Source organism: Kaistia hirudinis, from assembly GCF_014196455.1.
In the GTDB taxonomy this organism is placed as follows: domain Bacteria; phylum Pseudomonadota; class Alphaproteobacteria; order Rhizobiales; family Kaistiaceae; genus Kaistia; species Kaistia hirudinis.
Genome location: NZ_JACIDS010000007.1, coordinates 1 through 57,124, shown reverse-complemented (window position 1 = coordinate 57,124; position 57,124 = coordinate 1). Strand labels below are relative to the sequence as shown.

Annotated in this window: 52 protein-coding genes (1 of these 52 cut by a window edge); 21 read left to right on the top strand and 31 right to left on the bottom strand. The window is 64.2% G+C overall.

From position 1 onward, the window contains the following. The 3 genes in view from GGR25_RS23715 to GGR25_RS23705 are tightly spaced (at most 40 nt apart) and all read left to right on the top strand, a layout consistent with a single transcriptional unit that may run on beyond the window. Positions 1-1,176, top strand: partial view of a DUF1254 domain-containing protein gene (locus tag GGR25_RS23715; RefSeq protein WP_246410277.1) — the 3' portion only. Its footprint begins 456 nt before the window's first position; 1,176 of the gene's 1,632 nt are visible here — the last part of the coding sequence; its start codon lies beyond the left edge, outside the window; it ends in the stop codon at positions 1,174-1,176. Between the two features lie 4 nt (positions 1,177-1,180). Next, entirely contained in the window at positions 1,181-1,444 is a 264-nt protein-coding gene (locus GGR25_RS23710) for a hypothetical protein (protein ID WP_183401379.1), read from the top strand. Between the two features lie 40 nt (positions 1,445-1,484). After that, positions 1,485-2,219, top strand: coding sequence for a hypothetical protein (locus GGR25_RS23705; protein ID WP_183401415.1), 735 nt, complete (start codon positions 1,485-1,487; stop codon positions 2,217-2,219). Positions 2,220-2,286: 67 nt separating this feature from the next. Here GGR25_RS23705 and GGR25_RS23700 read toward each other — a convergent pair whose 3' ends face one another. Beyond that, on the bottom strand, positions 2,287-3,318 hold the full coding sequence (locus GGR25_RS23700) for an AraC family transcriptional regulator (RefSeq protein WP_183401378.1): 1,032 nt from the start codon (positions 3,316-3,318) through the stop codon (positions 2,287-2,289). Positions 3,319-4,538: 1,220 nt separating this feature from the next. On the opposite strand from GGR25_RS23700, the gene GGR25_RS23695 reads away from it, so the two are divergent. Beyond that, on the top strand, positions 4,539-5,255 hold the full coding sequence (locus tag GGR25_RS23695) for an autoinducer binding domain-containing protein (protein WP_183401377.1): 717 nt from the start codon (positions 4,539-4,541) through the stop codon (positions 5,253-5,255). 10 nt (positions 5,256-5,265) lie between these two features. Here the strand turns inward: GGR25_RS23695 and GGR25_RS23690 are convergent, their stop codons facing one another. The 5 genes from GGR25_RS23690 to traA all read right to left on the bottom strand — a co-directional run bounded on the left by GGR25_RS23690 (position 5,266) and on the right by traA (position 11,600). Beyond that, positions 5,266-5,580 (bottom strand): transcriptional repressor TraM, encoded by a 315-nt coding sequence (locus GGR25_RS23690; protein ID WP_281378688.1) that lies wholly within the window; start codon positions 5,578-5,580, stop codon positions 5,266-5,268. A gap of 419 nt (positions 5,581-5,999) precedes the next feature. Next, positions 6,000-6,599, bottom strand: coding sequence for a TraH family protein (locus tag GGR25_RS23685; RefSeq protein ID WP_183401375.1), 600 nt, complete (start codon positions 6,597-6,599; stop codon positions 6,000-6,002). A gap of 15 nt (positions 6,600-6,614) precedes the next feature. Further along, positions 6,615-7,850, bottom strand: coding sequence for a conjugal transfer protein TraB (locus tag GGR25_RS23680; protein WP_183401374.1), 1,236 nt, complete (start codon positions 7,848-7,850; stop codon positions 6,615-6,617). Continuing rightward, a complete protein-coding gene (gene traF / locus GGR25_RS23675) occupies positions 7,771-8,235 on the bottom strand; it encodes a conjugative transfer signal peptidase TraF (protein ID WP_246410269.1) in 465 nt (154 codons plus the stop codon). Before traF ends, GGR25_RS23680 begins: the two co-directional genes overlap by 80 nt. A gap of 62 nt (positions 8,236-8,297) precedes the next feature. Then, positions 8,298-11,600, bottom strand: coding sequence for a Ti-type conjugative transfer relaxase TraA (traA, locus tag GGR25_RS23670; protein ID WP_183401373.1), 3,303 nt, complete (start codon positions 11,598-11,600; stop codon positions 8,298-8,300). A gap of 252 nt (positions 11,601-11,852) precedes the next feature. On the opposite strand from traA, the gene traC reads away from it, so the two are divergent. From traC to GGR25_RS23645, 5 genes are all read left to right on the top strand, one after another. Continuing rightward, a complete protein-coding gene (traC, locus tag GGR25_RS23665) occupies positions 11,853-12,149 on the top strand; it encodes a conjugal transfer protein TraC (protein WP_183401372.1) in 297 nt (98 codons plus the stop codon). Between the two features lie 4 nt (positions 12,150-12,153). Further along, the gene (gene traD / locus GGR25_RS23660; RefSeq protein WP_183401371.1) at positions 12,154-12,369 is read left to right on the top strand and encodes a type IV conjugative transfer system coupling protein TraD; all 216 of its coding nucleotides are present in this window, start codon (positions 12,154-12,156) and stop codon (positions 12,367-12,369) included. Continuing rightward, a complete protein-coding gene (traG, locus tag GGR25_RS23655; RefSeq protein WP_183401370.1) occupies positions 12,356-14,281 on the top strand; it encodes a Ti-type conjugative transfer system protein TraG in 1,926 nt (641 codons plus the stop codon). Before traD ends, traG begins: the two co-directional genes overlap by 14 nt. A gap of 415 nt (positions 14,282-14,696) precedes the next feature. Further along, complete coding sequence (locus tag GGR25_RS23650) at positions 14,697-16,124, top strand: arylsulfatase (protein ID WP_183401369.1); 1,428 nt, start codon at positions 14,697-14,699, stop codon at positions 16,122-16,124. A 46-nt stretch (positions 16,125-16,170) separates the two neighbouring features. After that, complete coding sequence (locus GGR25_RS23645) at positions 16,171-16,620, top strand: YidH family protein (RefSeq protein ID WP_183401368.1); 450 nt, start codon at positions 16,171-16,173, stop codon at positions 16,618-16,620. Positions 16,621-16,701: 81 nt separating this feature from the next. Here the strand turns inward: GGR25_RS23645 and GGR25_RS23640 are convergent, their stop codons facing one another. Beyond that, positions 16,702-17,619, bottom strand: coding sequence for a formylglycine-generating enzyme family protein (locus tag GGR25_RS23640; RefSeq protein WP_183401413.1), 918 nt, complete (start codon positions 17,617-17,619; stop codon positions 16,702-16,704). Positions 17,620-18,009: 390 nt separating this feature from the next. Here GGR25_RS23640 and GGR25_RS23635 point away from each other — a divergent pair, with 390 nt between their 5' ends. The 3 genes from GGR25_RS23635 to GGR25_RS23625 all read left to right on the top strand — a co-directional run bounded on the left by GGR25_RS23635 (position 18,010) and on the right by GGR25_RS23625 (position 20,558). Next, complete coding sequence (locus GGR25_RS23635) at positions 18,010-19,044, top strand: SphA family protein (protein WP_183401412.1); 1,035 nt, start codon at positions 18,010-18,012, stop codon at positions 19,042-19,044. Between the two features lie 117 nt (positions 19,045-19,161). Continuing rightward, entirely contained in the window at positions 19,162-19,917 is a 756-nt protein-coding gene (locus tag GGR25_RS23630) for an alpha/beta hydrolase family protein (protein ID WP_183401367.1), read from the top strand. A gap of 383 nt (positions 19,918-20,300) precedes the next feature. After that, positions 20,301-20,558 carry a WGR domain-containing protein gene (locus GGR25_RS23625; protein ID WP_183401366.1) on the top strand — a complete coding sequence of 86 codons (258 nt, stop codon included), beginning with the start codon at positions 20,301-20,303 and terminating at the stop codon, positions 20,556-20,558. Positions 20,559-20,587: 29 nt separating this feature from the next. Here GGR25_RS23625 and GGR25_RS23620 read toward each other — a convergent pair whose 3' ends face one another. The 19 genes from GGR25_RS23620 to GGR25_RS23530 form a co-directional block, all read right to left on the bottom strand. After that, positions 20,588-21,025, bottom strand: coding sequence for a TA system VapC family ribonuclease toxin (locus GGR25_RS23620; RefSeq protein WP_183401365.1), 438 nt, complete (start codon positions 21,023-21,025; stop codon positions 20,588-20,590). Then, the gene (locus GGR25_RS23615) at positions 21,022-21,249 is read right to left on the bottom strand and encodes a ribbon-helix-helix domain-containing protein (RefSeq protein WP_183401364.1); all 228 of its coding nucleotides are present in this window, start codon (positions 21,247-21,249) and stop codon (positions 21,022-21,024) included. Before GGR25_RS23615 ends, GGR25_RS23620 begins: the two co-directional genes overlap by 4 nt. Before the next feature lie 428 nt (positions 21,250-21,677). Beyond that, positions 21,678-21,974, bottom strand: a complete 297-nt coding sequence (locus GGR25_RS23610) for a DUF736 domain-containing protein (protein WP_183401363.1) — start codon at positions 21,972-21,974, stop codon at positions 21,678-21,680. 757 nt (positions 21,975-22,731) lie between these two features. Beyond that, positions 22,732-23,673, bottom strand: a complete 942-nt coding sequence (locus GGR25_RS23605) for a hypothetical protein (protein ID WP_183401362.1) — start codon at positions 23,671-23,673, stop codon at positions 22,732-22,734. Continuing rightward, a complete protein-coding gene (locus GGR25_RS23600; RefSeq protein WP_183401361.1) occupies positions 23,673-24,599 on the bottom strand; it encodes an ArdC family protein in 927 nt (308 codons plus the stop codon). The genes GGR25_RS23605 and GGR25_RS23600 overlap by 1 nt, the downstream gene beginning before the upstream one ends. Before the next feature lie 311 nt (positions 24,600-24,910). Next, positions 24,911-25,498 carry a hypothetical protein gene (locus GGR25_RS23595; protein ID WP_183401360.1) on the bottom strand — a complete coding sequence of 196 codons (588 nt, stop codon included), beginning with the start codon at positions 25,496-25,498 and terminating at the stop codon, positions 24,911-24,913. A 412-nt stretch (positions 25,499-25,910) separates the two neighbouring features. Then, positions 25,911-26,240 carry a hypothetical protein gene (locus GGR25_RS23590; RefSeq protein WP_183401359.1) on the bottom strand — a complete coding sequence of 110 codons (330 nt, stop codon included), beginning with the start codon at positions 26,238-26,240 and terminating at the stop codon, positions 25,911-25,913. Further along, positions 26,237-27,112, bottom strand: a complete 876-nt coding sequence (locus GGR25_RS23585; protein WP_183401358.1) for a DUF7007 domain-containing protein — start codon at positions 27,110-27,112, stop codon at positions 26,237-26,239. Before GGR25_RS23585 ends, GGR25_RS23590 begins: the two co-directional genes overlap by 4 nt. Then, on the bottom strand, positions 27,109-27,582 hold the full coding sequence (locus GGR25_RS23580) for a hypothetical protein (protein WP_183401411.1): 474 nt from the start codon (positions 27,580-27,582) through the stop codon (positions 27,109-27,111). The genes GGR25_RS23585 and GGR25_RS23580 overlap by 4 nt, the downstream gene beginning before the upstream one ends. Before the next feature lie 93 nt (positions 27,583-27,675). Further along, positions 27,676-29,391 carry a ParB/RepB/Spo0J family partition protein gene (locus GGR25_RS23575; RefSeq protein ID WP_183401357.1) on the bottom strand — a complete coding sequence of 572 codons (1,716 nt, stop codon included), beginning with the start codon at positions 29,389-29,391 and terminating at the stop codon, positions 27,676-27,678. A gap of 274 nt (positions 29,392-29,665) precedes the next feature. Next, positions 29,666-34,774 (bottom strand): N-6 DNA methylase, encoded by a 5,109-nt coding sequence (locus GGR25_RS23570; RefSeq protein ID WP_183401356.1) that lies wholly within the window; start codon positions 34,772-34,774, stop codon positions 29,666-29,668. Positions 34,775-34,875: 101 nt separating this feature from the next. Then, complete coding sequence (locus GGR25_RS23565; RefSeq protein WP_183401355.1) at positions 34,876-35,274, bottom strand: DUF3085 domain-containing protein; 399 nt, start codon at positions 35,272-35,274, stop codon at positions 34,876-34,878. Between the two features lie 10 nt (positions 35,275-35,284). After that, on the bottom strand, positions 35,285-35,896 hold the full coding sequence (locus tag GGR25_RS23560; protein ID WP_183401354.1) for a DUF1419 domain-containing protein: 612 nt from the start codon (positions 35,894-35,896) through the stop codon (positions 35,285-35,287). Between the two features lie 141 nt (positions 35,897-36,037). After that, a complete protein-coding gene (locus GGR25_RS23555) occupies positions 36,038-36,997 on the bottom strand; it encodes a DUF3991 domain-containing protein (RefSeq protein ID WP_183401353.1) in 960 nt (319 codons plus the stop codon). Between the two features lie 219 nt (positions 36,998-37,216). Beyond that, complete coding sequence (locus tag GGR25_RS23550; protein WP_183401352.1) at positions 37,217-37,402, bottom strand: hypothetical protein; 186 nt, start codon at positions 37,400-37,402, stop codon at positions 37,217-37,219. A 299-nt stretch (positions 37,403-37,701) separates the two neighbouring features. Further along, the gene (locus GGR25_RS23545) at positions 37,702-37,980 is read right to left on the bottom strand and encodes a hypothetical protein (protein ID WP_183401351.1); all 279 of its coding nucleotides are present in this window, start codon (positions 37,978-37,980) and stop codon (positions 37,702-37,704) included. Positions 37,981-38,137: 157 nt separating this feature from the next. Continuing rightward, positions 38,138-39,025 (bottom strand): plasmid partitioning protein RepB C-terminal domain-containing protein, encoded by an 888-nt coding sequence (locus GGR25_RS23540; protein WP_183401350.1) that lies wholly within the window; start codon positions 39,023-39,025, stop codon positions 38,138-38,140. After that, positions 39,022-39,942, bottom strand: coding sequence for a plasmid partitioning protein RepB C-terminal domain-containing protein (locus tag GGR25_RS23535; RefSeq protein ID WP_183401349.1), 921 nt, complete (start codon positions 39,940-39,942; stop codon positions 39,022-39,024). Before GGR25_RS23535 ends, GGR25_RS23540 begins: the two co-directional genes overlap by 4 nt. After that, positions 39,942-41,501: a recombinase family protein gene (locus GGR25_RS23530; protein WP_183401348.1), complete on the bottom strand. Its 1,560-nt coding sequence runs from the start codon at positions 41,499-41,501 to the stop codon at positions 39,942-39,944. The genes GGR25_RS23535 and GGR25_RS23530 overlap by 1 nt, the downstream gene beginning before the upstream one ends. 109 nt (positions 41,502-41,610) lie before the next feature. Between GGR25_RS23530 and GGR25_RS23525 the strand changes: the two genes are divergently transcribed. From GGR25_RS23525 to GGR25_RS23490, 8 genes are all read left to right on the top strand, one after another. Continuing rightward, the gene (locus GGR25_RS23525) at positions 41,611-42,243 is read left to right on the top strand and encodes a hypothetical protein (RefSeq protein WP_183401347.1); all 633 of its coding nucleotides are present in this window, start codon (positions 41,611-41,613) and stop codon (positions 42,241-42,243) included. A gap of 161 nt (positions 42,244-42,404) precedes the next feature. Continuing rightward, a complete protein-coding gene (locus tag GGR25_RS23520; protein WP_183401346.1) occupies positions 42,405-43,148 on the top strand; it encodes a DUF6088 family protein in 744 nt (247 codons plus the stop codon). Continuing rightward, the gene (locus GGR25_RS23515; RefSeq protein ID WP_183401345.1) at positions 43,129-44,259 is read left to right on the top strand and encodes a nucleotidyl transferase AbiEii/AbiGii toxin family protein; all 1,131 of its coding nucleotides are present in this window, start codon (positions 43,129-43,131) and stop codon (positions 44,257-44,259) included. Before GGR25_RS23520 ends, GGR25_RS23515 begins: the two co-directional genes overlap by 20 nt. Beyond that, complete coding sequence (locus GGR25_RS23510; RefSeq protein WP_183401344.1) at positions 44,256-45,098, top strand: hypothetical protein; 843 nt, start codon at positions 44,256-44,258, stop codon at positions 45,096-45,098. Before GGR25_RS23515 ends, GGR25_RS23510 begins: the two co-directional genes overlap by 4 nt. A 72-nt stretch (positions 45,099-45,170) precedes the next feature. Continuing rightward, entirely contained in the window at positions 45,171-46,061 is an 891-nt protein-coding gene (locus GGR25_RS23505; protein WP_183401343.1) for a PD-(D/E)XK nuclease domain-containing protein, read from the top strand. Between the two features lie 143 nt (positions 46,062-46,204). After that, positions 46,205-46,792 carry a Ros/MucR family transcriptional regulator gene (locus GGR25_RS25120; protein WP_425486170.1) on the top strand — a complete coding sequence of 196 codons (588 nt, stop codon included), beginning with the start codon at positions 46,205-46,207 and terminating at the stop codon, positions 46,790-46,792. Between the two features lie 207 nt (positions 46,793-46,999). After that, complete coding sequence (locus tag GGR25_RS23495) at positions 47,000-48,055, top strand: hypothetical protein (protein ID WP_183401341.1); 1,056 nt, start codon at positions 47,000-47,002, stop codon at positions 48,053-48,055. An 84-nt stretch (positions 48,056-48,139) separates the two neighbouring features. Beyond that, a complete protein-coding gene (locus GGR25_RS23490; RefSeq protein ID WP_246410264.1) occupies positions 48,140-50,005 on the top strand; it encodes a hypothetical protein in 1,866 nt (621 codons plus the stop codon). 57 nt (positions 50,006-50,062) lie between these two features. Here the strand turns inward: GGR25_RS23490 and GGR25_RS23485 are convergent, their stop codons facing one another. Continuing rightward, entirely contained in the window at positions 50,063-52,558 is a 2,496-nt protein-coding gene (locus GGR25_RS23485; protein WP_183401340.1) for a S8 family peptidase, read from the bottom strand. After that, on the bottom strand, positions 52,559-53,545 hold the full coding sequence (locus GGR25_RS23480; RefSeq protein WP_183401339.1) for an AAA family ATPase: 987 nt from the start codon (positions 53,543-53,545) through the stop codon (positions 52,559-52,561). Between the two features lie 330 nt (positions 53,546-53,875). On the opposite strand from GGR25_RS23480, the gene GGR25_RS24855 reads away from it, so the two are divergent. Further along, complete coding sequence (locus GGR25_RS24855) at positions 53,876-54,583, top strand: hypothetical protein (protein WP_246410261.1); 708 nt, start codon at positions 53,876-53,878, stop codon at positions 54,581-54,583. A gap of 131 nt (positions 54,584-54,714) precedes the next feature. Here GGR25_RS24855 and GGR25_RS23470 read toward each other — a convergent pair whose 3' ends face one another. The 3 genes from GGR25_RS23470 to GGR25_RS23460 form a co-directional block, all read right to left on the bottom strand. After that, complete coding sequence (locus GGR25_RS23470) at positions 54,715-56,100, bottom strand: hypothetical protein (protein ID WP_183401338.1); 1,386 nt, start codon at positions 56,098-56,100, stop codon at positions 54,715-54,717. Continuing rightward, positions 56,097-56,822 (bottom strand): SMC-Scp complex subunit ScpB, encoded by a 726-nt coding sequence (gene scpB, locus GGR25_RS23465; RefSeq protein WP_183401337.1) that lies wholly within the window; start codon positions 56,820-56,822, stop codon positions 56,097-56,099. Before scpB ends, GGR25_RS23470 begins: the two co-directional genes overlap by 4 nt. A gap of 2 nt (positions 56,823-56,824) precedes the next feature. Next, positions 56,825-57,124: DUF1403 family protein (locus tag GGR25_RS23460; protein WP_183401336.1), on the bottom strand; the 300-nt coding region annotated here is incomplete at its 5' end.

The following is a 57,124-nucleotide window of genomic DNA, read 5'->3' as shown; positions in this document are numbered from 1 at the left end:
ATCGACATCGGCGCGCCCGGCCCGGATCGCGGGCTCGGTGGCAAGTACCTTATCGTCGGGCCAGACTACGATGGCCCGCTGCCCGAGGGCGGCTATTTCGTCGCCCGTTCGAAGACGAACTTCGCGCTCTATGCGGCGCGCGCCAATCTGGTCGGCAACGACCCGAAGCCGGCGGTCGAGAATATCAAGCGGACCATGAAGGTCTATCCGTACCAGCCGGGCAGCTTCGGCTCCAGCATCGCCCAGGCGCTGGACGGATCGGTGCGCATCGCCGGCGAGCCGAAGATCCCCGAGACGACATTCATCGAGGCCACCGGCCGCGCGTTCAATACCATCCCGCCCAGCGACTACGGCTTCTTCGAGCTGATCAACGAGAACGTCCAGAACGAGCCGGCTACCAGCTATGACGTGGAACTGGCCGGCCAACTCGCTGCCATCGGCATCGTGCACGGCAAGCCGTTCAAGCCGGACGCGCGGATGAAGAAGATCCTCTCGGAAGCCGCCGCGGTCGGGCAGGCGAGCGGCCGCGCGCTCAATTGGCGTTATGCGATGCAGCACCCCGACTGGGCCTACTACGAGGGCTCGCATTGGGGCAGCATGCTGTGGGAGGGCGGCGCCTTCTTCGAGACGCCGCCGCCGCTGTTCGAGAAGGGCGTCTTCAAGCCGCTGCCGCCGACCGGCGCCCGCACGCTCGATTCACGCACGGCCTTCTATTACGCCTACACGCTCGACTCGCCCGGCATGATCATGCGGATCCCCGGCGTCGGCTCGCAATATTTGATGGGTTTCCTCGATGCCGACGGCAAGCCGTTCGACGGCGCGAAGACTTATAAGGTGACGCTGCCGAAGGACATTCCGGCGGCGGCGTTCTGGTCCTTCACGCTCTACGACAACCAGACCCGCTCGATGCTGCAGACGCCGCAGAAATATCCGCGCGCCGGCAGCCAGAGCTATCCGTCCCCGGCGGCGGAGGCGGTCGCGGACGGGACCACCACCATCTATTTCGGCCCGACCCAGCCGGAAGGCGTGGCGCGCGGCAACTGGATCCAGACTGCCCCCGAGAAGGGCTGGTTCACCATCCTGCGCCTCTACAGCCCGCTGCCGTCGTTCTTCGACAAAAGCTGGCGCCCGAGCGAGGTGGAACTGGTTTCCGGTAACGTCGGCGGGACGAAGTAAAACCGTGCCCCGGCGGGCCGAGCGGCGGTTCGACAAGAGCGAGGAGCGCCGCCGGAAAGCCGAGGGAAAGGGGCTCAGACCGGTGGAGGAAGTGGCGTTCGCCGAGGCCCGCGTCCTGTCGCTGCCGCATGCGGCGAAGATGGCCAGCCGCACGATCCCGTCACCGGCGACGACAATTCGCGTGGGGCTCGATCCGGTCATGTCGATGCGATGTGTGAAGCAATGGTCAAACATGAGGTGCTCGCGTGAAAAGCGCAAAGGCTACTGAAAACATGCACGTCGATAAGACGGCGGGGCTATTTTCCGCCATGCGGGGGCTCCGGAAGGGGGCGTCGCTCGCAGGAGCGGCGGGTATCGCTCTCTTTCTCGCCGGCGGCGCGCAGGCACAGCAGGCGGCATCGCAGCCGCATGTGCCGTTGCAGAAGGCAATCGGCGTTCCCTATGCCGATCGGCCGGTTCCCTCGCTCGCCGTCCTCAATGCCGCGTCGGCAAAGCTGGACGGCGGCAAGCTGGTTTTGTCGGGCATCGCTCCCAATGCGATCGTCTTTGCCGACCGCCCGGTGCGTGCCGCCGGCCACGAGATGATCTCCCAGTTCCTCATGCAGTGGGACGAAGGCAAGAACAGCTTTGCCGTCGATCCGCCCAACGCCACCGTGTCGGTTCTTGGTGCCAATCCGGGCGAGGTGTCGGACGCGGTCATGGTGCTGAAGTCGCCGAAGCTCGAAGGCTCGACGCTGACCTTCGACGTCTCGGTCCTGGAGGGAACGCTCGCCGCCGGCGGGCCGGTCGCCGTGTTCATCGACGCCTGGGCGGTGCGCGGCCCTTATGGTGGCGGTGTCGCCCATTTCGGCGGCTATGGTGGAGCCTATTATCACGGCGGCGCCTATTGGCACGCGCCGGTCTATCACGGCGCCTGGTACGCCCATCCCTATTATCCCGCGGCGGGCGCCGCGGCCGTCGGCCTGGCGGCCGGCGCGGCGATCGGCGCGGCTGCGGCGTCGCGTCCGCTCTGCGGCTACTATCCCTACCCACCTTGCTACTGAGAAGCAGGCACAACATCAGGGTGGCAGAGGCTGAGCCTCTGCCACCCTAACAGAGCAGGAGGCAGCTTCACCTGTTTCCTGAATGCCTGGGTGTCGCGGCCGACCATGCCAGCCGGCGAAATTCCTGCGGCGCCACTTCCGTCGCCTTTCGGAACGTGCGGGCGAAATTCGCGGGGGCCGAATAGCCGAGCGCGGTCGAGATTTCGGTTATCGACGCCCTGGTGCCTTCCAGCAGTTCCTTGGCACGTTGAATGCGGATCGCATTCGTGAGCGCCCGGAAATCAACCCCTTCCCGATTGAGTTCGCGCTGCACCGAGCGGACGCTCATATCGAGCGCCTGCGCCGTGCTGTCGAGCGACACGGCCCCCGCGAGCACCTGGGCCCATATGTGCGCGACGACCACATTCACGAAGCTGTCGAGATCCGCAGGCGCAAATCGGCTGCGGGCGACGTCCTCGAGCGTGATCGGGTGCACGCGCGGCCGGCGTCGTGCAGGGTGATCCAGCACGTGGGCCTCGAAGAGGATCGAAACGCTGGCGGCGTCGAACGTCACGGGGCAACCAAACGTATCTTCGAACGGCGTCGATATGCGCGGGCGGGGAATGTCCAGCTCGATCATTTGCGGCGTCCAGTCAGACGACAGATAGGACCGGAACAGGCTGAGCATCGAGCCCGCATTGCCGATGGCGACATGGGAGTAGCCCGGCATTCCGCGCGCGGCGCTGACATAGCGCAGCCGCCCCTCGGGGCCGCTGGCGGAGAGCGTGATCCGGTCGCCGCTGCAATGATAGCCGAGGGAAGTCGCGGCGCGGGCGATGGCGTCCTGCAGCGTGTCCCCCGCCAGAACGTATTCCCCCCACTGCCCAAGGTCGGAAACGGACAAATATGGCGCCAGGATGAGGCCGAAGTTCGCCTCGCCCGCACTTCGCTCCACCGCGTCGCAGAAGGTCGTCATGATGGCCTGAGGAATGAAGCAGTCGAGGGTCTCGATCATCTCCATGTCGAGCATCGTCGCCTGGTTGGCGTGCCTCAGAACGTTCGCTCCGAAAGCGGCGCGCACGAAGGCCGACACGCCGGTCATGGCCGTCGCCGAGATCATGGATGGCACATTGCCCTCGGCGCTTCGCAAAAGGGGCTCAGCCGCGGGCGCCAGATGTGGGGCAGGTTGAAAATCCGCAGTCATACTGTCTAACCGTGTGGCGCCACGCACAGCCTACTTATGCAAGAATCACTCGCTAGCTTCACCGAGCCGCTCCGGCCGATGTTGATATGCATCTGGGCGTTTCTTGGGTTGCCTCTCGCGTATTGCCTGCGCCTGTCCCGACAGGTCTGCCACATGCCGGGCAGATCTTCAAACGCGCCGATCGGGGCCGGCGCCCGAACTGGACCCGCCACACCGCGATCGACCACCACAATGTAAAATATGCGTGTTTGCTCCCTTTGATGCACCGCACATGTAACAGTGGGATCACATATGCCCACCCGACGTTACGGCGGTCGCCGGCGCGTGCTGTGAAGCTCTTTCCCGCCCTCATCGCGCGAAAGGCGAGCATGCCCCGATGTCATTCCAGAAATGACGGCGACTTCGACCCACGCGGCAACCCTCCCGAAACGCGACGGGCCGTCGTGAAATGAGTGGCTAGCGAATCCAGCCGCTGCTTAGGCTCGCATGAGGCGCATGCTTGACGGAGCGCGAGTTCATTTGTTGCGTCATAAAGAACTTGAGCAGGGTGTGAAAGGGCAGGCGCGTGAGAGGTGGACCATGCTGGCCGAGGTTTCCCAACGGCAGCCATCAGATGATACGAAAAGGCGGTGATCTCAACCTCGTGTTCGACGACATTACCGGGCACATCTTCGACCTTCCGATCATAGATACCCCACATGGCGTTGGGCGGGGCCAGATCGCGGTCTCGGACATGCTGGCAAGAACTGCCTCAATAGGCAGCTCACAGGGATCTCCGGCAGCGCTTTCGATCCTCCATTCTGTCGCCCGAGAACGACTGCGCCTTCCTGGAACCGCGACAGTATTCGCGGCCAATGCCGGCGTCATCGGCCCGTTAAATCGATTATGGTCTGGATCAGTTCCCATACGGCATATCCCTAGATGGAAGACGTAAGCGCTATGAGACCGGACACGGCGGATTCAGCTGCCGCTCCGGTGTCCGAAATCGCATCCCCCTGTGCAGCCGTCTCGATCAAGCTGACCTCCGATCAGCGCAGCACAGTGGGAGGCAGGCCATTCCTCTGTTCAATTGGGCAGCGCTCGACAACACAAGACGGCGCGAAAAAGCACGCTCTGCTGATAGGAGGGACACACGGTTGAACGAACAGATCCAATCCCTGATCGACACAGTCGATGTCGCAAACGACGAGCGAACGGTCAAAATCGCTCTGAAGAATTATGCCGTCTCGTGTGGCTTCGAGCGCTTCGCATATCTCCAGATTGCTGCGTCTGACATCAAGACTTTCAACAGTTATCCGTCGGAATGGGAAGGCATCTATCTCCGCAATAGATATTCAGTGATCGATCCGGTCGTCACCCAAGCAAAGCGCCGAATGGCGATGTTCGACTGGTCAGCGGAGGGGTGGGCGAAACATGACGAGTCCCGTGAACTTAAGCGCTTCCGGTCGGAGGCGATGGATTTTGGCATTCGGTCCGGCATTACGACGGCCGTTCGTGGCAGTTTCCAGTCCACCTTGATGTTGACCTTGGCGTCCTCACGTCCGCGGACGGATTCTTCGTTTGCACGCGATGCGGAAGGCGCGGTGCGGGCTGCCTTGTGTACCTACTATCGATTGAAGGTGCTGGCACAGCGCCCAGCCCACGTGCTCGACTTCGGCCTGTCGCCGAAGGAGCTTGTTTGCCTCCGATGGGCGGCAAAGGGCAAATCGATGCAGGACATCGCCGATCTGACAAATGTGCAGCACCGTACAGTGCAACACTATCTTGACAATGTGCGCGGCAAGCTCGACGCTGCAAACTTGGTCCAGGCGGTTGCTATCGCCAAGGATCACGGGCTCCTTGGACCCGAGTGACCGCCACCGTTCAATCGGTCGGCACGTTCGGGATATAACCGAGCAGATTCAGCATGTAGGATAGGACCTCCTGCTGGGCCGCGGTGGCTTGCTGCCTGTCGAGGCAGTGAGCGCGCAATGCTTCAGCATGTTCCTGCGGAACCGAGGGGCTTGTGGCCGCGCGCTGCCATTCCTCGTGGAGCAATTGGTCCGATTCCAGAAGACATCGATGCTCCCGGATCGCGTCGATGACCAGGCGCTCCAGCATCGTCTTGTCCACGGATGCGAGATAGTCCCGAAGAACCTCTCCACATTTCGCCTCGCTGGAAAGGTCCGAATCCGACATCGCCACCAAGCAAAGTTAGTCCGCGGTGCGCCCCCGCCGACGACAATCCTTTGAACCCAAGCCGGGGGTTAGAAAACCGTGCATAGACGGCCCCTATGACCTTTAGTACCGAGGCACCTGGACATGCGTCACAGGCCCCCGGCCAATGGCCAGAGGATCCGGTGCCGCAACAGCCGGCACCAACCGCTATGCAAGGGGTTTCTAAGCCCCCGGGCGGCGCGTACCGCCCTGCGTCTCTTATAGAGATGGAGGCTGCCGCGTTCTAGCCACGACCATCGCGTGGAGGGCATTGGTCACGAGAATTGCTCGACGACCCCATGAGAAGCAGCCCATTTATGTGGACGTGGCTCTGCCTGTGGTGTCAGCGTTGATGAGGCCTCAGGTAGCGTCCATGTCGCGTTGCCGCGCCGATCTGCGCCTCAGGGCGAGCGCCCGCCGATTTTTGATAGATCGACGCGCGTCTCCGCCTTGTTGGGATCGGAATCGCCACCTCGTCCAGGCGTTGGCGGCTCGACGGGTCCCGCGTCGCCATTCGAATCACCTGCGCCGGAGCGCGGCACCGCGAGCTTCGTCTCGCCGGGGTCCGGCTCGGTGAAGACGTACGTGCCTTCGAAGTACCCGCTCTTCCACGCATCGATCGCATCGTCGAAGGCCTCCTCGCGCGCACTGCCGTACCATTTCGTGACGATGCGATAGACCTTGGCGAACATTCCGGTACCCATCCGAATGTTCGCGCAGGCATCGAGCAGATCTGGCTTGAGTTCCGCCGCGTCGGACATCCCGAGACCGGCAGGATATTGTGTGATGCCGACGCGAACGGCCGCTTTGCCAACATATTGTCGCACCAGCTCCATTGCGGCGTCGGGCGACGAAGGCCTCAGCACCAACACGACGCGGGTGCCGGATCGGACAGTGATCGCCAGAGGGTCCGAAGATCCTGCCTGCTCGACGAATTTCTCGACGATGGCAGGCTTCAGGCCGGGATCGGCGCAAGCCTGGATGAGGGCGGCGTCCACCATCGGCAGATCTCCAGTCTATGTGTTGAAGGCCATGATGAGCCGCAGGCGAAAGAGCTTCGCCCATGCGATCATGCTCGACCGCTGGATCGCCGAGATCGACGAGCCGGCCGTCCACCAGGCGTTGCTGATTCCGACGACGAGATCGGGAGCGCCCAGCATCGATTGCAGGACAGGCCAGACCAGAAGTTGCTCGTAGCAGATCAGCGGCACGATCCGCGTCGATTCCACGATGGCGGCGGGATCGGCGAGGAGACGAGCGCGGGCGCCTCCCGGCTCACCAATCCAGCTCCGCCATGGCTGCCACATGGAGACCGGGACGGGCATGCGCTCGCGATAGAAAACCCTTGCCGCCGCGGCGGAGACCTCCACCATGACGTTGTCATAGCCGTCCCGGTCGATGACGACCACACCAGCGATCACCGTCATGTCGAGCGCGCGCAGTTCATGCCGCCAGAACAGTTCGAGGGTGGGTGTCCACAGACCGAGCGCACTCTCCGGGAGAACCGCCACCCGAGCCCCTTCGGCTGCGGCACGACGGACCTTGCGTGCAAGATCGCGCTGCCGCTCCAATGTGGCGTCACGACCGAGGGTCTGCCCCAGCTCCAGGTTGACGCTCGTCCACCCCGCGGGCTCGGCGGGCGACGTCCATGATGCCGCGGACCATGACCAGAATCCGGCGACGATGATCGCGGCCAGCGGCCAGCGCCGCGTCGTCAGGACGATGAGCAGAGACACCGTGGCCGCAAGCCCCCACCAACCCCATCCAGGAAAAAGAACACCGGCAGCCGTCACGGGCTGCGCCCAGCCGGTGATCCCGAAGGGCGGAATCGCCATCAGCAAGGTTGCGCTCAGAAAGCGGATGCCCTTTCCCGGTCCGGTGTGCTTGGTCCAGAGCACGGTCTGGACCAGCACGAAGCAAGTCGACGCACCGAACCAAAGCAGGGCTCCGAGCCAGAGATCGGAGGCGAAGTAGGTCGCCACCCCGTGGGGAAGGCCGCGGGAGGCGGCAAGGAAATAGCCCGCCGAGAGTAGCGCCGCCGTCGATCGCGACGGTGCCGCCGACCACAGTGCCGGGAACAACAGCGCGACCGGCAAGGTGAGAACGTGACCGCTCCAGCCCACGGCGCCGGCACCGATGGCGGCGAGCACGAGAACCGGGGCGTGCCAACGATCAGGGATCGACGGTGAAGACGGGACGGGCAAGGCCGAGCACGCCGTCGATCGGCACTGGGCCGAAATATCGTGAGTCATAGGATCCCGCGAAGGAGGAATGGAGGAAGATCTGTCCGGCCGGCACCACTCCTCCGGCGAACGGGACGAGCGGACGCCCCGCGGCGTCGGAGGCACGGAGTACGGAACCGGCGAGACGCTCGTCGTCGATCCGAACGTCCGCACCGACCTCAATGCGCTGGCCGGACAACGCCGCGACGGACTTGATGAGCGGCCCGACGCCGCCTGGACAGAGGCCGCGCCGGAGGTAGCCACGCGCGAAGGCCAGCTCGAATTCCGGCGTCCGCGGCGGACAGACGAAGATCAGTTCGCCTCGCGCGAGCGGGCGGGCCAAAGGCACGATCCGCCACAGCCCGAGCGGCTCGCTCGGGGTCGTGTTGATCCGCAGACCGCCCCATCCGCCCATGGCGGCGGTCCCGATGAGGAGAGCGGCACCCCCGGCCAGCACGATGAATGGTCGCCGGCAGGTCACGGCTTCATCACCCGGCTCTGTTGCTGCGAGAGGCGCTGGTCCTCTGCCTGCTTCATCCGCGCCGCGGTCCGCTCGTGAGCCGCGAGTTGCTGCGCGGCACGCAGGAGCGGCCAGGCCTCTCGCAGCCTCGTACGGTTGGGGCCGCGTAATCCTTCCGCCGCCTTCGCGAACACACCACCACCGGGTTCGCGGGCGGCATTGACCAACAGGGTTCGCTCGCCGAAGCGATCAGAGACGGCCTTTCCGAACGCATCGATCTCGGCCTTGATCTCGCGGTTGCTGACCGCAAATCCGACTGCCGCCGGCAAGTCGTTGCGGTCGATGGCATCACGGACCTTATCGAGTACACCGCGCGCCTCCGGAGACAGTGCCGGGATGTCGATCGACTTCCGCTGGCGGAGCTTCCGTTCGTCCCTCTCGATCATATCGACAGCCTGCTGGCGAACCCGCAGATAGCTCTCGATGTCCCGGATCAGAGCGGACACGTTGAGCTCGGCGACGCGACGGTCATTCTTGTCCTTCGCGCCCGCGAGAAGCCCCGTCCGACCTTTGAGCGGGCCGAGCGAAGCCGGAGCCCGGCCCAAGGCATCGAGCGTCTCCTTGGCCGCCGTCGGATCGGTGAGGATCGCGCCGAAGTTCATCGCCCGGAAGGCCGTCTCGGGGTCCGCGAACACCATGCGGAAACGCGAGGACACGTTCTCCCACTGCTTCGACACGGCCGAATCAAGCTGGAGCTTTTGCTTGACCTTGTCCTCGAGCGATGTCGGAAAGACGGTGATGCCGGCGACCATTGGTGGGGTCTCCTCTCTGACGACGGGAGTGCGGGATTGCGCTGGCCGAAGGCGCTCGCCGAGCGCGCGCAGGCGCGCCGCCAACTCAACGAACCGGCCCTTCTGGCGCAACGTCCAATGGAGCCGGTCGCGGACCAGCGTGCGGGCCACGCTGACGATGTTCAGGCCACGGTTCTCAGCGAAACGCAGCGCCTGGCGGTAGAGGCTGCCGCGCTCATAGTCGAGCGTCGATTCCTTGGCATTGCGCCGCGCTAGGATCGCGACGAGCCCACCGGCCTTGGCGAAGGAACGGCGCCCGTAGTGGACCGTGAGGTCCTCGCGGTGTCGGGTCATCGCAACATAGGTGAGATGACGATCGAGCGAGAGCGAGGCCAGCACCTTCACCCGGTCGACGGTTGCCCCTTGCGACTTGTGGATCGTGGTCGCATAGCCGTGGTCGACGTGCGCGTAGAAGCGCTGCTCCACGGTCACACGCCGTCGGTTTTCGCCTTCGCCAATCTCGGCGACGATCCGACCCAGACCGGCCTCGACGAGCCGGCCGATCATGCCGTTCTTCACGCCGAGCGCCCCTTCGTTGCGCAGGAAGACGATCTGATCGCCGGCAGCGAACCGGCGCGGCCCGTCCTCGGTGCGGAAGTCGCAGCCCTCCCCAACGAGCCCGCGCTCGACGAGCTTTGCCCGCGCCAGCTCATTCAGCTGGCGCACGTCGCGGCGCAGATGAGCGAGGATCAGGCTCGTCTTGCTCGGGTCGTAGTCGCGGTTCCACTCGGTGATCAGATTGGCGATCGCGTCGACCTTCAACTGCGATCCGACAACCTTGCCTTGAGCCTGATAGGCGGCGATCGCGGCCCCGACGCGACCGCGTGCAAGGTCGAGCGACGCAACGCGCATCCACGCCTCTTGCTGGCGATAGATGGTTTCGAGCTCGGCATAGCCGACGCGATCGACAATCGCCCGGAACGCGGCGCCAGCTTCGATCGGCTGCAGCTGTTCCGGATCGCCGACCAGGACCAGCTTCGCGCCGGACGTCATCACTGCCTCGACGAACAATGCCATCTGCCGGGAGGCCACCATTCCCGCCTCGTCGAGCACGAAGACGGTCTTCTGGTCGAGGGTGTCGCGCCCTTCCTTCCAGCGCAGCTCCCATGAGGCGAGCGTGCGCGAAAGGATGCCGGCCTCCTTCTCAAGACCTTCGGCCGCCTTGCCGGCGAGCGCGCCACCAACAACCCGATAACCGGCCGCCTCCCAGACTTCGCGCGCGGCATTCATCATGGTGGTCTTGCCGGCGCCGGCACGGCCCACGACCGCCGCGATCCGCTCCGCACCAACGAGATGTTCGATCGCCGCGTTCTGTTCACCGGACAGCCGTGGGTGACGATCAAGGGTCGACGCCAGCGTCTCCATTCGAAGGCCATGCGAGGATCGACCGGCGAGCCAGATCGAGCGGTTCGCCATCTCGGCCTCGAGCCGGATGAGCTCGCGCGTTGTGTAGCGGGCGCGCAGGCACTCGCCGGTGGAGAAGTCGACGCTGTCGCGATCGATCCGCAGCACCTGCGGACTCTGGACGATGCGCGCCATGATCGACTGGAACGTCGCTGCATCGTCGATGTAGCGGTGCAGGATCTTCGCAATGTCGCGCTCATCGAAAACGCTCTTCTCCCAGCTGATCATATCGATGACGATCTCGGGCCGGCGCTGGATCCGCTTGCAATTGTCCTGTCTGGTCTCCTCGAACTGCTCAAGGCGCTCGAGCTTCGGCGACCAGCTCCGTTCCTTCGCCTTGCGGTCGATCGCCTTCGCACTGACGCCGATGTGGATCGTCGGCTCGACCTCGAACCCCTGCTTCTTGAAAGAGCGGCCATCAATGGTCAGGTCGAGGCCGGCGAGCGCCAGATGACGGTTCTGGCAGGAGAACCAGCCATCACGGAAGGCGTTGAAATCAGCAGCATCGCCCGCCCACAGCTTGTAGGTGATCTTGCCGTCGGCGTTGCGCACCGGCGCGCCGTTTACGTCGACAACGGCGATCTTCTTTGCCCCGAATCCCCCTTCGGTCAGCGGCCGCAACGTCATCATCAGATGGACATGCGGATTGCCCGGCGCATCGTGATAGACCCAATCGGCCACCATGCCATTTTCCAGGATGTGCCGATCGACGAACTCGCGCATGAGCGCGATGTTCTGCGTGGCGTTCAGCTCCAGCGGCAGGGCGATCGTCACGTCCTTTGCCAGCTGAGCGTCGGAGCGTTTCTCGAAAGCTTCGACCTTATTCCAGAAGGCCTCCGCCGCGCCCGCCACCGAGCGGTCGGCGATGAGCGCGCGGAGCCATGGCGGTGCGCCGGCCGGAAGGACGAATTCCTCATGAAGAAGGCCCTGTTTGGCGGTGTAGTCGACGATGCGGGCCTCGCGGTCGTAGTCCATCCGGGCGCAGTGCCGATACGCCGCGGACAGTACCGCGCTACGGCCGTTGCCGCGGCTGACGATGCTGACGGAGAAGTGGGGGATGGCCACGGCGAGGAAGGCTCCAGAGCAACGACAGTGCCGTCCGTCGGGAGCAGGTCAGGGACCACGGGCGCCCTGCGCAAGGGCGTCGCGGTAGCGACGTATAATTGCGCCCTTGGACCGCTCCTTCGGAACGGTCGGGATCATCGCCTGCGGCGTCGGCTCCGCCGACTGTAGAATTAACGGGGGTGCGCTTCGCGCATCCTCCCTCGATCCTTGGCGCGTCCGAAGCTGAGCTTCGCCCAGGGAGATACGATCGGAATGAAGAAGCCGTCATCGAAGATCAGGGAAGAGATCGCTCGCCTGCAGGAGCAGTTGAAGTCGGCCGAAACGCGGGAGGCCGAGAGGATTGGCCGCGTGGCGCTGAAAGCCGGGCTCGGCGAGATCGAGATCGAGGAGACCGAGCTCCAGGCGGCATTCGAAGAGCTGGCCGGGCGGTTTCGGGGCAGGAAGAAAGGCACGGCCGGCAAGATCAGCGTCGGCGGCGACACCCAGGAGGCCGGAGCTGCCGCGAAGGTCGAAACTGGCGCGGTTGCGGGCAGCGCTGGCGAGGCTTGAGCGGATGAAGCGGACGACCTCGACCGACGCCCGAAAGCAGGACACCCGTGAGAAGATCGAGCTCGGCGGCCTGATCGTGAAGGCGGGCCTGCGCTATGAGAAACGCGCGTTGCTGCTCGGCCTGCTGATCGATGCAAGTCGCCGCCTCGGCGCCGATGAGTCCGAGCGAACGCGCCTGACCAAGATCGGCGCGGAGGCCTTTGGCAATGACCGCGACTAGGATCGCTCTCACAATGGGGCCGGCCGCGCTGATGCTGGGCCTGTGTATCGCGACCATCGGGATGGAAGCAGGGTTGTCCAAGTTCGGATCGACGCCAAGCATGAGCCTGTTGCTCGGCCGGATCGGCATCGCGGCGCCCTACGCCCTGGCCGGAGCGATCGGCGTGATCTTCCTGTTCGCATCGGCCGGCGCGGCGGCGATCAAGGCGGTCGGGCGCAGCGTCTCGCTCGGCGCGCTCGCCGTGATCCTGATCGCGGTCTGGCGCGAGACCGACCGTCTGCTTTCCATCGCCGGCATGGTGCCGGCGGGTGGGCGCCTTCTCGCCTACGTCGACCCCTCGACGATCGCTGGCGCAATGGTCGCAGCGATTGCCGGCGTCTACGGACTCCGCGTCGCCATGAAGGGCAATGCGGCCTTCGCTGCGCCTGTGCCGCGCCGCATCCGCGGCAAGCGCGCAATCCACGGCGAGAGCGACTGGATGGCGATGAACGAGGCCGAGCGTCTGTTCCCGGACTCGGGGAACATCGTCATCGGCGAGCGCTATCGCGTCGATCGCGGCGGCGCCAGCGGCCGGGCCTTTCGTGCCGATGACAAGGAAACCTGGGGGGTGGGCGGCCGCGCACCCCTGCTCTGCTTCGACGGCTCGTTCGGATCGTCCCACGGCATCGTGTTCGCGGGCTCTGGCGGCTTCAAGACGACTTCGGTAACGGTGCCGACGGCGCTCAAGTGGGGCGGTGGCCTCATCGTGCTGGATCCTTCCAACGAGGTCGCACCGATGGTGACGCGGCATCGCCGCGCCGCCGGCCGCCAGGTCCATGTGCTCGATCCCCGCTCGACCGGGATCGGCTTCAACGTCCTCGACTGGATCGGCCAGCACGGCGCGACGAAGGAAGAGGATATCGCCGCCGTCGCCTCATGGATCATCACCGACAATCCGCGCCAGGGCTCGGCGCGCGACGACTTCTTTCGCAGCGCCGCGCTGCAGCTCCTGACGGCGCTCATCGCCGACGTCTGCCTGTCCGGTCATACGGAAAGGCACGACCAGCATCTGCGGCAGGTTCGTGCCAATCTCTCCGAGCCGGAGCCGAAGCTGCGCGAGCGGCTTCAGGCGATCTACGACAAGTCGTCCTCGGACTTCGTGAAGGAGAACGTCGCGCCGTTCATCGCCATGACACCGGAGACGTTCTCCGGCGTCTATGCCAATGCGGTGAAGGAGACGCATTGGCTATCCTACCTGAACTACGCGGCGCTGGTCTCGGGGGCGAGCTTCACCACGGCGGATATTGCCGAGGGCGCAACCGACGTTTTCATCAACCTCGACCTCAAGGTAATGGAGACCCATCCGGGCCTCGCCCGCGTCATCATCGGCGCACTGATGAACGCCCTCTACAATCGCAACGGGGAGGTGAAGGGACGGACGTTGTTCCTGCTCGACGAGGTGGCGCGTCTCGGTTTCCTGCGCATCCTGGAGACTGCCCGCGACGCCGGCCGCAAGTACGGCATCACCATGACGCTGCTCTTCCAGTCGATCGGCCAGATGCGCGAGGCCTATGGTGGCCGCGACGCCACCTCGAAATGGTTCGAGAGCGCATCGTGGATCTCGTTCGCGGCGATCAACGATCCGGAGACCGCCGACTACATTTCGAAGCGCTGCGGCGACACGACGGTTGAGGTCGACCAGACCAGCCGTTCGTCCCAGATGTCGGGATCGTCGCGCACACGCTCCAAGCAGCTGGCGTGCCGGCCGCTGATCCTGCCGCACGAGGTGCTGCGCATGCGCGCCGACGAGCAGATCGTGTTCACGGCCGGCAATGCGCCGTTGCGCTGCGGCCGCGCCATCTGGTTTAGGCGGGACGATATGAAGGCCGGTGTCGACGCCAATCGCTTCCACCGGACGGAGGCCGTAGAGTGAAGCTCCTTGACCGTGTCGCGGGCCGGTCGATCCTGCCGCCTCATCCCGCCAGAGGATCGTCACCGAAAGGCGGAGACTGCCTGCGGGCTCCGTGAGCGAAGCGAACAGAGCCGTCCGCCGCAGGCGGCTCGCCCAGCATCTCCTGCTGCCGCTGCTGAAGTGACGTGAGGCAGGCTGGGCAAAGCCGCGCGCCCTATCGCGCGCAGGCCATGACGAACCGGAGGACTTCCTGATCGGTGACGCCCCCTGATTTCATCGTACCGCTCCATCCGAATCCCAGCTGCCCACCTTGAAACGATCGCCTGCTTTGATCCAGATGGAGCCTGATTCCGCCGGGCGAGTTCATCTCCATGGTTTCAATCGCCGGCAACTGCAACTGCCTGTGAAGGCGGACCGCTATTGGGAGTGAATGTACATGTCCAATGAGCACGCCTCGTCGCTCGTAGCTTCCACAGCCATTGCGCAGGGAGCCGGCCCGGCCCCCGGGCGAAAGCCGAATATCGTCTTTATTCTGGCCGACAATTTCGGCTGGGGTGATTTCGGCGCCTATGGTGGCCAGGTCGCGACGCCGCGGATCGACGGCTTGGCTACCGATGGCATGCGGTTCACCAACTATAGCGTCGAGTGCCAGTGCACGCCGAGCCGCTCGGCGATTCTCTCGGGTCGATATCCCGTCCGCACCGGCAATATGCGCGTCCCGTTCCCAGGCGAAGGCCAGATGGGCCTCGCGCCATGGGAATACACCCTGCCCAAGCTTCTCTCCGACGCGGGCTACGCGACGGCGCTCTATGGCAAATGGCATGTCGGGAACACGCCGGGCCGAATGCCCTCCGACCAAGGTTTCGATGAGTGGTGGGGCATACTGAACTCGTCGGATGAAGCGGCCTATGCAGAGTCGCCGCTCTTTCGGTCACTGGGATATCCGGCACCGCACATCTGGGAGGGTCAGCGAGGATCGGCGTCCCGCCCGGTCGAGCCCTTTACGCTCGAGCTGAAGGCGCACATGGACGAACGGATCGTCGGCCACGGTACCGACTTCATCCGGCGGCAGGCGGCCGACGGGTCCAAGCCATTCTTCCTCTATCTTGGCATGACGCTCGTCCATCCGCCCGTCACGGTGCATCCGGCGTTCCTCCGCGGCTCGCCGGACCGCCAGGGAATTTACGCGGATTGCATCGCGGAGATTGATTTCCGCGTCGGACAAGTGCTCGACGCCATCCGGGAGGCGGGGATCGAAAATGACACCATTGTCGTCTTCAGCAGCGACAACACCGCCGACGCCCCGGCCGGTGGCGGCGGCGGATCGAACGGCCCGTGGCGAGGCAATTTCTTCACGCCCCCCTTCGAAGGCAGTTACCGGACCGCCGCGATGATCCGCTGGCCGGGAAGCATCCCGCGCGGCGTGGTTTCAAACGAGATGCTGACCTCGGTCGACTGGATGCCGACGCTGGCCGGCCTGGCCGGTGAGAGCGGGCGCATGCCGACAGACCGTCCAATCGACGGCATCGACGCGTCCGAGTTCATGCTCGGGCAAAGGCCGACTTCCGGCCGCGAGAGCCTGATGTATTTCGGGCCGGACGGAGAGCTCATGTCCGTCAAGTGGCGCAACCTGAAGGCCGTATTCCGCTACGCTGAAGGGATCACCCGGCCTGTCGTCACGCCATACTTCCCGATCCTGTACGATCTCAGCAGCGATCCCGGCGAACAGGTGAATCTCTTTGAAACCAATATGGGCATGGCTTGGGTGATCGCTCCCATCGAGGGCGTCGTCTCGGAGTACCGGCGGTCTCTCGAGCGCTATCCGAACATCCCGCTCGGTGCGGACTTCGAAGGCTATCAGTGAGCCGCGGAGAGCCAGCCGCAGGACAGCCGCCGCAGGGATTATCGCCATGACAGAGCTCCCGGAGCCCAATCCGCGATTCGACGCCAGCCCCTCGGTGAGTAACCACTTCGCCTGGCTTCGCTCGGTCCTGGCGCTTGAGCGCACGATGATGGCGTGGCTGCGAACCGCAGCCTCACTGATCAGCTTCGGGTTCGCGATCGTCCAGTTCTTCGCCCGATTTGGACACATGCCCGGAGTGCACGAGGCCCATATTCCACGCGCCCCGGAATATCTGGGCTTGGCTCTGATCGGGTGCGGCGTACTCGCGCTTCTCGCTTCGTTGTGGCGATATCATTGGACTCGGCGCTACCTTTCGCAGGGCCCATTCGCCCCGATAGCCGGAACCAGGACAGATGAGCTGCGATCCCCGGTCGTGTGGCTTGCCATTCTCCTGGCCGGCGTCGGGGTGTTCGCCTTTGTCTCTGTACTGCTGGACCTTGTTCCAGCAGGCCATTGAAGAAGGAACGCACGCAGCCTTGAGAGGGCCCTCGGCACCGTTGTTGCGGGCAATCCCTTTGCCAACTGAGGCCACGCCAGCTTAATCGGGCTGGCGGACCACGCAACGAAATCCGAGATGCCCCGTAGAGGTATCAATGGCTTCGGCCTGGCGAGCGGCCGGACGATAGCGGCGGCAGTAATTCGGCGCACACAGGTAAGAACCGCCCTTCACCACCTTGCGCGGGATATTGATCAACGGCTGGTTGGGATCGTAGCTCCCCTCTTCGCTGCCGCCCCGCGGGTTTTCTGGCACGCAGCAGGCTTTCGGCGCATCGGACTGATGTTTTGCGGAATACCAATCCGTCGTCCATTCCCAGACATTGCCGATCATGTCGAAGAGACCATAACGGTTCGCCGGGAAAGCCGTGACCGGCGACGTTCGCTCATATCCGTCTTCGACCAGATTCTGTCTCGGAAAGTTCCCTTGCCAGGTGTTGGCCATGTGCTTGCCGCCGGGGGTCAGTTCGTCGCCCCAGGAATATTCGGCACCGTCGAGACCGCCGCGCGCCGCGAATTCCCATTCGGTTTCGGTCGGCAGATCCTTCCCGGCCCAAGTGGCATAAGCCAGCGCGTCGGCAAATGACACGTGCACGACGGGATGATTGTCGAGGACGTTGATATTCGTCCTCGGACCGCCGGGATGGCGCCAGTCCGCGCCCTTCATGAAATTCCACCATTCTCCCCAATGGCGCAGATCGACCGCCCGCGCCGGCGGCGTGAAGACCAATGAGCCAGCATACAACATATGAGGCGGGGCGTCCGGATAGTCCTTCGGATCGGGCGCGATCTCTGCCGTTGTGACGTGGCCGGTCGCGCGGACGAATTCCTTGAACTGCCGGTTGGTTACCGGCGTCCGGTCCATCCAATACTCGTCAACGGTTACCCGATGGACCGGCGCTTCCTCTGGATAGTGCTGGTCCGACCCCATGCGGAACGTGCCGCCTGGAATCCGGACCATGTTCCGATGCACCGCTTGCTCGTGCGAAACTTCGACAGAAGGTCCGGTATGCCGAAAGTTTGCCATCAACAAATCCCTCTTTGCGGTGACTACTTCAGGTAGCACGCGCGCGACGAGCCGGAAAAGCGATAGCCGACCATCAAGATGGCAAACCGACCCAGTCACTCAAGCCAAGAGAAGCGTCGACCCGGTCCCCAGCTCGGCAATGGCGGCCGCGATCGACGACTGTCCGGCCTTGTGGAGGCCTGATGTCTGTGCCCCTGAACTACTCGCTCAGCCCCTGCGCATGCGAGCCGTGGCGTAAAATGCGTGGCGGACGATTCCGTCGCTTCGTACGATGTGCGGCGCGGGATGGGGCCGAAGCGACGGTTCAAAAGGGTTGAGCATTGGATGAAGTGCGTGGAAGGAGATTTGACGTGGCGGCTGAGTGCCGCGGCAGTTGTCTTCCTGGCCGTCTTTGCCGCTCAATCCGCTCGGGCCGATGAAGATGGCGTCTCCTTCTGGCTTCCCGGACAGTTCGGCAGCCTCGCGGCCGTTCCCACGACGCCCGGCTGGTCGCTCGGGTCGATCTATTATCACACGTCGGTCGGTGCTTCCGGTAGCGTTGCTGTAGCGAGAGAGAATCGGGTCGGCCGGTTCACGACGAACGCCGATGTCGGCCTGAACGCAAATCTCGACTCCCAGGCCAATCTGCTCTTCCTCGCGCCGACCTACACCTTCGCCACGCCGGTGCTTGGTGGGCAGCTCGCCGTCAGCATGACCGGTGTGTTCGGAGGATCCTCGACCAGCATCGACGGAACGCTGACGTCCGCCTTGGGTCCGCTCGCGGCTACCCGCACGGGAAGCATCTCGGATTCGGTCACGGGGGTGGGTGACCTTTATCCGATGGTGACGCTCAAGTGGAATGACGGCGTCCACAACTGGATGACCTACGCCACCGGGGATATTCCGGTCGGCGACTACAATCCGGCGCGGCTTTCCAATATCGGGATCGGTCACGGCGCGATCGACATCGGCGGAGGCTATACCTATCTCGACGCCACGACCGGACGCGAGTTTTCAGGCGTTGCGGGGTTTACCTACAATTTCGAGAATCCGGACACGCAGTATCAGAGCGGAATTGATTTCCATTTCGACTGGGGTGCATCGCAATTTCTCTCGAAGCAGCTTTTCGTCGGCCTCGTTGGATATGCCTATCAGCAGATCACTCCCGATAGCGGCCAACTGCCCGTTCTGGGATCTTTCGAGTCGCGCGTTCTGGGGGTCGGACCTCAGATTGGCTACATTTTTCCGGTCGGCAACATGCAGGGATATTTGAACCTGAAAGGCTACGGCGAGTTCGCTGCGGTCAACCGGCCCTCCGGCTGGAACGCGTGGCTGACGTTTTCGATTTCAGGGCCGCCTCCGTCAGCCACTCGGAATTAGGACGTCGACTCACTACCGCGGCGCTAGATGAGACCGCATTCGACTACCGACCCCATTCCGGACGCTTGATCGAAATGGTAACAGCGATGCAAGCAGACACCTCCGGTAGTAGTTCCAATGAAATTTGAAAAGTTCTTAGTACCGTCCGCTGAGGCTGATGTCCGACTGGAAATCGTTGCGGCAAAGCCCCTCGATGGAGGTCCGTTTCCAACGGTTGTGTTCAACCACGGGTCGACTGGTAGAGGGCAGAATAGATCACTTTATTCCAGAACGGTGGCTCCTGCCATTGTAGCAAACTACTTCGTTGACCGCGGATGGATGGTTCTCTTCCCTCAACGTCGGGGGAGAGGAAAATCAGGTGGATTTTATGGAGAAGGGCTCGCTCCAGATGGCTCTGGCTATTCTTGCGACGTCAGAATTGCGATCGCCGGTTTCGAGCGGGCGGTTGAGGATGTTGACGCTGTTGTCAGCCATCTGCGCGAGCGGTCCGACATCGACAAGGACCAACTTGTCATAGGAGGAGTTTCACGCGGCGGCATCTTGGCGATAGCATATGCGGGTATGCGACCGAACACATTCCTGGGCGCCATCAATTTTAACGGTGGTTGGCTCGGCAGAGCTTGCCCGAGCCATGAAACCGTAAATCCGAGCCTTTTCGAGCGCGGCGCTCGTGCTGGAATTTCGACCCTTTGGTTGCATGGGAGTTATGATCAATACTATCGAATAGAGCACTGTCGAGAAAATTTCGAAAGGTTTCTGTCGGCTGGCGGGCAGGGAAAATTCGTAGCAGCCCCCATGGGGCACGCGTTGATGTTCAAGCCCCCGCTATGGAAAGAGCACGTCGAACGATACTTGCATGATTTGACAGGTTGAGCCTTCATTGTCTGGCCAGCTTTTTTCACCTGCCAAACCGAAAGCTGACAGTCTGATTGCCACCCCACGGCGGTCACTCCGAATTTATGGGTTCACGACCTAGCAGATCACGGACGGGCGGGCGCCTCAAGCTCCGCTGGAGGCGTTCGCTCCCAGCCGTTGCCCGCGGCTGGTTCGCCCTCATGAAAGGGGTGGACCAGCACCACAAAGGAGGGTTTGGAGCCTATGGAGGAGACAAAGTTCGCCTCCTCACCTGAGGCGGCGCACCATCAGCCGTTCCCGAATGTCTCACGTCTGAGGCATCGCCGGAATGAATCGGTCGAACCTGATCGATTCACCGAACTCGTTGGACTGGGCTTTCGGAGGAAGCGAGACTATCTCCCATGCCCAAACCAGAGACAGGTTCGCTTCATCTGCGCCGCATCGATCCCGCCCGCAACATGGCGCGGTTCTATGTGCTCTCCTTTCAGCCCACCCTGTTCGGCGGGACGTCATTGATCCGCAACTGGGGCCGGATCGGCACGAACGGTCAGGCCATGGTGGAGACGTTCGACGAGAACGCGGCTGCCGGTGAAGCGTACGCACGGCTCGAGCGCCGAAAGCGGCGGCGGGGATACACGTCTCCGGGGGAGGAAACCTGAACCGCGGCGCGCCGCCTGAGAATTGCGGCTCAACCGTTCGCAATCAGATGGAGAGCCGACTTTCCGCCCTTCACAGCCACCACCGACAGCTTGCGATCGAACGTAGCCAGTTGGCCGCCATGCGCCTTGGCGAGTGCCAGCAGATAGGTGTCGGTGACTTGCGCCGCGGTCAGGATCTTCGCCGCATCGATGTCGGCGGATCCGACCAGGCTGATATCGTCGGGCCAGAACTGGTGCCCGGCATGGGCACGCAGCTTGCCCACGATGTCCGCCACGGCTGCCGGCGAGCCCGGCGAGTTCGGGTATTTTGGGCTGCCGATGATCCTGATAACGCCGTTCTCGGTGATTGGACTCGTTGCCCAGGAAGATCGCCCGGTGGATCCGAACCAGCGATGCGCATCCTCATGCGCGACATGGCCGGGGTCGATCAGCGCGATCAGCACATTGACATCGAGGAGGAAGGTCACGGCAGTTCGTCACGCAGCGCGTTGACGATGTCGAGCGTGACCAGAGGGCCATCGGGACGCGGCGAGAGCAAGGGAATGCCGTTGCGCTCGCCGCCGGCCGGGGGTCTGCGCAACGCACGGCGGGCCAGATCGGAAATGACCTCGCCGACGCTGCGGTGCTGCTGCCGGGCCATGGCCTTTGCGGCCACAAGGACATCGTCATCGATCGCGAGTGTCGTCCGCATGGCCGCCTCCATCGTGCGCATCAACCATCACGCATCATATAGTGCAGCATGGCGGAGCGCTCAAGGAGACGATATGGATGCAGCGGCATGCCAATTAGCTTCGCGATCGCAGGCGGCGCGCCATGGAGCGACGACATCACACCCATGCGACTTTCCGCCCGCTCCAACGGTATGTCGGTGATCGTTCCCGTCCGTGAGCCGATCACAAGAAAGGGGCCTTAGGCCCCCCGTCCACAACAGCTTGGCCGCGCTGACGGATGGAGCAGGATCAAATCAGCTGAAGGCCATACCCTTAGGTCAGCCATCAACCGTCTTTGTGCCTCGAAGCCGTTGATCTGGCTTCGGGGTGCTCGGAAAGACCCTTTCCGGCGTCCTTTTGCCGGGTCGCGGTGCTGCCGATGGAGCACCGCGACCGGTGGTTGGCCGCCTTAGCGGGACCAAATGAGGGCGTAGGCGCCCTCGTTCTCGACGAGGCTGGCGTAGATCGGAGCGGGGAAGCTTGGATCGTCGAGCTTGACCGAGTGGTACTCCCGGCCAGTCTCCTTGGCGGTCTTCTTCCAGCCAGCGCCGATCTCGATGGTGCCTGCGAGGGCGCGAAGGTCGGGCGACTTGTCGCTTTCCTTCTCGGACACGACCAGGCGGGCCTTGATGTTGAGGTTGAGGGTCTTGATAATCCCAGTGAACGAGCCGTCTTCGTTGCGGTTGAAAGTGCCGATCTGAGCCATTTTGTCTTCTCCATCTATTGTATCAGGTCGCGACCATCGCGGCCTTGATGGCGATCGGAGAACAACGGGCGACCGGCCCGCACCCGAAGGGCCGCAATGCAATGGAGGACGGCGCGGGGCCGACTTTCTTGCCTCGCGAGGAAGCCGCGCGCAGGCGTCAGCCGAGCACGGCGGGGAAGAAGGTCGGGAACGTGCTGTTGCGGGATCGAGGGCGGGCTGCGCAGCAGCCGGACCCGATGTGAGATACGCCAGAAAGAAAGGCCGCATTGGCCGCACCTCAGTCAGCGGTCTAGGGAGAAGCCCGGCTCATGACGCCGAGACCGATGCAGAGGAGGCATTACGAGGTTTGCAGCACGGGCCACATTCCAAGGCCCAAATGCTGCACGGTGAAGGTCGACAATGCCTATCCGTATGTCCGCCTGTACCATCTTGTCTACGCGCAGCGGAAATCGCATGGAACGGCGAGAGAACGGCAGGATCAACCTTGCACCGAACTCTCTTGCTGCAATCACGGAACCGCCGGGCATTGGAGGCTGCCGATGTCCTTCGTCAACTGGGCGCTGCGGCGTTCCATCCCCTCGGCGCACCGCTCCGTTTGGGTCGCGCGCCGCAGAAAACCGGCATTCCCAATCGCCAGCGGCCGGAGTTGATGCTGCACGTCGTCGATCAGGCCCGCTGCTCGGTGAGTGGGCCTACGGCAGCAGGACGACTGGCGCGGGAACGCTGACGCTGGCGCGGGCAGGTTGGAAGCCAGGGATCAGACCCCGCACATGCCCTCGCACTCATTTGGCCAGAGATCGAGCTGACCGCGATCGGCGGCGGTGGAGAGATCTGCCTCGTCGAGCGGGACGCATGTTCGGTGCAGGAACACCTCGCCGCGTATCCCGCGCAGACCGTTGCGCAAGGCGCGGTCGACTTCGACCGCATCCGCCCAGGCTTCCGGGTCATGGTCGCGCATATGCCGCCAACGGCGATTGTCGTGGAACGGGCAACCGATACAGGCGGATTTCGGGGGCTCGGGGTAGCCGTGCCGGCGCAGCCAGGCGAGGCAATCCCGCCGGCTGAGGCGCTTCTCGATCAGCGGGAAGCGTTTGACCTGCCAAGCCTCGAAGCCCGGCTTCGCGCGCACGATCTCGTCGGTCGAGATGCCGATCCAGGATTCCACGACCGGGAAAGAGGGCGAGCGCTTGCGGGTGAGCCCGGCGAGCTCGCGGATCTTCCGGCGGATCGGCACGATCTTGAAGTCGCTCGTGCATTGGCGGCGGATCATGCCTATCGAGACGGTCTCCGTCGTGGTGCGCCGTGTGGCGACCTCGATCAGTTCGCCCTCATCGTCCGCGTCGAAAACCGGCACCTCGGCGCCAGCCGGCGTGACGGTCTTCGCGAAGGCCGGAACCGAGGCCCAACGACGCCCTTCACCCGCCTGCACGAGCTGGTCACGGATATTGCCTGCCGAGACGACATGCACCGGAAACGGTAGCACATTGGGCGACATCAGCCAGGCGAGATGATCATAGACCGCCTTCGGCTCCCAGCCGGTATCGGCGAAGATGGCGCAGTCGGGCATGGGACCGATCTCGCCATGAGCGGCAAGCAACGCCATGGTGGTGGACTGGACGCCGGCTCCGAGCGAGAGCGCACGCAGCCGGATCGGGGAGGGCTTGTCGCCCTCCCCTGAGATGATCGGAGCCTGCAACATCAGGCGGCCTCCCGATCCTCGGCAGCCGCCGGCTGCAGTCCGTGCAGGAACGCGACAGCGCGTTGCGCATGGGCGGCGGCCGAGAAGATCGCCCGCTTGTCCTCGGCCAAAACCTTCAGCCAGGAATCCAGATAGCTCGCATGGTCCGGCCGCGGCTCCAGCTCGGGAACGATGCCGAGATCGGCGCAGAGGAAGCAGCTCCCGAGTTCCGCGATGAGCTCCTCGCGCGCGCGTTCGCTCCTGTCCCTGCCATAGCGGCTGAGATCACGGTTCACGCGATGGGACGCCGATGTCCAATGGGTGGCCTCATGGCTGAGGACGGCGACGTAGCTCTCCGCATCGCGGAACGTCTGGAACGGCGGCATCTGGATATGGTCGCTGCCGGGGGAATAGAAGGCGCGATCACCGCCATGCCGGATCATCGCGCCGGTATTGGCGAAGAAGCGGTCGGCCTCCTCGATCCGTTCGATCGGATCGCAAACCGGCTCCGCCTTCGCATAATAGCGCTCCGGCAGCCCGTCGATCTGCGCGACGTTGAAGGCGGTATAGGCCTTCAGGAAGGGGATTTCCCGCTCGACCTCGCCGCCATGACCATCGGTCTCGGCCTTGGTGAAGCGGCTGGCGAAGACCACCATGGTGCCAGTCTCGCCCTTGCGCACCGCGCCGCCGAGCTCGATCGCCTGCTTGAACGTCATCCAGACCGGCGAGACATAGCCGCGCGCCATCGCTTCGGACCACAGCAGCAGCACGTTCATGCCAGAATAGGGCAAGCCATTATGCCGTAGCGGCCGCGTCACCCGGCCGATCGCATTCGTGGAACGCCAGGGCTGCATCCAGGGCCGCACACCCTTTTCCAGATCCGCCACGATCCTCTCCGTGATCCGCGCATAGATGTCTACGCGCGGCTTTTCTTCTTTCCTGCTCATATGCTGAACCTCCGTCCCGGAGGTCGCGCCGATCGCGACCCCGTCACGGCGGTCCTGAAGCCGGGTCGATCAGGAGGGCTGCGCATCCGCAGGACCGGAACGTCAGTGGAGGACGGCGCAGCCGTTGCGCAGGCCGCCGGGCCCGGCAGGACCACGCCCGGGACGGGGTGCGAGCGCGAGCCGCTCTCTCGTTCTCCTTTTTTCCCTGCGCCGCGACATCAAAAAGGCTGACCTTGCATCGCGAGACCGGCCGAGAAGAAGGTAGAGAGAGGAAGCGAAAAGGGCGGGACTGACGCCCCGCCCGAGGCGGCTCAGCCGAGAGCCGCCATCTGGAGTTCGGCCGCCTTGCGGTCGACGCTCTGGCCGGGGTTCTCGACCTGCCGCTCGAAGGGCTTCCACGCCTCGCCAACGATCAGCTCGTAGGCGGCAACCGCGCCCTCGACGGCCATCCTGAGCGCATGGGCCTGAAGTCCCATGTCCGCCGCGAACTCGCGCTTGCGCTGGGCGCCGCTGTCGAAGCCGACCGGACCGTCGCGATCCTCGTCGCGCATGCCGTTCGCCGCCTTGGCGGTGGCATCGCGCGCCTCGGTCACAGCCCGGCTGTAGAACTGTCCGGCACCATGGGCCGAGCCGACATAGGCGCCGACGATGCGCTGCAGGTGGATCTGCATCGCCCGTTCACCGAGCCCTTCCTTCAGGCCATCGGCGGTCTCGACGATCAGGCGCTCATGCTGGTCGCGGATGCCGTCGCTGTCGAGGATCGGAAGTCCGAAGCTCTCGGCGATCAGGGTCATCTGCGTGGCATCCGGGCAGGCAAGGCGGACCATCTCAACGGTGGTGCCCTTTCTCAGGGAAACGACGCGGGCGGAGTGACGGGAGGACGGGGCGGTCTTGGCCATGATGTATTCCTTTCCGGTTTCATCTCCCGAGGTCTGTCCACCGCTTGCCGGCGTCCCCTCGGGTGCGGTCAAAAGGAACCGGCGGCCGCCGGGCGGTTCAGGGTCCGGCCCTTGCGAAGGCGAGCGGACAGGGTCGGCGGACCAGCAGGGCGTCAGCCCTCGCGCAGGACGCGGGCCCGGTCTGTCGAGATCGGCGAGGCCCGGCCGCCACGCGGCGCGGCACGCGACCTTGAAGCGCCTGGCAGACGGTTCAGACCGCAGCAAACCCGAGGTGATGCCGGTGAGCGGGGGTTGAGAGGAACACGGCAACCGGGAAAAGGATAAGATCCACGCCGCCCGACGACCTCCGTTCCCCCTCGACGGTCGCTCCCAGAACGGCCCGGGAGAGAAGGTCCTGCTCCAACCCGCGCAATCAGGCGACCCGCGGCAGGACGAGACCATGACGCACACGGAGAACGGCGATCGCCTGGTCCTGATGAGCCAGCCTCCGGGACAGGGCGTCGACCTCGGGCTGGCGCTCGGCGGTCAGTGCTGCGAGATGTGAACGGTAGCGCTCAAGGAAGGCGTTGGGATCGGGCGGCTTACCATGCCGGTAGCCCGTGCGCTTCGGCTGGCGCCGTGGGATGAGCACCGTCATGTGCCGCATGATCTGCCGGTCGATCAGGTCAAGCTGGCGCTGGGTCTCCCGGCGCGCCTCCTCCATGCGCGCGAGCTGGACGCGGACCTCGGATGGAGGGGTCATGTCGCGGTCCTCTCCTGCCAGCCGATGAAACTCGACGGTCCGCCATAGACGGCGTGGCGGTCGGGATCGATGACGAAGCCGAAGCGGCCGAGCGTGTAGTCATCCGACGGAACAAGGAAGCGCCGCTCCTCCGTTCCCGATCCACGATACCCGCCCGGTGCCGCGACGCATTCGACGAACCCCGGCTGCTGCTCCGACGTGATCGCCGAGATCACGACCCAATCCTCTGCATGCGCGGCTTCGAAAGCCCTACGGTCCTTCTCCCGCGATTCACCAGGAGTGAGGATCGTCCCGAAGATCGTCTCCCAGGCATCCGGCCATGAATCCTTCATGGTGCGTTCGGCGCAGCGCCGCTCGAAGCTGGTGAACAGATGCGGGAAGGTGATTGCCACGATCGCCCAGGCCTCATCCTCCTCGTAGAAGCCGCCCGCAACCCGCAGCACAGGATCAACCTTGCGATTGCGCTCGGCCGAAAGTTTGAAGCCGCCGTGGCCGGCGGTAGAATGACACTCGACACCCTCGGCATAGACGATCGCCCCCTGCGAGGGTCCCCATGGCGTGTGGGCGGGAGAGGAAATCTCGCGCCGTCCGAGCGCCTGCTGTTCGCGCTGGTGCTCGGCATGCTCCAGCACCCGAGCACGGAACGCCGCCTCGTCGGCGATCTCGCCGGAATGGCCGTAGAAATCATCCCGCCGCCATTCGGCCAGCGACCGGCCGATCTTCCAGCCGCTGGCGAGGTAATGCCGGCCGTCGCGACCGGGCAGCATAGCGAAGGCGTTGTCGCCGATGCGCGCAACTGGGAGGCCATCGGCGGAGATGCCGAAAGTCGGTGCCACCATCGCAGGGCTTCCGGAAGGAAGGGGGATGGTCATGCCGCTCTCCCTTCGACGATATCGGCGCCGACCTCGTCTTCCGTCACCTCATCGAGCACGGCACGCGGATAACCGTGCCGTGACAGCCATTCCTCCGCCGCGGCGCGATGTGGCGCGAGGTAGACCAGCTCGGCGTTCTCGCCGGCACGGTCGAACACGCGCACCGAACCGATCGCGGGCCGCTCAACGATGGTGAAGCTGAGCGCGGATTCCACCGAAAAGATCCGATGGACACGAATGGCGATGACACCATCGGCACCGTAATCCGCCTCGTGCAGGGTGAAGGTGGCCGAGAGCGAGAGATTCCCGATCGCGCGGCCACCGCCTTTGCTGATCAGCCGCCCACGGCTGTTGCGGCTCTGCCAGGCTGCGAGCTTCTTCCGGTGCCGCTCGGGCGGGCGCGGCGTGCCGTCGGACCAGGCGACGAGGGAACCGATGGGAGCATGGTCATGGATGATGTGCGCGGACATGAGGTCCTCCTTGTGTGCGGGCGTGAAAACATGACCGCCGCCGGGCTGACCGGCGGCGGCGAGGGCATTCGGCAAGAGGGGGAGGGGGAGCCACTATTCGGCGGCTTCGCGGAAGCCCTCGGGGATACCCGCCTCGTCGAAGCCGTCTTCATCCGCGTCGAAGTCGTGCGCCGGCTCGATGGGCTCATCGCCGTCGCGCTCGTCCTGATCGACCGGCGTGCCGTCGTCCTCGTCCGCGACGACACTGTTCTCGGTGAGCCACCCGTTCAACGCGACGGCATCCGGCGCGAACAGGGCCGAGGTGTGGACGAAGTATCCCGCCCCGAAGTGCTCGACGAGCGCGGCGCGCGTGTCCTTGACGCGCTGGCGCGGCAGGACCGGCGTGTCCTTGCAGGCAGCTTCCAGCGCCGGGCGGGACAAGCAGGACAGGAACTCCTCCGTGCCCATATTGGGCAGGAAGCCATCCGCACCGACGACGTCGCCGGCGACGAGAGCGATGAGGCCCGACTTCGTCGCATTCTCCCGGCACGAGAGAACATCGATCAGCACGCCGCGGGCCGCGATGCGCAGCATATCGCTGTCGAAGGTGAGCTTGCCCTCCTGATCGAACAGCCCCGCGGCATGACGCCCGAGGCGACGGCCCCAACGGAATTCCCCGCTGGCGCCGGAGTCGACGCGCACGTTCTGCCCGGCGAAGGCGAGCACCAACAGCGCCATCAGCGTGTCGTCCTCGATCGGCGCGCGGGACAGCGCCTCGTGCAGCGCATCGGTGCGAAGGTCACCGATCATCTCGATGCCCTTGCGCGTCACCTCCGGGCGCGGCTTCGCCAGCGTCCCGACATCCTCAGCGCCGAAGGTGTCCGTGCCCTTCGGCTTCTTCTCCACGGGCATGCGGTAATGCACGCTCTGCACCTTGCCCTCGCGGTCGAGATACATCGCGGTGCAATCGCCCTTGCCCGGCTTGCCATGAACCCGCTCGGCCTTCTTCGGCAATTCCGGCTGGCCCCAGCTATTGGCCTCGGTGATGATCCCCTTCTTCGGCAGGTGGCTCGTCATCCACTCCTGCTGGGCGCCGAGGAAGGCCTCGACCTGTGTGGTGTAGCGCGAGTCCTCATCGGCCGGCGCGAACAGGTCCTCGGTCCATTCGATGCCGTAGGCCCGGGCGAGGTCCTCGCCGAAGCTGGCATCACGTGCATACATGCGCTTCTTCGTGAGCCCATTGGCAATGCTCCACCACGCGGCCTGCGGGTCCCCCTTCTTCGGCTTGTGTGCCTTCCAGACCTCGCGCTGCTCCTCGAGCGAAGCGGCGGCGATGGTGCGCAGCTGCTGCTCGTTCGGCATATCGCCCTTGGCCATCTGGTCCAGCATCGCCGGCAGCACATTGGCGAGCAGCCGGAGCTTGCGGATCTGGCGCACCGGCAGGGCCAGCGCCACGGCGATCGCCTCCTCGGTCCAGCCGAGCGCGACCAGCCGCTCGATCGCCCGCCACTGGTCGACCGGGTTCAGCGGCTCACGGGCGATGTTCTCCACCATGGAGCGCATGGCGCCATTGTCGTTGGCGGCGTCGACCACCAGCACCTCGATCTCCTCGAGGCCCGCCTTGATCGCCTGCTTCACCCGGCGATGACCGGAATCGATGATGTAGCCGTTCCCCCCGCCGCTCTCCGGCGCGATCACCGGGGGCTGCACGATGCCGACCGCCTTGATGGTGGCCAGCAGCAGGGCATCGGCCTGCGGCGTGGATCTGGTCTGCCGCGTGCGGTCGGGATTCTCCTTCAGCGCGCGCGGATCCACCTTCATAATCTGCATCGGAATGCTCCTTGCCGGGCTATGGACGCGAGGCATCACCCCGGTCCTGTTCCGTCTTCTTCCCGAAGACATCCCCCGGCCCGCGGAGCGGACGGGCCGGTGCAACTGCGGGCGAGCATCCCTGCCCGGCCGGCCAAGCGGGGCTTCAAGCCCTGCGCAGGACGACGGGCCGGGATCGCGCAGGCCGCGGTTGAGCGATAGTAGCGTCACCGGCACGGCCGATCCGCGAGGAGGGTTTTCCCCCCCCCTCTTTCTCACCACCCTTCCGTCCCTTCTATGCGGCCTGCCGCTCTCCATCCCCCCGCAACCCTTCGACATCGGTCGCCAGCGCCGCCTCGATTTCGGCGAGCTGCCGCCGCTTATCGGTGAGCTCCCCGGCGAAGGCGAAGTTCCCGCCCTGGCGCGAGCAGTAGGAGGCCAGCCGCCGCTCGGCATCGGCAAGCCGCCGACGACAGCCTTCCCGTTCGTCCTCGAACCCGCCGAGCGCACGCTCCAGCCGTGAGACCGCGCCGAGCGGCGTGACGGTGACCGGCAATTCGATCTCGTGATCGGCGCCGCTGCACCTGAGCACGGTATCATAGCGATAACCGTCCTTGCCGAAGCGCTCGCCCGAATAGTCCAACTCGAACCCGCCAATCACGGCGATCACGGTCTCGCCTTCGTGCTGGAGTTGCACGAGAGTCAGGATTTCCTTCATCAGGGCGCGGCCGGCAGCTTTGCGTTCGGAGTGAGGGGCGCCGTTCACCGTCATCGCGAAGGCCTCGCCTCCAGTTGGGACGGCGCGGGCGATATCCTGTCCGATCTCTTCGATGCGCCGGGTCGCGTGCGCGATATCGCGCTCGGCATCGCGGATCTGGCGACGGATCGCGAACTGGTCGTCATCATGCGCAGCGCGCAGACGCTCGAGCCGCGCGATATCGGCCTCCAGCCCGGCTTTCTGCATCAGCCGCTGGTCGCCCGAGGCGATTGCCTTGGCCATGGCGAACTGGTTGGCCTGCCCCCCGCCGAGATCTTCCAGCCGGCGGATCGAGGTGTCGCCTGAGAGCGCCGCCGCGATGAAACGGGCTTTCCGCTCGTTGTTCTGCCACATCTGCGCGTCCATCGAGCCCTCGGTGGCATAGGCAAAAATATCGACCTCGTCATGCTGGTTGCCCTGCCGCACGATCCGCCCCTCGCGCTGTTCGATCTGGGAAGGCAGCCAGGGCACATCGAGATGATGCAGCGCCTTCAGCCGAAGCTGGGCATTGACGCCGGTGCCCATGGTCTCCGAGGAACCGATCAGGAATCGGACCTTGCCGGCGCGGACATCGCCGAACAGCCGCTGCTTGGCCTCGGACTTCTTGAAGTCCTGCATGAAGGCGATTTCCGATGCTGGCACGCCCATACGGACCAGCTCGTCGCGAATCCAGCGATAGGCCGAGAAGCCGCGCGTCTTCTCGACGCTGATCGCACCGAGATCGGAGAAAATCATCTGCGCGGCGCCGGGCAAATCGAAGAGCTTTCCGTCCGGCTGGCGATAGGTGTTCCGGCCAGTCTCCCGCCAGATGCGGAAAGCGTTGCCGATGAGGGCGTTGAGCTTGTTGTCCGGCTCGTTGTCATTGCCAGGGTCGACCAGCCGCAGGTCGATCGCCGCATGGCGCCCGTCGGTGATGACGGAGAGCAGAATATCGTCGCCAGGCTGTGCCGGTCCCTCACGCTGCTCGATCGCCTTGATGCGGGCGTCGAGCACCGTCTGGTAACGCTTGAACGCCGCTGTCGGCTTCGCGGTGACGATCTGGCGCTGCCCCGTCGAGATGGCCGGCACCTTTACGTATTGCCGCAGATCCTCCGGCATCACGACATCGGCGAAGGACCGGAACATCGCGATCAGCTCCGGGACGTTGACGAAGGACGCAAACCGGCTGACCGGCTTGTATTTTCCCGAAGGCTGAAGCTCGAGCTCGGTCGTGGTGTCGCCGAAGGTGCTCGCCCAGGCGTCGAACTCGTGCAGGCCCCGCTCGGTGAGCGCGGCATGGCCCATGAGGCGCTGCACCGAGAACATCTCGCCGAGCGTGTTGGTGATCGGCGTGCCCGACGCCAGCACGAGCGCCCGGCCCGGATTCTTCGTCTCGACGAAGCGGGATTTCACATAGAGGTCCCAGGCGCGCTGCGAACCGTTGGGGTCGACACCCTTCAGGGTCGACATGTTGGTGGCGAAGGAGAGCTTGCGAAACTCCTGCGCCTCGTCGACGATGATCTGGTCGACGCCGAGCTCGGCGATGGTGAGGAGATCATCCTTGCGCGTCGCGAGGGCCTCCAGCCGCTCCTTCAGACCCTCCTTCAATCGCTCGAGGCGCTTGCGCGAGACGCGGTCCTCGCTCTCGACCCGCGTCAGCAGGGTCTCGTAGAGCTCAAGCTCGTCCTGGATCATCTGCTGCTCGAAGGTGGACGGGATGCCGATGAACCGGAAGGCGGAATGGGTGATGATGATCGCGTCCCAGGTCGCGGTCGCCGCACGCGACAGGAACCGGGCGCGCTTCTCCTTGATGAAGTTCGTCTCGTCCGCCACGAGGATGCGGGCATTGGGATAGAGCGCCAGGAACTCGCGGGCCGCCTGCGCCAGGCAATGGCCGGGCACCACCAGCATCGCCTTGGCGATCAGCCCGAGCCGGCGCTGTTCCATGATGGCGGCGACGAACGTCATCGTCTTCCCGGCGCCAACGGCATGGGCGAGATAGGTCGAGCCGGCCGAGACGATGCGCCAGATGCCGCGCTTCTGATGCGCATAGAGCGTGAAGGCGCTGCTCGCGCCCGGCAGCTTCAGGTGATCGCCATTGAAGGAGCGGGGCGCGATGTTGTTGAAACGATCATTATAGACCCGCGCCAGCCGGTCGGTGCGGTCGGTATCGGACCAGACCCAGCACTGGAAGGCGGTCTTGATCTTGGCGAGCTTCTCCTTGGCGGCCTCGGTGTCGACGACATTGAGGACGCGGCGCTCGCTGTCCCCGTTCCTGATGATATCGAAGATCTGCGGCACTCGGCTGTTCAGCGCGTCAGCGAGCAGCTCGCCGGCATGGCGTCGTTCCGTGCCCCATTCCGAGGTGCCGGCGGCGAGCCAGCCGAGCTGCCGCGCCTCCACGCTCCAGGAGGCAAGCTCCGGCATGTGGTGGATGCGGATCTCCGCTCCCATGGTCTCCTTCACGAAGGCGACGACATCCAATGCCGGAATCCACGGCGCGCCGAGACGGGCCGTAATGTCGGAAGGCCGCAGATCGGCCGGCTGCACCTCGACAAGGGCGCGGACATTGCGCACGAAGGCAGGATCGAGCGCGGCGGCGGCTTCCGCTGCCTTCAGCCTGTCGCGCACCGGGCCGGAGAGATAGGCGTCCGCCGTCTGCCATGACCCGGTCTCGGGATTGCGAAAGATGGCCTCTCCCAGCTCGGCAATGACCGTAGCGGCATCGGCGTGCAGCAGCTCGGCGATATGGTCGAGATCGACATGGCCGCGCTCGTTCAGCACCACGGCGAGCGCATCCGCGGCCGAGGCGATTGCGGGCGCGGACGGCGGTGCGATTACCCGCTCGGAGAAGATCGGACCCGGCTTCGCCGTATCGGTCTCGAGGTCGTAATCCTCGATCGAGGCGACGAGCCAGCAATCGGGATCGTCGAGAAAGGGTTGCAGGTTGGGCCGGCGATGGGTTTCGCGGACCTCGCCGGTCTCCTCGTCCTCGGCGATCGACACCGTGGTGTGGTTGATCGGACCGAAGTCGCGCACGAAGCTGGACCAGGCGATGCGCAGCCGGACCTGCGCGTCTTTCCACGGCCGATCCTGCTCCTGTGCCTTCAGCACCTCGCGCACGGCGTCGCGGATCGGGATCAGCTTGCGGATGGTGCGGATGTGCTTTTCGGGGATGCCCTCTGCGCTGCGGCCCTTACGGGCCTTCACCGCGACAGGTTCGCCGTCGATCAGCTGCATGAGCCCGCGCACCGGGTCGAAGGCATAACTGCCCTCGCGGACGTGGTGCTCAGCGGGAGACGGGATCCCGGCCTCGGCGCCGTGATCGTCACTCTCGACATCGATCGACGTCGGCTCACCGTCATAGAGGGCTTCCGGAAGAAGGGAGATGGCGGCATCCAACGCCACCTTCAGCTCAACGCCCTCGCGCGGCAGGCAGGTGTAGGTATCGCCGAATCGGCCTGACGCCATGGCATGGGTGCCGAGCACAAATTCCGGGTGCCGGACGAACCAGCGGTTCACGCGGATCGCGGCTTCCTCGCCATCGGCGGCGCGGACCTCGTCGAGGTCGAGCCAGCATTGGTCGCCCTCCGGCTCCCCGGTCTTCCGCTTTCGGAAGAAGAGGATGTCGACCACCACATCAGTGCCGGCGTCGCTGCGGAAGCTGCCCTCGGGCAGGCGGATCGCCGCGATCAGGTCGGCCACCTTCGCGATATGCTCCCGCGCCATGGCATCCATCTTGTCCATGGTGCCGTGCGAGGTGACGAAGGCGGCGAGCGCGCCGGGCTTCAGCAGGTCGATCGACCGGGCGATGAAGTAGTCGTGCAGGCGCAAGGCCAGCGAGCGATAGGAGCGATCAGACCGAACGGTACGGTCGGAGAAGGGCGGATTGCCGAGGACGAGGTCGAAGCTCGCCGGCAGGTCCGTGCGGGCGAAGTCGCCCGTCATGATGCGGGCGCAGGGCTGCAACAGCCGGGCGACGCGCGCCGTCACCGGATCGAGCTCGATGCCGGTAACATGGGAGGCATCGCGCAGGCCTTCCGGCATCAACGCCGGAAACAGCCCGGTGCCGATACCCGGTTCCAGCACCCTGCCGCCGCGCCAGCCGAGACGCTGGAGCCCCGTCCAGATCGCCCGGATGATGAACTCCGGCGTGAAGTGGGCGTACTGCGTGCAGCGGGCGAGCGAGGCATAGTCCGTATCGTCGACGGCGTCCTGAAGTTCCGCCCCGATCTCCTCCCAGCCTTCGCGGAACTCCGCCTCGCCGGGCCGGCGGAACATGCCATTGGCGAGATCGGATGCGCCGAAGCCGGTGAAACGGATCAGCGTCTCCTGTTCCGCCCGAGTGGCGGGACGATTCCCAGCCTCGATCCCGGCTGCAAGGCGGATCGCCGCGATGTTGTCGCGAGCGCGTGCCTTCCAGCCACGGGCGAGGCCGCGATCACCATCGAGATGGAAATTAACGCCACATTCGGACGACGGCTTCGCGCGAGCGACTGGTCCGGTCGATGCCGACGCCTGGCTCGGCGCTGGCGTGGTCGGATCGGGATCGTCGTCACCGGGATCGCCCTCGAAATCCCCGGCGAAGGCCGTGACACCGAGGCTCAGGTCGGAGGACAGGTCGGTGTTGCCGAACAGGTTGAGCGTGAAGGGATCGTCATGCGCCATGGTGGAGAGCTCCTGTCGTGAAGGCGCGCGCCATCGTCCGCCGGAGAGGCGGGCGGGACGGGCGCAGGGATGTGAAAAAGGGAGAAGCGTGGAAGCTCGCCTCAGCGGCGGATCAGCGTGAGCGATAGCGCGGCATCGTCCATCACGATCCGCAGATGCGTGGCGTCGGCCGAGGCGGCCATCAGCCGGTCGAGTTCGGCGGCATCAAGGAACTCGATCCCGTCATCCGCCCCGAAATGCCGGCGCTTGTAATGCCAGCAATCCGGATTGGTCTTCGGGCTGCACTCCGCGGCATAGACGACGAGCGGGCGCTGCCCCTCAGCGAGCCTGCCGTTCGAGAGGAGGTAGACGCCCTCGTCGCCGACCAGCCAAAGGCCCGGCTTTTCGCCCGCGCCCGGGCGAAGGCCGTAATAGGGATTGCGGAAGCCGCCATTGGCGGCGGCGTCGATCCGCCCACGCGTGAGGACGGCGCGGACGTCGGCCAGCGGAAAGGTGAACATGTGCGCGCCCTCACGCCGCGAGCGCGTCGGGGAGGTAGCGCAGATGCACCGGCAGCTTCGCCGAGATCTCGGCCTCGGTGAGATGTTCCAGCAGCTTCAGCGTGGTGCCGCGCCGGCCCTCATAGCAGAGCACGGTGCGCTTGCCCTGCAGGCAGCGCGGCCAGCGCTCGCCGGCATAGCCGCGATAATCGTCATGGGTGGCGCTCCAGATATGCTCGAGGCGTTCTTCCGGCGTCATCGCACGCACCGGCCAAGACTCGCGCGCGATGATCGCCGCGCGCAAGACCTCGGGCGAACCCTTCTCGGCAAGGTCGCAATAGCCGTGGAAGTGCCGGAGGCGTCCGTCGATCGACAGCTCGAAGAAGACGCTGGTGATCGAGCCGGTGAGGAACTCGCGCAGGGCGAACATATCGCCACGCATCCACAGCGGCGGCAGGATCTCGAACATATGGTCGTGCTCGGCCCCGCCGATCTCGAACCATTCGCCGCGATAGAGCGCGCCATCATCATCGCCCTGCCAGCGGTTCGGGCGCTGCGCATGGCGGTCGAACATCCGGAACATCTGCCGCCGATCGGCGACGCCCTGATACACCTTGCGGATGGGAGGAACGGAGAGGGTCATGGCAGGCTCCTTCGGCCTCGTCCGGGCCGGAGCGCGGCTCACCCTCCGGGTCGCCATCCTCTCTTCAGCCCTTCCTGACCCCTCCCCCGCAGCCGCCTCACCGTCCGGGCGGGTCAAGGGCCGGCAAAGCCGGGCGAAGCGTCACCCTTGACGCGGCCGGCGGGCATGCGGCAGGCCGCGTCTCTCCTCCCTCCGTTCCCGTTCCTCTTTCATTTTCGCCTTCAGGACCTCGTTCCAGTCCTCGGCCGGCGGCCTCAGCCGGAGCCAGTCGCAGCCCACCTCCTCGGCGATGGCGCGCAGGCGCGTGGCGAAGGCTTCACCCTGGGCATTGGCATCGGTCGCGGCGACGAGCTGCGCACCGGTACGCACCGCCAGCGCCCGTACCGCCGCCTCCGTCACCGGCGACCAGCCGCCACCCGTGCTGAGATAGAGGCTGCCCTCCCGTAATCCCTCGAGGGCGGCGAGGCTCATGGCGTCGATCGCCGCCTCGGTCACGCAGAGGCGCAAGCCCTCGAGCACGCCCAGCCGAAACAGTACCTTCGACCCTCCGGTCGAGAAACCGCGCCACTCCGGGCCACGCTCTTCCCAGCCGGTGACGACACCGGCATCATCGACATGCGCGGCCCATAGACTGCCGCGCGGGCCCTCGCGCAGACAGTCCTGCCGGATGGCGGCGCGGATGATCATCTCGGGGAGGAAACGTTCGTCGCGCAGATAGCGCCAAGTCGCCGAGCCCAGCCAGGGCGTGCGACGGGCGCGCCAGCGTTCGAAAAGAGAGGCGGCGGGTTCATGTTCCCGCGCCGCCCTCGTCCATGTCGGCTCGGCCGGCGAGAAACCCACCAGCTCAGCCGCTGTGGCGAGCACGTCCGTGAAGCTGCCGCCGTCGAGATGGCGGATCAGCGAGAACACGTCGCCCTTGGCGTCCGACAGCGGGTCGAACCAGCCCTTGCCGTCATGGATCACGATGATGATGTCGTCGCCGCGCCGGTACTTCACCGCGCGGCGCGTGCTCTCCTTCACGTCGACCGCGAAGCCCGCCTTCTCCAGCACGGCGGCGCAGGTGACGCGCTCCTTCAGATACTCGACCTCGCTCGTCTCCATCTCGCTCTTCCCGGACAATCTCCGTCCGGCCTTTCCTGCGTCTTCCTTCCCGCGCATCTCGCGGGACCGCTCCCACCGGGCGCGAAGCGCCAAGCCCGCAAGGGCGCGGGACGGCAACTGGGGAATTGATGAGCCCCGTCGCGACCGATCCGGCCCGCGGCGCAGCCTCCCTTGCGGGTGCCGGCTCGCAAGCGGCACAAGGCACGGCGGAAAACCGGTTCAATGAACCGGCCGCCCACCCGAGAACGGATCGTACTCGAAAAGCACGGTGACATCGTCGCCGTCGAGCTCGTCGGCCGGCAGGACGCCGTATGCGCCGTCGACCTTGAACAGGGAGACCGGGACCATCAGGGTGCGGGAGAGCTGGAGGGCGGCGTTCTGGGCGAGGGACAAGTCGTTCGACATTGTGAAGGCTCCATCGGGGAGCAGGCCAATTCCCGCTCGATGGCTCCCCCAGATGGGTCGGGCCCGGTCGCGATCACCGCGAAGGCGAAGACGAGAGCGGCGGCACGTTCACGTAGCCGACCCCGCCAGCGGGTTGATCGTGGAAGATCCGGAACCGGACCAGGAGACATCGCAGAAGAGCGGGATTGATCTGCTTCCCGGTGGTGCAGCCGTCTCCCGAACGAACCGTCTCGCCAGAGCTCCGCTGCCACACCGCACCTGATGGTCCCTGTCGCGCCGGCCCAAAGGCGCGACGCCGCTCACGTCCTGCCGCTTCGCCGCAGCTCCTCGTCGACGATCGCCTGCACGGTTGCGAGATCCATCTCCGCGCGCGGTGAGATCCGCGCCACCTCCGCCGCGACCTTGGACCAGTGTACGAACGCGCCGCCGTGGCCCTCAGCCCGCGCCCGGGCCGCCAGACGTTGTGCCTGATAGTAGGCGTTCCGCTCATCCTCCTGCACGAGCCGACGGGCGTCGGCCTGCCACCGCCGGCGAATGGCGCGGCGGCGTTCCAGCCAGGAGTTCAAGGCACTGAACATGCGCTCCTTCTCTCCGGTGGCAGCCGGCCAAGCGTCAGGGATCGAGCCCATATGGGTGAAAAACGCGCAGAGCTTCAGCTATGCCGAAAGCCCGGCCCGAAGGGCGACGTCGTAACCTCGTGTCCAAAATGCTGGCAGCAGGCCCTTCGAGACTTCTTCATTCCCTTCCCGGCGTCCGCGCATCGGCACCGATAGCCTCCATGACCATGGCAAGCTCGCCGGTCAGATCCTGATGATAACGCTTCAGATATCCCGATATCGCGTTGTTACGCAGCAGCCGGGCGACGAAGCCCTTCGCGACCACCAGCACCAGCAGCGTCTCGCCGAGCGTGTCTTCCACCGCCTTATAGTCCAGATAGAGCTTCTCCATCTGGCGCTCCATCCGGGCAATATCCTCCGGCGTCGCGTCGAGCTGGCGGGGCTTCTTCACCTCGATGAGCATGTCGGGCCGGGAGGCGGCAAGGATCATCTTCGCATAGGGCACGTTCAGCCGGCTGGCGGAAATCATCATCTCGGCAGCTTCGATCTGGCGCAGCGGCTTCATCTTGCGCAAGATGGCGAACACACCCCGGCTGACCATGCGGTCCTTCAGCAGTTCCACCGCTTCAGGCGCGACGCCGTCGAGCAGCCGCTCGCGCTCCCGGATGCGCTCGACATTGACGCTGAGCGTCTGGGCGATCCGTTCGGGCGGTACGCCCTTGCGGATCGCCTGCAGGATCATCTTGTGCTCCTGGATCGCGCTGAGCCGATTGATCTGCCGGTTATAGGTGAAGCCCTCGTCGTCGGTAGCAACCAGGCAAACCGCTTCCGCCGCCTCGAGCGCCTTCAACGCCTCCAGACGCAGATGCCCGTCCAACAGGATATAGCCGCCGCCGGCGGGTTCCGGATGCACGGCGAGCGGCTCGATGATGCCGACCTCCTGGATCGAGGCGAGGATCGTCCGGAACTTCGGCGTATCGCGAATATCCTTCGCCAGCGCCCGGGTCGGCAGGATGTCACCGATCGCGACCCGGATCGTGTCCTTCTGAAAGGCGTGTCGCGTCACGGCAGCACCTCCCCGCCGATCCGGTCCGCGAGCGGCTTCGGAATATCGCCGACACTCTCCGCCCGCAGGAGGGTGCGGAAATGCTCATCCGTGAGCATCCTTCTCAGCGCCGTCACGACGAACAGCAGGCGCTGCTCCGCGACCTCCGACTTGCGGACGACGAGTTGTTGCCGGCGCACCTCAGCCTGAAAAGTCTGTGCCAGCTTGCTCGCGGTGAGCGGTTGCTCACCCTTGCGTTTCCATGATCCATAGCTCTTGCCGAGCGCCTGGCGCCGGTCGATCAGCCTGCGGACCTTGAGAAGCTGCTCACCGCGCAGAAGCCCGGTCTCATAAGCCTCCATCATGGCGATCTGGACCTCGCCCGGACCGGCCTTCGCGATATCCGTGGCCAGCGAGAGAGGCAGCCAGCCTTTCTCGACCGCACCGATAAGGCGTTCTTCACCGGCCCTCAGCAATTGCATGATGCAGGAAATGTAACCCGCATCGAGACCCGTCTTGCGGGCAATCTCTGCCGGACCATAGCCTCTGTCCTCGAGCACACGCACGGCCGTGAGCAGATCCCGGTTGGAATGCTTGCGACGTGCCAGATTTTCCACGAGGCTCATCAGATAGAGTTCGGTTTCCGACGCCCGGACGACGAGGGCCGGAATATGCGTCTCTCCCAGGGCCTTAAAGGCTTCAAGCCGGCCCTGTCCGCAGATGAGGTCATACCCCGTACCACCATCGTCGCGCCGGGCCTCCGTGACGGTAATCGGCCGCTTCAAACCGACCGTCGCGATGCTCTCGACGATTCCTGCGAATATCTTCGGACTTCGCGCCCGCGGGTTGACGATGCGGACGCTGTCGACCGGGATCGACCGGATCTCCTGTACGCCCCCGACATGATGGGGAACGTCTTCCTTCCGCTCCCGGGCCATCACGCCACCTCCGCAAGAGGAACACGGCGCATCAGCTCGTAAAGCGCATCGAGCGTCACAAAACGGAAGGTATCGAGACTCGCCTCGTTCCGTTCGGCGAGGCGAAGTCGCGACGCCCTGCCATCGAGAGCGGGAAGGAGGTAGTAGTCACGGACGGCCTCCTCGCCGGGCTCCATACGCACCGCGATGGTGATGTCAGGTGGCTCCGACCCATCGAGGCGGATCAACCAGCGGAGCGACCCCGCAGCCGTCTGTGTGCAGCGGCACAGAAGCAGCGCGGCGGTGACCTCTCCATTGATGGTGAGGATCCCGGTCTCCGGATCAAGGGTGACGGAGGCGCCTGCTGCTCGCAGCGCCGCCAGCACCTCGTCGACCACCTGCGGGTTACGCTGCCGGAGCCGGCGATTGCTCTCGACATAGGCGAAGTCGCGATCCGGCGCGTATCCCACCAGAGAATAGGTCCGCAGCAGGCTACCGAAACGGCTGCGGTAAGCGCTGCTCGACGGACAGCCGGAAGCTTCGTCGATCATCAGGCCGGAGAGATAGCCATGCTCGGCGAGCAGGCGACGCAGCACATCCAGCATGTCGGTATCCGAAAGCCGGGCCGACCGGCCGCGGATGATCGCCTGCGCCGCGTCGAACAGCAGGTGATCGACGATGGCCGGAAAGGCGCCCTCGGCCCGGATCCACATGGACGGCTCGTTGCGGGTCCGCTTCCGCTTCAAGGCTGCTGTGCCGCGGTTCCAGACGTTGTTGCCGATGTACTTCTCGTTGATCAGCACCTGATGGACGGTGCCGCGGCTCCAGTCGCGACCGAGATCCGTTCGAATGCCCTCGGCGTTCAGCATGGCGGCAATCTCGCCTTCGTGGCGGCCATCTTCGACGAAACTCTGATAGATGCGCCGCACCACCTCGATCTCATCTGACGGACCGGGAATGAGCACCACACGGTCGGTCTGGATGCTCTTATGTTCAAGGCGTGCGAGCAGTGCCTTGCTCCGGCCGGCCTCATCCACGAGTTGCCGCCTCAGGCCGAAGCCGGCGGGACCACCCTGACGGAAGCCCTTCTCGATCAGCCGGCACTGGCCGGCGAAAACCTTGACCGAGAGCTCGCGGCTATATTCGCCAGCCATCTTGCGCTTCAGCATCTTCTGGATGTCGGAGCCGAGGCTGCCGTCATTGTCGAAGGGCTCGGCGCAATACTCGACCCGCACACCGGCGCGGCGGCATAGATATTCGTAGTAGGCGCTTTCATCAGCATCCTGAAACCGCCCCCACCGGCTGATATCGTAGACGAGCACGATCTCGAAATCGGCGTGCCCGCCCGTCACGTCGGCAATCAGTTTTTGCAAACCGGCGCGGCCATCGATGTTGAGGCCGCTCTTTCCCTCATCGGCATAGGTCCTGACGATGGTGCAGTTGTAGCGGGCTGCGTAGTCACGGATAGCGTCGGCCTGGTTCTCCGTCGAATAGCGCTGATGCTCGGTCGACATCCGCACATATTGCGCGGCACGCACCTCGGGAAAACCGGAAGAGATCTCGTTGCGCGGCACTATCATTGGCGATCACGACCCGTCTTGCCGGCACGCCAAGAAATCGACCGTTGTACGGACGATCCCACGCCGGAAACCCTCTGCTTCTCTCAGTGTATCTTCATGGAGACGAAGCATGTTGCCGAAGAAGGGCAGATCATTACCGCCAGGATCGGGGGGAGAAGGCCTTCCCCGGCGCTATGCCGAAATCGTCTCTCTCGCATTGAAGACAGAGCTCGACGACAGCCGCCGGACGATCAAGACGGTTCAACGCTGGACGAATGCCAGTGAGCGCACGGTCAAGAACTGGATTGCCGGCTCCTGCGGCCCGGGTGGAGACCATCTCATCGCGATGCTCATCCATTCCGATACGATGCTGCACATGCTCCTGATCGCCAGCCGACGCTTCGATATTGTTGAGATGCTTATGGATCGCCCGGGATCAAGTGCCGACGAGAACACGGGAACGGCCCCGGCGGGCCGGAACGCGCACGGGCGAACCTCGTTCTTCCATGACCCTGGTCGTGTCCCTGTTGGTGACCCTGACCCTGACCCTGATGAAGCGTTCGTTCCGAACGAGCGACAGCGCTGGTTTCTCGCCGAACTCGCCGGCGGAAGGCGGGTCTCAGCCGGAGGGTTGCAGTCCCGGTTCGGCATCTCCGAGAAAACCGCGAAGCGCGATATAGCCGGGCTCAGGGCAAATGCGTGGATTGCATTCACGGGATCGAGGCGGAAAGGACGGTATCGGCTACGCAGACCCCAGCCATAAATTGCCGCGCCCAGGTATCAGGCCGTAGCGACTGGTCTGCCCGAGTTCGCGTATCTCTGGCGCGCGATACAGTGACCAATTTTTAGATATAATTTTTGGTCGCCCGGACATTGTCACTGACCAATTTTTAGATATAATTTTCGGACACAAACGGATGGCTGATGCCCGATCCCACGTCCGATACTCTCGATCGCATCCATGACCGGATCGCCAAGGCGGCACCGGCCGGAGTGTGGTCCCGCGCCGACTTCCTCGATATCGGGACGCCCAATGCCGTGGAGAAAGCGCTGCAGAGGCTGACCCTTCGAAGCGACATCCGCCGCCCTCACCGTGGCCTCTACGACAAGCCCACAACCAGCAAGCTGACCGGCAAGATGGTGTTTCCGCCGCGCGCCGCGTTCATCGACGCCATCGCCCGGCGCGACAAGCTGCGCGTGCTGGTCGACGGCATGACGGCCGCGAACGATCTCGGCCTGACCACAGCGGTTCCGGCGCGGTCGACGATCCATGCTGACACCTATCCACGAACGATCGAGATCGAAGCCAACGCAGGCGATCGGCAGGCCGCGCAGCCGGTCATCTACAAGCTCGACTTCAAGCGCATTTCGGCCAAGACCGCATTTTGGGCCGGCCGGCCGGCTATGCGCGTTGTCCAGGCCCTGACCTGGTATCGGGACGAAAAAACGAGCCTCGATGCGGCCGTCAACGGCATTGTGCGGCATCTGTCGCAGGCCCCCAACCGAAGACAGGTCGCGCAGGATCTGCGCGACAACATCCAGGCGGTGCCAGCATGGATGTATCCCCTGGCGGAGACGATCGCGTGCAAGCTACTTGGCCAGGAAGGCGAGGCTGACGAACCCGATCCCGAGCGGACGAAGGGGGATCATGCAAGAGACGTTCATTGAAATCCTCCGCGCGAGCGTCGACGATCGCCGCGCCCTCTTTTCGACCGTCGCCGCCGGGCTCGAGACCCGCGCGGAGAACGTCGAGAAGGACCTTTATGTCTGCTGGGTGCTCGACTTCCTGTTCAACCGACGATCACACGATCCCATCGGGCTCTATTTCAAGGGTGGGACCAGCCTCAGCAAGGCCTATGGCCTGATCCGCCGCTTCTCCGAAGACATCGACATCGGCATCTACAAGGCGGATCTGAAGGTGCCGCTGGAAGCCGAGATCGCCGCCCTGCCCTCGCCGACCCAGCAGCAGAAGGCACTGACCGACCGGGTCGACGAAGCTGCGCGGCAGTATATTTCCGGCCCGCTCAGAACTCTGCTGAGCGAGGAGATCACCGTCCTCGAACGGGAGGCCGGACAGAAGAGACATTTTTCCCTCAGCTTCGGCTTCGATCCCTACCGAAACAGGGAGGCCCTCGACATCCTGGTGGTCGGCTACAGGAGCGCCTTCGACGCCGGCGACGACTACGTTCAGGCGGCGGTCCGCATCGAGGGCGGCGCGCGGCCCGATCCCGTGCCCGCCGAGCCTCGAACAATCGTTCCCTATGTCGCCTCGGAAATGCCCGAAGGCCTCGCTCTCACCGTCGGAAGCGTCATGACGGTCAAACCCGAGCGGACCTTTTGGGAAAAGGTGCTGATCCTGCACGCCATGACCGAGATGACCGAGAAGCGCCGTCTCGACGCCAGGCCCGACCGCCCGGAACCCAATCTCGATCGCTACTCGCGCCACTATTACGACGTCCATCAGATCTGGACCCATCCAGACTATGGCGTCGCGACCGCCTCGATGCTCGACCTCGCCGAAGCCTCCCGCCAACACAAGATGCTGATGTTTCGCGCGCCGGATCATCGGTACGACCGGGCGGTGCCGGGGACCTATCGTCTTGTCCCCACCCCGGAGATGCGCGCAAAGCTGGCGGCCGATTACGCGCGCATGTCCGCAATGATATTCGGGACACCGCCCGCGTTCGAGGAGGTGATGGCGAGCATCGAGGCGCTCGAACGACACCTCAACACGACCTCGGCGTCGCATCCCGATCAGCTGGGCCCGACAGCGCCATGAGGATGTTCGCAACCCGCGTCTGGGGCCTGGGATTTGAACGTCTGCCGATCGCGACCTTCGGATCGGCGGGCCACCTCAACCGTCTCCTCAGGCTTGCCGAACGCGGGGACCGCCTGCTGTTCGTGGGCACGAAGACGGAGCGCACGCCAGACGCCCTCCAAGGGCGATTGCTGGGAATGGCGGAGATTGGTTTCGAGCCGCTGCGCACGCTCGAGATCGCCACCCACGCCGACCTCGATGCCCGCGACTTCGACGAGCGCGGCAACTACAAATTTCCTCATGCGGTCGCACTGACCCGGGCATGGCGCTTCGTGCCGCAGCCGGTGGTGACGGACACGCTGTCCACGCAGCTGACCATGCTCGCGACGCCGGGCGTGGAAGAGCTTGAAGAGGAAGATGTACGACGTGTCCTGGCGCTCGCTGCCGAGCCGCTGGTGCTGCCCGAGCTTCCCTCTCTCCAGCGGATGCGGCAACTGAACGAGCTTCTTCGGCCGACCACCGGCCCGAAGCCAGGCGACGTCGCCTACCGCGTTGAGCACTCGGCCCAGAACCCCGCGTCAACCTATGCCCTGCAGTTCGGCAAGAGGAACGTCTTCAAGATCGGCCATGCTGAGGACATCGACGCGCGGCTGGCGGCCGTGAACCAGCACGTCCCGGTCGAGGTGCTCAACGAGAAATGGAAGATCTTCCTGACCCAGACATGGAAGACCTCTGTTGAGGCCTATGAGATGGAGCAACGCGTGCTGAAGCGAATGGAAACAAAACGAAGCGGCTTCGAACGTGTACTGTGCTCGGATACAGAACTGCAGTCCGCGTGGACGGCCTCTCTCCTCGCCTGATTGCGGCGGTTCCACCCCAACATGACGAAGTTGGCAAGAGACCTACCTGAATACGATCTGCGGATTTTCGATATGGACGAGCTTGAACTGGCCAAAAAGGCCGGAGTCTATTTGCAATCCTTCGCTCGTGCTCAGCAGAATGACTGGGCTGATCTGATGCAAGGAGTCAATCCGAACCAGGGTTATGGCCGGAGCGACGAGGCCTACAAGGCATACGACATCGCGATGGCGCTCTACGACTGGTCTGATACGAGGTGGCTCAACTGCCAGTTTCCTAGAGACTACGCATCCGCGGCCGATCTGCGTGAGATGCTCCAGCTTTCAGTGAAACAGTTGGAGCACTGGCTGATAGAGCTCACACGGGCTTGGGAAGCCTGCCAACAGCGCGACCTTTATCTGGAGACACTTCCCATGGTCCTGGACGCCGTTGAGAAGGCCCAGCATGGAGTCAGAGAAGCGTTGAGGCAATTGGACGGATCAAGTCCGGCGAGCGCGAACGCGGAGGCGTTCCATATCATGGCTCACTTGGCGCATATCGCGGATCGTTTCGAACAGGTCCTGCTCCGCCTCAAGAAGCGCCGAGCGAACCGCGCAGCACTCGTCATGGAGAACGAGTACGACGTGCAATATCTGTTTCAATCGCTGCTCGCGCTCGAGATCGACGACATCCGCCCCGAGGAGTTTGGCGGATCGGTCGCCGGCAGCGCAGGGCGCGTGGACACCTACCTGCCCGATTATCGATGCTGCGTCGAATTCAAGATGACGCGTGCCGGCCTGGATAATGCAACACTGAGGAAGCAGATAGCGGACGATTTCGTCCTTTACGGTGCTGATGACCGTTATGATTTTCTATTTGTTTTCGTCCACGACCCTCAAAAACTCATCACCAATCCAGTCGCCTTTGAAAAGGATATGTCCGTTCCCCGAACTGGTCTAAAGCAGGTCGTCGTATCGATCCGGTAACCCAGCGTTGAGGTCGGCGACGAAAGTCTGGGAAGAGTGGCTGCCGCGCAGATCCAGGTCCAGCGCGGCTCTCGCTGAACGATAGGTGCTCAAGGATGCGGTCCGATCAGTCTGATGCGACGGATCTGGTGGAGATTTCCGCCATGCTCATCGCGGCCTATGTTTCCAATAATTCCGTGCCGGCAGCCGAACTGCCGAAATTGATCCATGACATTCACGGTGCCCTCCGGTCGTTGGGCACAACAGCGTCGACTGAGCCGGAGAAGAAGCCTGAGCCCGCGGTATCGGTGCGCAAGTCCGTGACGTCGGATTTCATCATCTGCCTGGAGGACGGCAAGAAATTCAAATCGCTGAAACGACATCTCCGCATACAGTATGGTCTGACGCCTGCCGAGTACCGTCAGAAATGGAACCTTCCCGCCGACTATCCGATGGTCGCGCCAAGCTATGCGGAAGCCCGTTCGGCGTTGGCGAAGGCGTCAGGCCTTGGCCAGCTGCGCAAGGCGGTTGCGCCAGTTCCGGAACCCGTCGTTGCGTCCTCACCCTCAGTGATGGAGAAGCCGAAGCGCACCCCGCGCACTAAGGCAAGCGCGCCGACCGCCGTTGCGGCCGCGCCAGAGACGGCCCCGGCAAAGCGCACCCCGCGTAAGACGAAATCCGTTGCCGAGCCCGTTGCACAGCCCGCTGCCAAGCCCAAGAGGGCACGCAGGGCCGCCGAACCTACCGGCTGATGATCATGGCGCAGCCGGAGACATCAACACCGGCTATGCGATCCGCGTGACTGGCCCCGGCAGGCTCATGCTCAGCTCGCGGCGCCGGTGTCGACGCGACGGACGTCGGGGAAACGCTTCGTCCCGGCTCGAGGAACCCCGTGGCGGGCACGGCAGCCTGCCGTCGAAGCGACATCGCTCGGACCGTCATGCTTGGGAGGGGGAGACTTGCGATCAGTTATTCCAATCATCGAGCAGCTAGACCGCGCCCTGAGCGAGCTGGCCATCAATCATCCGCTCAATGGCCGTATCGCTCTGATCCTCGTCGACAACGGCCTGGAGCTGATGTGCCATCTGAAATGCACTGATCTCTTATCCGACGACCGCCGCCGAAGCCCGCGCGGGCTGACCCAGGAACAAAGGAATGACGCGCGGGGACGCGCCTTCGACAGGAAAATCGGGCTCCTCCAGGACCTCGGCCATATCCCGGCCGAGCAGGCTCAGGCAATCACGACCCTGCACGGCTACAGGAACCAACTTTACCATGTCGGCCTGCGCGACGATCCGGTCATCGGCCAGCTCGCCCACCTGTATTTCCACTTCGCCGCCGAGTTGCTTGAGCCACTGCTCGGCACTCAACGCCACCTGCGTTGGGAGCCTGAGATCATCACCGACGCCGCGCGGCGCCTCTTGCCGGAGCTGGCGACCGCGAAACGCTACGGTGCGAAGGTGGATATTGCGGGGCTGCGCGCCCGATGGGTTGCCGAGTGTCCGCCGCCGCCGGTGCCCATCGAGCAGGCCCTAAGTAGGCACCTTCTCGCCAGAGTCGACGAAGCTGAGGCATCTTTCAGCATTATCGCGACGGGACGTTCGGGGACGGATGATCCTACTGCGACCCTGCGGACGGTCCAACTCGAGGCCGATACTCTGACGGCAATTCGCCGCCATCGCCGCGATCGCGATAAGCAGCTGAAGGCGAAGGGTATCGAGCCGAAGCCACTCGATGATGAGCAGCTCGCGATGGCGCGGGGAACGAGGGTCCTTGAAGACCTCAACGCACGCCTTCTACCGAACTGGACCCCCAAACACCCAATATTACCCTTCAACAGTTGGCGAAAGCAGGCGACATCGATCAGCACGAAACGCAAGGCGTCCATCGCACTGGGGAGCTTTGACCGGATCCGGAGGGAGATCGACCAGCTGGAGGACATCATAGCCGAGCCGATCGAGGACATGTACGGGTGGCATCAGTACCTCGAAGATGTCGCGATGGACAACCGGTAGACCCGATGGATCCGAAATTCGTTGCCCATGGCGAGTCGCTCCATGGCTCATTCCAGCGTCTTGTCGCGAGGGGGTGGTGGACGCATGACACGCATACGGCTTGGTCAGCTCTTCGATTGTACGGAGCAAGGCGGCGTTCTGGTTGCGGAAGCCGCTGATGGTTCACTTCGACACATCGACGACGTGCCATCGGGACTGGCCTGCCAATGCCAATGCCCCGGCTGCGACCGGCGAATGGTTGCAAAGAAGGGGGATCTGCAAGCACACCACTTCGCGCATCACGTTGATCGCGACGGTGCTTCATGCACGTCCGCGGGCGAAACGGCCCTCCACAAGTTCGCGAAACAGGTCCTCGACGAGCGACTGGAGATTGCGCTTCCCGAGCTCGTCATTTCGCATCGAGACGATACCGAAGTCGTGGTGCGGGCAACGAGACTCGCATTCGACGAGGCCATTCTTGAAACCAAGGATGGGTCGATTGTGCCGGACGTCGTCCTGGTGCTGCGGGATCGGCGCCTCATCGTTGAATTCAAAGTCACTCACCCCTGCGATGACGTAAAAATCGCGCGCATCCGGGCCATGAATGTCGGGGCGATCGAGATCGACCTGTCCGGCTACCGGGATCGAGCATTGGATGAGCTGGCCGACGACATCCTCCACAACGCTCCCAGGATCTGGCTTCACAATCCGCACGAGCCCGCTGCCCGGGACCGCTTGTCGGAGAGGGCGCGCCAACGTGCCGAAGATCGGCAAAAGTCCATCGACGAGCACCGTCGAAATTATCGGCACCGCCTGCCCGCGCGCGAGGGGGGTAAAGGGGAGTGCGAGGCGATGCTGCGGAGGGACGGTTTGGATGATCTCATCAATCTCCCCGTCGACGGGAGCGGGTGTTTCACCGCCCCGCTCGCTGAGTGGCAAGGTGCTATTGTCCTCGCACTGCTGCAATCGAAGTCCCAACCATTCAGAACACGAACAGCGGTCGCTGCTTTGGTCAGGCGGGGTTGGATCGACCCGCTCTTTCGGTCTGTCTCCGAGGAGATTGCCAAAGCGCTGAAGGAATCGGGTGTGCCTTTCGCCTCTCCCGCAAAATCCGTTGAGAGCTATCTTCGCCAGCTGGAGCAGCTTGGGTTTATCCACTCCGCGCCCTCGGAGATTTGGAAGGCGTCAGGTCTGCTGCGGCAGAGAATTCACGAAGCGAAGGAGTTGCGGGCGCGCCCTGCGAAGCGCCTGGCCGAAATGCGGGGCATCGTATCAGAGCAGCTTCTCGGCCTGCCAGACGAGGAAACGCGCGGCTTCTCATTCGAGACATGGATCCAGGCCGAACTATCGGATCGTGGACAGTCCGTCGCTGACGCGATCCACGGCAGCGAGCCTGAATGGACGACGCTTTGCCATCAACTGTCCAACATCGGCACCCAGATCCGCTTTTCGCCTCGTGCCAACCTCGAGCTTTTTGGGCTCCCATGTGAGGGGAAGCTTGAGCGCGCGTTGCAGAGGAAACGCCTCGAGGCCGAAGACAGAGAACGGGAAAAGCGGGAGAAGGAGAAGGCCGATGCCGAAGCGCGGGTAGTCCGGCTCCGGAAGCTCGCGGCGGCGGACCTAGGTGAAGGTCATGAAATCTGGCTGAGCACCGGCGATGCGGCTCTGAACGGCCAGTCTCCACTGGAGTCCGCGCGGAGCGAAACTGGGCTTCGCGACGCAATCTATGCTCTCGGACGAAAAGCGGACCAGCTCAGGATCGAGGAGCAAGCCCGCGAGCGCAAGCATAAAGCCGTCCGAGAGCTCGAGGCCCTCGCTCGCAACCGCTACATCGACCCTGCACGGGCAGATCTCTGGATGCGGAGTTCCCGCCCTGAGCTTGGCGGGCAATCGCCGGCCGACTTCACGATCGACGACGCCACGCGCGACAAATGTGCGATCTACCTCCCAGGGAAAAAATCACGCTACTGAGCTAGACGCCCGATTGCGTGAAACAGCTCGATCGCGATGGGAGAGCACTCCCCTGCCTCAAATTTCTACAGCGATTTCGGGTTGGATTGATGTGCTGATCGGCGTGTACAGATCGATATTGGCCGCAGTCCTGAGCGTCGCGAGAAGCGAGTAGCGAACTCGGGTGTCAGCGCGATCAAAGCCGGGATTCTCTCGCCACCAACCACCGATCGGATAGACGATGATGGCATCGCGCTGAGACAGCTCGACGGCATCGCCTTCCCAAATGTCAGCATGCAGCGAGCCACGATTTCGCAAATTGGGGCCCAGCATCCATCGCGTCTCCGCTGCCCGCGCCGGAGGCCGAGTTCCCGCTTTGGCATTTATACGGCGGACGAAGACGTCCAAGCGTTCGTCACCCGGCTTAAGGGCAAAGCGCAAACCGTGAGAGGCGTAGCTGTGGCGCCGGCTTCGGCCTCGCTCTCCCGGATTGGGTTCGATGAAATAGCTGAGCGTGATGCGCAGCTGCACCTGAGTCTCACCGAGCGCTTCGAGCTCATCCCGCGGCCAGGGCAGTTCGTGAACAACGAGGTCCTTGGTCTCGACACCGCCCGCTACCCTCGCAAAGGGCTGCATGTCATTCTCAATGACCATGGTCACGTCGTTCTGAAGGCTCCCGAGGGCCCGAGAGAGGGATGGCACTCCGAAACCATAGCGGCGCAAAACGCCATTCTTACCGATCGCACCGAGATGGGCCTTCATTGCCGGCGTCCATTCAGCCGAATGGACGACAAGACCACGCACCGTCTCGGGCCAAAGGCCCGGCCTCTCGGCCATGATCTGGGCGCCCATGCGGGCTGCAAGCGCCGTGGCTGCACTCGTCTCGCCGGTTGTCGTGAAAGCGCGGTGTTCCGGCAACCGATAGGTGGTCAGAAGTGCCAGATCATCGACGTGATCACCAAGCAAGGTTGTCGGGTCGACACCGATATTGCCACCCTCGAAAACGACATCCGGCTTGAGCGGCCAGTCGTGGTTCCAGGTGACCGAGGTACGGGATCTCGGCATGATATCGCCGACGCCTGCCATCGCCTCCCAGCCGGCGAATAGAGGATCGACGATGGTATCCTTTTCGGTGAAAGCGCCGACGGACAGGACATTCCAGGCCTGCGCGGGACTTTCGATCGGCGTCGTGTCGTTACGTGCGGGATAGTCGTCACGATGGATATCGTCGCGGATATTTCCAGCCGACACAGCGATGAAGCGAGGCGCATTGTCGGCGCCGAATGCAAGCGTATCGAGGGCAGCGGACCAGGACGACGGCCGGCCCCGCCAATGATCGCCTTCCGAGGTGATGGCGAGACATATCGCGCGGGGGCGGTTCGGTGCGACGATCTCGGTGCGGGAGATCGACTGCGCGGTGATCGCGCCATAGAGATCGGGATCGTTGGCACCGTGATCCGGCAGCACCTTCACCGATTCCAGCCTGTGGCTGAGCGTCACCGGCCCGTCGCCAGCGAGCAAGTCGACCAGATCCCCGTAGAGCGCCACACCTGACAACTGGGTGCCGTGGCCACCGTGTGCCTGGTTGCTCACGTCCTCGACGTTCCAGCCTGCATCGAAGGCCTGTTGATCAACCGCGGCGAGTGCCGGCCGGATCAGCGGGTGTCGGCGGGTCGAACCGGAATCGAGGAGACAAACGGCCGGTACATCGGCGGCGGGGGCAACGATCCGATCCGCCGTTTCCGCAGCCCAGGCCCGTTGTTCAGCGCCATCCATGGCCATGAAGAAGGAGGGCGTGTCGCGCGCTGTGCGCAGCTCGGCGATGGTGTCAGTATTAGCGATGATGCGCCCCAGCATCTCCGCCGTGCCGTGGACAATGACAACTTCTCGCTCGGGAAAGGTCAGCGCGTGCTCGCGCATTGGAAGTGCGAGACGTCCCGCCGCGGCGACGAAGCGCTCTTTCGTGCCTAGCCGCAGCCAAACCTCCCACCAGATCGCGACACCCGGAAGAGGAAAGAATGTTTCATCGTCGGTGTAGAGCGACCGGGCTACAGCCAGTCGCGCGGTCTCGATGGAGGCGACCAGGACCTCATTCTTTGGACCGGTCGCCTCCTCTATGATCTGACCGTCGACCTCGCGCCTGCGAACGCGGTCCTTGTCCCGATAATCAGCAACCTTCTTCAGATAATACTCGCGCTGCTTTTCCGGTACGAAGACCGTGGCGGCAACCGTCGTGCCGTCGGCGTTACCTGGCCGAACGCTCACCAGCTCGATCGGGAACTTCCCCTGCCGGTTTTCGAGCTTATCGACGATCTCGGCGTGGGCCGCCGGCAGATCGAATTCGAGATAGAATCCCGGCGTTCCGGCGGCAAGACCGACTTCGCGCGCACGGAGCTGTGCTTCGGCGCCCGCCAAAGCTACCGTCAGGGCTGTGGTCAGCTTCTCGGCATGCTGGACTCTATCGCGCTGCGGCGGCGCGGAACCACCGCCGCCACCGTGAGCCGTATAGTCCTGTGCGACACCATGGCCAGGAAGATAGACATGCGCGAGTGGGCGCGGCGGATCGACTGGCATTTACCGATGCGCAGCTCCCTTGCGCTCCGCGATGGTCGCTGTGAGATCCCGCAATGTGATGCGATCCCGATCCTCAAGAACGACCAGCTTGGCGGCATCAGCCGCGGCCCGCGAGATTTCGGCCTGGCTCATCCCCCCTGCAGCGGTGACCACCGCGTCCCAATCCAACCCTTCGGTGTCGAATGTCGCCAGCCGCGCCTGGAGTATCCGCTTCGCGACCTCGGCGCTCGGTAGCGCATACTCGATCACATCGTCGAACCTTCGGAACAGGGCAGGGTCGAGCAATTCGGGATGGTTGGTCGCGGCGATCACCAACCCCTCGCTTTCGTCCTCCTCGAGAAACTGCAGGAAAGAGTTGAGGACGCGGCGGATCTCGCCGACGTCATTGCGCTCCGCCCTACGGGCCCCGATGGCGTCGAACTCGTCGAAGAAATAGACGCCCTTTGTTTCGACCATGGCGGTGAACACCATGCGAAGCTTTGATGCGGTTTCGCCCATGAACTTGGTCATCAAGGCGTCGAGCTGGACCGTAAAGAGCGGCAGGTGCAGCTCCCCCGCCAAGGCCGAAGCCGTCATCGTCTTGCCAGAACCAGGGGGACCTATCAGCAGCAGCTTGTGGCGCGGTGCGAGCCCGTGACTGAGGAGCCGATGCCTCTGACGTTGTTCGCGAAGAACGCGGCGAAGCCGCCCGTCAAGTGCTTCGGGAAGCACCATGCTCGACAGCCTGACATCCGCGTACCGGACCGCGATCAGATTGGCGAGATCACCCCGTGGCTGCGCCAACGGAACTGGAGCCGACCTTCGCTCGGAAGGTCGGTCTTTGTTGGCACGAGCGGCGTCGACGAGTTCGCGAAGCTGCATCGCCACTTTGCCGTGCCCCCGCCGCGCTTCGCTGGCAGCCGCCTGTAAGGCGATCGTCAGGAACTGCTCATCGTCGCCTTCGACGTGGCTCTTGAGAAGGGAGATCAGTTGCTGCGCGGTCGTCATGACATCTCAACGCAGCAGACCGCTGCGCAGCTCCAGACACCGGGTTGCCCAGGATCGCAGCACAGGATTCCTCTCGCGGCGTTCGAACAGAAGTCCTGAGAGATAGGCCTTTCTCCCCAAGAACAAGTTAAGAACGAGTTTAGGTGTGAAGGCCAGCGGAATCAGCCCGCCGTGGATCGCGATTCCCAGCTTTCCTGCCGGGTGTGGCGGCCGCGACTCAACCCGCTTGGGTACCGCGACGACCGCCTACGGCTTGAAGATCAGGCAACCGATGAGACGAGTTGCTGTCGGCGCGGTAAGATAACCTACTCTGCGGTAGAGAACCACCCGATGGTAGCCTTCGACGAGATATCCTCCGCTCTCGACCGCCTCCGGGAGGCGCACTACTGGCTGCACCAGATGGAGAGGAACTACCACTTCGCGGATCAATTTCGGTGGAGCCTGAATTCCTTCCTGAAGGCCTTGAAAGAGGTTCGCCCGATTCTGGATCAGGAGCTTCAGCATAAGGAAGGCTTCAAGGCCTGGAAGGAGCCCATCTACCAAACGCTGCGTGATAACAAGCTTCTAGTCTCCTTGCAGAAGAACCGCGACGTCGTCGTGCATCAGCGGCGCCTCAGGCTCAGAAGCTCAGGAGCGATCGGCCTCTATCAAGGCGGGCTGCGCTTCGGCGTTGGGCTGCCCATCGATCCCGACCACGACAGCGATACGGCCATACTCGCTGCTGTGGCGGCGGGTGATCCGTTCGGCCTCATGACTCCGGATGAGGACACGATCCCCTGCGTTCGGAGATTCTGGCGCCTCCCGGAATATGAGGAGGAGATCGTCCAACTCTGCTCGATGGCCTGGCTCGCGATTGGCGGCCTGATGTCGGAGGTCATCAAATGGCTCAGCGGTGAGATCATCGAGTTCAATCTGACGTGCCGACTAAGCGATGATGAGATGATGTTTCGCCTCTACAACCGCGATGCCCTGGCCCAGCGGCTCGCGCCATCTATGCCACGTCATTTTCGAGAGTGCTCAATGAAGCCGGTGTCCTAGGAAGCAGCGCAGTCCGCGTCCCCTGTCTTACCCTCTAGGGGTCTCCGCACCCAAATAAAGAGGTCAATTGCCCTGCGGCCTTCACGATCACCAATCAGGCCCCGCACCCGGATTGGTGCGGGTAGAAAGAATCAGATTTCAGATGCGATATCCGCGAAGAAGCTCACGTGCCGATCACTGAGTTCCTTCATTGCCCGAATGTTTGAACGACTATCCCGACATGCTTTGGCGCACGTGCGGACAATATCGCGATACAGCGCCAATCGTATGGGCTTGGCGCCCTGGAAATTGATGAAGAGGTCCTGCGACAGCTTCGCATCAACGCCAGATCCGCGCGCCACAAGCATGATGTTCGGCGCGCCTCCATAGGCTTGAAACATTAAATATCGCCAACTCGGATCTGGCAGGCCGCTGGCGGGAACAGCCTCGTTCGAGAAGACGAGGTCGCCGCCATGCGACAGGAACTCATACGCTTCCTTCGCGGCGTTCGACGTCCTGGCGATCAGAACGCATGGGGCACAGGTTTCGTAAGTCCGGAAATCACGATCCAGCTCGAGACCCAGGAGCTCACACAATTGATTCCGCTGCTGGTAGTCCAAAGCCGCTTTGCGATCGAGAAACCATTCAAGCGAGCGAGCGGTCGAGCCGATGCAGCGGCTCAGCTCGCCGGGTGAGGTCGGCCAGCATCGCACCAAGGCCCGGGCGACGTCCGGGAGATCGTTCGACTCGGGATCCGCGGAAATAGCCTCCTGAAGCTCATCGTCATCCGCAACCGGAGGCGTTGTGAGCAGCCATACGGCGCCGTCGAAGGTATCCTTGTGGAAATATCGGCGCCCGGCCGGCGCCAGCCCCTTCTCCCAGGCATCGAGCCAGGCCCCCGGGCGCCAATCGATCTCATCGCCCGGTGGCAGATCGGCCGCGCGAGGCGGCCGGTTCCGCCACCACTCCATGGTGGCATTCACCCGTGACTGCGGGGACTGGAAAGAATGATTGTGGCGGTCCGTGGCGCAGCGGTTCAGTTGATCCAGCGTCGTGCTCGGCGTCGCCCGTCTGCGAGGCAGGCTCGCCCACATTGCATCCTCCTGGCACCGCCGCACGGAAGCCGAGAACGCCTTGTCGCTTCCGTCCGCGACGACGAGCCGGACATCGGTCGCCGCCAGCGTATCAGGCAAGTCCACCGCAGATGCGGCGAGATGGCGGCTCACCTTCAGCACATCCGGGCGACCGCGCAGGCCGTCGGCTCGCGTCCACGCTTTCCCGAGAACACTCACGATCGATGCCGGATTGTCGACCGGCGTGAGCATGACCCATCGAAGCGAGGTCCCTGGAACCGAAAGCCCGTAGAGCAGCAAAGGGGTCAGGTCATAAGTGGCCAGGTCCTCCCGGGAAGCAGCTTCCCGGACGAAGACAACGCCATATTCCCGATGCAGGAAGACATGCTTGGCCGTCGCAACGACGAGGTGATGTTCGCGCAAGCGCATGGCGCCGTCTTCGTCGTGTTCGTCAACAATGGTCATCTGTTCCCGCCTGATCCGTCGTCGAGGTCGTAAGGCCCGTCAGCAGTGACGTCGTCTCCGTCCAAGTCCTCCTCGTCTCCCTCGCCCGCCATGAGCCCCAGCGGCATATCCTCGGCCAGCAGCTTAGCCTTGCTGAGCAGGCCGGCGTCTTCGAGTGCCTCCATGTCGGGCAGGTCGCGCAGCGTGTCGAGACCAAAATGCGCCAGGAAGCCCTTCGTCGTGACATAGGTATAGGGCGCGCCCGGCTGCGGGCTACGCGGGCCCGCGGCGACAAAGCCGAGGGAACGCAGATAGCCGATCGTGTCGCGGCTCACCTGCTTGCCGATCATCTCGCCGAGCTCGCCGCGTGTCACCGGCTGGTGATAGGCGATGCAGGCCAGCACCAGCATCTCGGCCTGAGAGAGCGGGACCGGTGCCGGCGCCGAGCCGAACGCCGCGTGGATCGACTCGGCATGGCGCGGCCGGGTGCGCAGCTGCCAGCCACCGGCAACCGGCACCAGCTCGTACGGCCGGTCGCACAACGCGTCGCGGATATCGTCGATGACGAGCTCGAGGCTGCAGTCGCGCCCGACGACGCGGGCGAGCACGTCCCGTTCCACCGGTCCGGACGCAGCAAAGATCACCGCCTCGACCCGCGCCATCCATTCGCGCCAGCGCAGCTCGGGCGGCAGCTCGACGAGCTCGGTGTCCAGTGGACCATTGGCGCGGCGGCGGCGGGCCATGGTCAGAGCCCGTAGAGCCGGAAGGTCGACCGACCGGAGAGCTCGCGCACGGCCTCGAGCGCCGCCAGCCGCTCGAACAGCCGCCGGCTCGCCCAGCGCGACAGCGACGCGGTCACCAGCGCGCCCGGCACCGCCTCATCGTCGAGCAGCCGGCGGATCGCCTCCCCGGCCCCCTTGGCGCGCAGCTTTGGGGTCACGGCCGCGAGCCGTGCGGCGCGGCGGGCGATCTCGCCGGCGAGACGGCAGGCCTCCACCGCCCCGGCGGCCGTGGCGAGGCACAGGGCCGCCGCATGCCCCTCCCC

What these genes read in the sequence shown, in the direction of transcription:
- GGR25_RS23605 (WP_183401362.1), bottom strand. Translation starts at nt 23,673, where the DNA reads ATGTTGCAGGCTCCGATCATCTCAGGGGAGGGCGACAAGCCCTCCCCG.
- GGR25_RS23555 (WP_183401353.1), bottom strand. Translation starts at nt 36,997, where the DNA reads ATGGAGACGAGCGAGGTCGAGTATCTGAAGGAGCGCGTCACCTGCGCC.
- GGR25_RS23535 (WP_183401349.1), bottom strand. Translation starts at nt 39,942, where the DNA reads ATGGCCCGGGAGCGGAAGGAAGACGTTCCCCATCATGTCGGGGGCGTA.
- GGR25_RS23520 (WP_183401346.1), top strand. Translation starts at nt 42,405, where the DNA reads ATGCCCGATCCCACGTCCGATACTCTCGATCGCATCCATGACCGGATC.
- GGR25_RS23680 (WP_183401374.1), bottom strand. Translation starts at nt 7,850, where the DNA reads ATGACTCACGATATTTCGGCCCAGTGCCGATCGACGGCGTGCTCGGCC.
- GGR25_RS24855 (WP_246410261.1), top strand. Translation starts at nt 53,876, where the DNA reads ATGGTAGCCTTCGACGAGATATCCTCCGCTCTCGACCGCCTCCGGGAG.
- scpB (WP_183401337.1), bottom strand. Translation starts at nt 56,822, where the DNA reads ATGGCCCGCCGCCGCCGCGCCAATGGTCCACTGGACACCGAGCTCGTC.
- GGR25_RS23625 (WP_183401366.1), top strand. Translation starts at nt 20,301, where the DNA reads ATGCCCAAACCAGAGACAGGTTCGCTTCATCTGCGCCGCATCGATCCC.
- GGR25_RS23510 (WP_183401344.1), top strand. Translation starts at nt 44,256, where the DNA reads ATGAGGATGTTCGCAACCCGCGTCTGGGGCCTGGGATTTGAACGTCTG.
- GGR25_RS23575 (WP_183401357.1), bottom strand. Translation starts at nt 29,391, where the DNA reads ATGCAGATTATGAAGGTGGATCCGCGCGCGCTGAAGGAGAATCCCGAC.
- GGR25_RS23530 (WP_183401348.1), bottom strand. Translation starts at nt 41,501, where the DNA reads ATGATAGTGCCGCGCAACGAGATCTCTTCCGGTTTTCCCGAGGTGCGT.
- GGR25_RS23515 (WP_183401345.1), top strand. Translation starts at nt 43,129, where the DNA reads ATGCAAGAGACGTTCATTGAAATCCTCCGCGCGAGCGTCGACGATCGC.
- GGR25_RS23630 (WP_183401367.1), top strand. Translation starts at nt 19,162, where the DNA reads ATGAAATTTGAAAAGTTCTTAGTACCGTCCGCTGAGGCTGATGTCCGA.
- GGR25_RS25120 (WP_425486170.1), top strand. Translation starts at nt 46,205, where the DNA reads ATGCTCATCGCGGCCTATGTTTCCAATAATTCCGTGCCGGCAGCCGAA.
- GGR25_RS23700 (WP_183401378.1), bottom strand. Translation starts at nt 3,318, where the DNA reads ATGATCTCGGCGACGGCCATGACCGGCGTGTCGGCCTTCGTGCGCGCC.
- GGR25_RS23610 (WP_183401363.1), bottom strand. Translation starts at nt 21,974, where the DNA reads ATGGCTCAGATCGGCACTTTCAACCGCAACGAAGACGGCTCGTTCACT.
- GGR25_RS23480 (WP_183401339.1), bottom strand. Translation starts at nt 53,545, where the DNA reads ATGACGACCGCGCAGCAACTGATCTCCCTTCTCAAGAGCCACGTCGAA.
- traC (WP_183401372.1), top strand. Translation starts at nt 11,853, where the DNA reads ATGAAGAAGCCGTCATCGAAGATCAGGGAAGAGATCGCTCGCCTGCAG.
- GGR25_RS23590 (WP_183401359.1), bottom strand. Translation starts at nt 26,240, where the DNA reads ATGACCCCTCCATCCGAGGTCCGCGTCCAGCTCGCGCGCATGGAGGAG.
- GGR25_RS23600 (WP_183401361.1), bottom strand. Translation starts at nt 24,599, where the DNA reads ATGAGCAGGAAAGAAGAAAAGCCGCGCGTAGACATCTATGCGCGGATC.
- traD (WP_183401371.1), top strand. Translation starts at nt 12,154, where the DNA reads ATGAAGCGGACGACCTCGACCGACGCCCGAAAGCAGGACACCCGTGAG.
- GGR25_RS23545 (WP_183401351.1), bottom strand. Translation starts at nt 37,980, where the DNA reads ATGTTCAGTGCCTTGAACTCCTGGCTGGAACGCCGCCGCGCCATTCGC.
- GGR25_RS23595 (WP_183401360.1), bottom strand. Translation starts at nt 25,498, where the DNA reads ATGGCCAAGACCGCCCCGTCCTCCCGTCACTCCGCCCGCGTCGTTTCC.
- GGR25_RS23490 (WP_246410264.1), top strand. Translation starts at nt 48,140, where the DNA reads ATGACACGCATACGGCTTGGTCAGCTCTTCGATTGTACGGAGCAAGGC.
- GGR25_RS23580 (WP_183401411.1), bottom strand. Translation starts at nt 27,582, where the DNA reads ATGTCCGCGCACATCATCCATGACCATGCTCCCATCGGTTCCCTCGTC.
- GGR25_RS23550 (WP_183401352.1), bottom strand. Translation starts at nt 37,402, where the DNA reads ATGTCGAACGACTTGTCCCTCGCCCAGAACGCCGCCCTCCAGCTCTCC.
- GGR25_RS23650 (WP_183401369.1), top strand. Translation starts at nt 14,697, where the DNA reads ATGTCCAATGAGCACGCCTCGTCGCTCGTAGCTTCCACAGCCATTGCG.
- GGR25_RS23685 (WP_183401375.1), bottom strand. Translation starts at nt 6,599, where the DNA reads ATGGTGGACGCCGCCCTCATCCAGGCTTGCGCCGATCCCGGCCTGAAG.
- GGR25_RS23690 (WP_281378688.1), bottom strand. Translation starts at nt 5,580, where the DNA reads ATGTCGGATTCGGACCTTTCCAGCGAGGCGAAATGTGGAGAGGTTCTT.
- traF (WP_246410269.1), bottom strand. Translation starts at nt 8,235, where the DNA reads ATGGGCGGATGGGGCGGTCTGCGGATCAACACGACCCCGAGCGAGCCG.
- GGR25_RS23640 (WP_183401413.1), bottom strand. Translation starts at nt 17,619, where the DNA reads ATGGTCCGGATTCCAGGCGGCACGTTCCGCATGGGGTCGGACCAGCAC.
- GGR25_RS23525 (WP_183401347.1), top strand. Translation starts at nt 41,611, where the DNA reads ATGTTGCCGAAGAAGGGCAGATCATTACCGCCAGGATCGGGGGGAGAA.
- GGR25_RS23485 (WP_183401340.1), bottom strand. Translation starts at nt 52,558, where the DNA reads ATGCCAGTCGATCCGCCGCGCCCACTCGCGCATGTCTATCTTCCTGGC.
- GGR25_RS23565 (WP_183401355.1), bottom strand. Translation starts at nt 35,274, where the DNA reads ATGTTCACCTTTCCGCTGGCCGACGTCCGCGCCGTCCTCACGCGTGGG.
- GGR25_RS23615 (WP_183401364.1), bottom strand. Translation starts at nt 21,249, where the DNA reads ATGCGGACGACACTCGCGATCGATGACGATGTCCTTGTGGCCGCAAAG.
- GGR25_RS23705 (WP_183401415.1), top strand. Translation starts at nt 1,485, where the DNA reads ATGCGGGGGCTCCGGAAGGGGGCGTCGCTCGCAGGAGCGGCGGGTATC.
- GGR25_RS23470 (WP_183401338.1), bottom strand. Translation starts at nt 56,100, where the DNA reads ATGACCATTGTTGACGAACACGACGAAGACGGCGCCATGCGCTTGCGC.
- GGR25_RS23585 (WP_183401358.1), bottom strand. Translation starts at nt 27,112, where the DNA reads ATGACCATCCCCCTTCCTTCCGGAAGCCCTGCGATGGTGGCACCGACT.
- GGR25_RS23560 (WP_183401354.1), bottom strand. Translation starts at nt 35,896, where the DNA reads ATGACCCTCTCCGTTCCTCCCATCCGCAAGGTGTATCAGGGCGTCGCC.
- GGR25_RS23505 (WP_183401343.1), top strand. Translation starts at nt 45,171, where the DNA reads ATGGACGAGCTTGAACTGGCCAAAAAGGCCGGAGTCTATTTGCAATCC.
- GGR25_RS23645 (WP_183401368.1), top strand. Translation starts at nt 16,171, where the DNA reads ATGACAGAGCTCCCGGAGCCCAATCCGCGATTCGACGCCAGCCCCTCG.
- traG (WP_183401370.1), top strand. Translation starts at nt 12,356, where the DNA reads ATGACCGCGACTAGGATCGCTCTCACAATGGGGCCGGCCGCGCTGATG.
- GGR25_RS23635 (WP_183401412.1), top strand. Translation starts at nt 18,010, where the DNA reads ATGAAGTGCGTGGAAGGAGATTTGACGTGGCGGCTGAGTGCCGCGGCA.
- GGR25_RS23570 (WP_183401356.1), bottom strand. Translation starts at nt 34,774, where the DNA reads ATGGCGCATGACGATCCCTTCACGCTCAACCTGTTCGGCAACACCGAC.